This is a genomic window from Gemmatimonadota bacterium (assembly GCA_041390125.1).
Lineage (GTDB): Bacteria > Gemmatimonadota > Gemmatimonadetes > Longimicrobiales > Gaopeijiaceae > JAGQIF01.
Map to the genome: position 1 here is coordinate 228,773 of JAWKQN010000006.1, position 57,502 is coordinate 286,274.

General features: G+C 72.2%; 52 protein-coding genes (2 of these 52 cut by a window edge). 2 read left to right on the forward strand and 50 right to left on the reverse strand.

Annotated features, from left to right (window positions below):
* The 6 genes in view from rsmD to R3E98_07570 are tightly spaced (at most 52 nt apart) and all read right to left on the reverse strand, a layout consistent with a single transcriptional unit that may run on beyond the window.
* A protein-coding gene (gene rsmD, locus R3E98_07545) for a 16S rRNA (guanine(966)-N(2))-methyltransferase RsmD (protein MEZ4423243.1) crosses the window boundary here: on the reverse strand, positions 1-140 show its start. It extends 382 nt beyond the left edge of the window; 140 of the gene's 522 nt are visible here — the first part of the coding sequence; it begins with the start codon at positions 138-140; its stop codon lies beyond the left edge, outside the window.
* On the reverse strand, positions 137-1,888 hold the full coding sequence (recJ, locus tag R3E98_07550) for a single-stranded-DNA-specific exonuclease RecJ (GenBank protein ID MEZ4423244.1): 1,752 nt from the start codon (positions 1,886-1,888) through the stop codon (positions 137-139). Before recJ ends, rsmD begins: the two co-directional genes overlap by 4 nt.
* 52 nt (positions 1,889-1,940) lie before the next feature.
* Positions 1,941-2,684: a C4-type zinc ribbon domain-containing protein gene (locus tag R3E98_07555; protein MEZ4423245.1), complete on the reverse strand. Its 744-nt coding sequence runs from the start codon at positions 2,682-2,684 to the stop codon at positions 1,941-1,943.
* Positions 2,681-4,501: a DNA primase gene (gene dnaG / locus R3E98_07560; GenBank protein ID MEZ4423246.1), complete on the reverse strand. Its 1,821-nt coding sequence runs from the start codon at positions 4,499-4,501 to the stop codon at positions 2,681-2,683. The genes R3E98_07555 and dnaG overlap by 4 nt, the downstream gene beginning before the upstream one ends.
* Positions 4,498-6,918, reverse strand: coding sequence for an endonuclease MutS2 (locus R3E98_07565; protein MEZ4423247.1), 2,421 nt, complete (start codon positions 6,916-6,918; stop codon positions 4,498-4,500). Before R3E98_07565 ends, dnaG begins: the two co-directional genes overlap by 4 nt.
* Entirely contained in the window at positions 6,915-7,355 is a 441-nt protein-coding gene (locus tag R3E98_07570; GenBank protein MEZ4423248.1) for a GatB/YqeY domain-containing protein, read from the reverse strand. The genes R3E98_07565 and R3E98_07570 overlap by 4 nt, the downstream gene beginning before the upstream one ends.
* Before the next feature lie 201 nt (positions 7,356-7,556).
* On the opposite strand from R3E98_07570, the gene R3E98_07575 reads away from it, so the two are divergent.
* Entirely contained in the window at positions 7,557-7,949 is a 393-nt protein-coding gene (locus tag R3E98_07575) for a hypothetical protein (protein ID MEZ4423249.1), read from the forward strand.
* On the opposite strand, the gene R3E98_07580 is transcribed toward R3E98_07575, so the two are convergent.
* The 27 genes from R3E98_07580 to R3E98_07710 form a co-directional block, all read right to left on the reverse strand.
* On the reverse strand, positions 7,934-8,770 hold the full coding sequence (locus R3E98_07580; protein ID MEZ4423250.1) for a 50S ribosomal protein L11 methyltransferase: 837 nt from the start codon (positions 8,768-8,770) through the stop codon (positions 7,934-7,936). The two genes, R3E98_07575 and R3E98_07580, sit on opposite strands and share 16 nt — an antisense overlap.
* 31 nt (positions 8,771-8,801) lie before the next feature.
* Positions 8,802-9,944, reverse strand: a complete 1,143-nt coding sequence (gene dnaJ / locus R3E98_07585; protein MEZ4423251.1) for a molecular chaperone DnaJ — start codon at positions 9,942-9,944, stop codon at positions 8,802-8,804.
* A 34-nt stretch (positions 9,945-9,978) separates the two neighbouring features.
* The gene (hrcA, locus tag R3E98_07590) at positions 9,979-11,052 is read right to left on the reverse strand and encodes a heat-inducible transcriptional repressor HrcA (GenBank protein MEZ4423252.1); all 1,074 of its coding nucleotides are present in this window, start codon (positions 11,050-11,052) and stop codon (positions 9,979-9,981) included.
* Positions 11,042-12,223, reverse strand: a complete 1,182-nt coding sequence (gene hemW, locus R3E98_07595; GenBank protein MEZ4423253.1) for a radical SAM family heme chaperone HemW — start codon at positions 12,221-12,223, stop codon at positions 11,042-11,044. Before hemW ends, hrcA begins: the two co-directional genes overlap by 11 nt.
* Before the next feature lie 9 nt (positions 12,224-12,232).
* Positions 12,233-13,300, reverse strand: coding sequence for a DNA-processing protein DprA (gene dprA, locus R3E98_07600; protein MEZ4423254.1), 1,068 nt, complete (start codon positions 13,298-13,300; stop codon positions 12,233-12,235).
* Positions 13,288-14,307, reverse strand: coding sequence for a GTPase ObgE (gene obgE, locus R3E98_07605; protein MEZ4423255.1), 1,020 nt, complete (start codon positions 14,305-14,307; stop codon positions 13,288-13,290). Before obgE ends, dprA begins: the two co-directional genes overlap by 13 nt.
* Positions 14,298-14,954: a carboxymuconolactone decarboxylase family protein gene (locus R3E98_07610; GenBank protein MEZ4423256.1), complete on the reverse strand. Its 657-nt coding sequence runs from the start codon at positions 14,952-14,954 to the stop codon at positions 14,298-14,300. Before R3E98_07610 ends, obgE begins: the two co-directional genes overlap by 10 nt.
* Positions 14,938-15,942, reverse strand: a complete 1,005-nt coding sequence (locus tag R3E98_07615) for an asparaginase (protein ID MEZ4423257.1) — start codon at positions 15,940-15,942, stop codon at positions 14,938-14,940. Before R3E98_07615 ends, R3E98_07610 begins: the two co-directional genes overlap by 17 nt.
* Positions 15,943-16,060: 118 nt before the next feature.
* Positions 16,061-17,704 (reverse strand): S41 family peptidase, encoded by a 1,644-nt coding sequence (locus tag R3E98_07620; GenBank protein MEZ4423258.1) that lies wholly within the window; start codon positions 17,702-17,704, stop codon positions 16,061-16,063.
* Positions 17,701-18,387 carry a dTMP kinase gene (gene tmk / locus R3E98_07625; protein ID MEZ4423259.1) on the reverse strand — a complete coding sequence of 229 codons (687 nt, stop codon included), beginning with the start codon at positions 18,385-18,387 and terminating at the stop codon, positions 17,701-17,703. The genes R3E98_07620 and tmk overlap by 4 nt, the downstream gene beginning before the upstream one ends.
* A gap of 28 nt (positions 18,388-18,415) precedes the next feature.
* The gene (locus tag R3E98_07630) at positions 18,416-19,729 is read right to left on the reverse strand and encodes an inositol-3-phosphate synthase (protein MEZ4423260.1); all 1,314 of its coding nucleotides are present in this window, start codon (positions 19,727-19,729) and stop codon (positions 18,416-18,418) included.
* Between the two features lie 38 nt (positions 19,730-19,767).
* Entirely contained in the window at positions 19,768-20,463 is a 696-nt protein-coding gene (locus tag R3E98_07635) for a CDP-alcohol phosphatidyltransferase family protein (protein ID MEZ4423261.1), read from the reverse strand.
* Positions 20,460-20,819 carry a YlbF family regulator gene (locus tag R3E98_07640; protein ID MEZ4423262.1) on the reverse strand — a complete coding sequence of 120 codons (360 nt, stop codon included), beginning with the start codon at positions 20,817-20,819 and terminating at the stop codon, positions 20,460-20,462. The genes R3E98_07635 and R3E98_07640 overlap by 4 nt, the downstream gene beginning before the upstream one ends.
* Positions 20,804-21,769, reverse strand: coding sequence for a peptide chain release factor N(5)-glutamine methyltransferase (gene prmC, locus R3E98_07645; GenBank protein MEZ4423263.1), 966 nt, complete (start codon positions 21,767-21,769; stop codon positions 20,804-20,806). The genes R3E98_07640 and prmC overlap by 16 nt, the downstream gene beginning before the upstream one ends.
* Complete coding sequence (gene prfA, locus R3E98_07650) at positions 21,766-22,866, reverse strand: peptide chain release factor 1 (protein ID MEZ4423264.1); 1,101 nt, start codon at positions 22,864-22,866, stop codon at positions 21,766-21,768. Before prfA ends, prmC begins: the two co-directional genes overlap by 4 nt.
* A gap of 139 nt (positions 22,867-23,005) precedes the next feature.
* Positions 23,006-24,484: an apolipoprotein N-acyltransferase gene (gene lnt, locus R3E98_07655; protein MEZ4423265.1), complete on the reverse strand. Its 1,479-nt coding sequence runs from the start codon at positions 24,482-24,484 to the stop codon at positions 23,006-23,008.
* Positions 24,481-25,494, reverse strand: coding sequence for a Gfo/Idh/MocA family oxidoreductase (locus R3E98_07660; GenBank protein ID MEZ4423266.1), 1,014 nt, complete (start codon positions 25,492-25,494; stop codon positions 24,481-24,483). Before R3E98_07660 ends, lnt begins: the two co-directional genes overlap by 4 nt.
* The gene (locus tag R3E98_07665; GenBank protein MEZ4423267.1) at positions 25,491-26,183 is read right to left on the reverse strand and encodes a hypothetical protein; all 693 of its coding nucleotides are present in this window, start codon (positions 26,181-26,183) and stop codon (positions 25,491-25,493) included. Before R3E98_07665 ends, R3E98_07660 begins: the two co-directional genes overlap by 4 nt.
* A gap of 19 nt (positions 26,184-26,202) precedes the next feature.
* Positions 26,203-27,684: a 30S ribosomal protein S12 methylthiotransferase RimO gene (rimO, locus tag R3E98_07670; GenBank protein ID MEZ4423268.1), complete on the reverse strand. Its 1,482-nt coding sequence runs from the start codon at positions 27,682-27,684 to the stop codon at positions 26,203-26,205.
* Positions 27,681-28,352 (reverse strand): outer membrane lipoprotein carrier protein LolA, encoded by a 672-nt coding sequence (locus tag R3E98_07675; protein MEZ4423269.1) that lies wholly within the window; start codon positions 28,350-28,352, stop codon positions 27,681-27,683. Before R3E98_07675 ends, rimO begins: the two co-directional genes overlap by 4 nt.
* A gap of 153 nt (positions 28,353-28,505) precedes the next feature.
* The gene (locus tag R3E98_07680; GenBank protein MEZ4423270.1) at positions 28,506-30,965 is read right to left on the reverse strand and encodes a DNA translocase FtsK; all 2,460 of its coding nucleotides are present in this window, start codon (positions 30,963-30,965) and stop codon (positions 28,506-28,508) included.
* Positions 30,962-31,681: a 2-phosphosulfolactate phosphatase gene (locus R3E98_07685; protein ID MEZ4423271.1), complete on the reverse strand. Its 720-nt coding sequence runs from the start codon at positions 31,679-31,681 to the stop codon at positions 30,962-30,964. Before R3E98_07685 ends, R3E98_07680 begins: the two co-directional genes overlap by 4 nt.
* Entirely contained in the window at positions 31,678-33,024 is a 1,347-nt protein-coding gene (gene accC / locus R3E98_07690) for an acetyl-CoA carboxylase biotin carboxylase subunit (protein ID MEZ4423272.1), read from the reverse strand. Before accC ends, R3E98_07685 begins: the two co-directional genes overlap by 4 nt.
* Before the next feature lie 5 nt (positions 33,025-33,029).
* Positions 33,030-33,509: an acetyl-CoA carboxylase biotin carboxyl carrier protein gene (gene accB / locus R3E98_07695; protein MEZ4423273.1), complete on the reverse strand. Its 480-nt coding sequence runs from the start codon at positions 33,507-33,509 to the stop codon at positions 33,030-33,032.
* 7 nt (positions 33,510-33,516) lie between these two features.
* Complete coding sequence (gene efp / locus R3E98_07700) at positions 33,517-34,077, reverse strand: elongation factor P (protein MEZ4423274.1); 561 nt, start codon at positions 34,075-34,077, stop codon at positions 33,517-33,519.
* A 28-nt stretch (positions 34,078-34,105) separates the two neighbouring features.
* Positions 34,106-34,546 carry a type II 3-dehydroquinate dehydratase gene (gene aroQ / locus R3E98_07705; protein MEZ4423275.1) on the reverse strand — a complete coding sequence of 147 codons (441 nt, stop codon included), beginning with the start codon at positions 34,544-34,546 and terminating at the stop codon, positions 34,106-34,108.
* Positions 34,543-35,664: a hypothetical protein gene (locus R3E98_07710; GenBank protein ID MEZ4423276.1), complete on the reverse strand. Its 1,122-nt coding sequence runs from the start codon at positions 35,662-35,664 to the stop codon at positions 34,543-34,545. The genes aroQ and R3E98_07710 overlap by 4 nt, the downstream gene beginning before the upstream one ends.
* Before the next feature lie 266 nt (positions 35,665-35,930).
* On the opposite strand from R3E98_07710, the gene R3E98_07715 reads away from it, so the two are divergent.
* Positions 35,931-37,769, forward strand: a complete 1,839-nt coding sequence (locus tag R3E98_07715) for a peptidylprolyl isomerase (GenBank protein ID MEZ4423277.1) — start codon at positions 35,931-35,933, stop codon at positions 37,767-37,769.
* A 200-nt stretch (positions 37,770-37,969) separates the two neighbouring features.
* Here the strand turns inward: R3E98_07715 and R3E98_07720 are convergent, their stop codons facing one another.
* The 17 genes from R3E98_07720 to R3E98_07800 all read right to left on the reverse strand — a co-directional run.
* Positions 37,970-38,236: a twin-arginine translocase TatA/TatE family subunit gene (locus tag R3E98_07720; GenBank protein MEZ4423278.1), complete on the reverse strand. Its 267-nt coding sequence runs from the start codon at positions 38,234-38,236 to the stop codon at positions 37,970-37,972.
* 57 nt (positions 38,237-38,293) lie between these two features.
* Positions 38,294-38,578, reverse strand: a complete 285-nt coding sequence (locus R3E98_07725) for a hypothetical protein (protein ID MEZ4423279.1) — start codon at positions 38,576-38,578, stop codon at positions 38,294-38,296.
* Positions 38,575-39,516, reverse strand: coding sequence for a polyprenyl synthetase family protein (locus tag R3E98_07730; GenBank protein MEZ4423280.1), 942 nt, complete (start codon positions 39,514-39,516; stop codon positions 38,575-38,577). Before R3E98_07730 ends, R3E98_07725 begins: the two co-directional genes overlap by 4 nt.
* Before the next feature lie 100 nt (positions 39,517-39,616).
* Positions 39,617-42,271, reverse strand: a complete 2,655-nt coding sequence (locus tag R3E98_07735) for a tetratricopeptide repeat protein (GenBank protein MEZ4423281.1) — start codon at positions 42,269-42,271, stop codon at positions 39,617-39,619.
* Positions 42,272-42,708: 437 nt separating this feature from the next.
* Positions 42,709-43,833, reverse strand: a complete 1,125-nt coding sequence (locus R3E98_07740; protein MEZ4423282.1) for a hypothetical protein — start codon at positions 43,831-43,833, stop codon at positions 42,709-42,711.
* Positions 43,834-44,107: 274 nt separating this feature from the next.
* Entirely contained in the window at positions 44,108-47,032 is a 2,925-nt protein-coding gene (locus R3E98_07745) for a putative LPS assembly protein LptD (GenBank protein ID MEZ4423283.1), read from the reverse strand.
* The gene (gene tatC / locus R3E98_07750) at positions 47,029-47,832 is read right to left on the reverse strand and encodes a twin-arginine translocase subunit TatC (GenBank protein ID MEZ4423284.1); all 804 of its coding nucleotides are present in this window, start codon (positions 47,830-47,832) and stop codon (positions 47,029-47,031) included. Before tatC ends, R3E98_07745 begins: the two co-directional genes overlap by 4 nt.
* The gene (gene nrdR / locus R3E98_07755; protein MEZ4423285.1) at positions 47,801-48,346 is read right to left on the reverse strand and encodes a transcriptional regulator NrdR; all 546 of its coding nucleotides are present in this window, start codon (positions 48,344-48,346) and stop codon (positions 47,801-47,803) included. The genes tatC and nrdR overlap by 32 nt, the downstream gene beginning before the upstream one ends.
* 22 nt (positions 48,347-48,368) lie before the next feature.
* Positions 48,369-49,094 carry a tetratricopeptide repeat protein gene (locus R3E98_07760; protein ID MEZ4423286.1) on the reverse strand — a complete coding sequence of 242 codons (726 nt, stop codon included), beginning with the start codon at positions 49,092-49,094 and terminating at the stop codon, positions 48,369-48,371.
* Between the two features lie 71 nt (positions 49,095-49,165).
* Positions 49,166-49,747 (reverse strand): OmpA family protein, encoded by a 582-nt coding sequence (locus tag R3E98_07765; protein MEZ4423287.1) that lies wholly within the window; start codon positions 49,745-49,747, stop codon positions 49,166-49,168.
* A gap of 123 nt (positions 49,748-49,870) precedes the next feature.
* The gene (locus R3E98_07770) at positions 49,871-51,259 is read right to left on the reverse strand and encodes a hypothetical protein (GenBank protein MEZ4423288.1); all 1,389 of its coding nucleotides are present in this window, start codon (positions 51,257-51,259) and stop codon (positions 49,871-49,873) included.
* Between the two features lie 65 nt (positions 51,260-51,324).
* On the reverse strand, positions 51,325-52,068 hold the full coding sequence (locus tag R3E98_07775; GenBank protein MEZ4423289.1) for a TonB C-terminal domain-containing protein: 744 nt from the start codon (positions 52,066-52,068) through the stop codon (positions 51,325-51,327).
* On the reverse strand, positions 52,068-52,499 hold the full coding sequence (locus R3E98_07780) for a biopolymer transporter ExbD (GenBank protein ID MEZ4423290.1): 432 nt from the start codon (positions 52,497-52,499) through the stop codon (positions 52,068-52,070). The genes R3E98_07775 and R3E98_07780 overlap by 1 nt, the downstream gene beginning before the upstream one ends.
* On the reverse strand, positions 52,496-53,215 hold the full coding sequence (locus tag R3E98_07785) for a MotA/TolQ/ExbB proton channel family protein (GenBank protein ID MEZ4423291.1): 720 nt from the start codon (positions 53,213-53,215) through the stop codon (positions 52,496-52,498). The genes R3E98_07780 and R3E98_07785 overlap by 4 nt, the downstream gene beginning before the upstream one ends.
* Complete coding sequence (locus R3E98_07790) at positions 53,212-54,168, reverse strand: NAD-dependent epimerase/dehydratase family protein (protein ID MEZ4423292.1); 957 nt, start codon at positions 54,166-54,168, stop codon at positions 53,212-53,214. The genes R3E98_07785 and R3E98_07790 overlap by 4 nt, the downstream gene beginning before the upstream one ends.
* Positions 54,169-54,352: 184 nt before the next feature.
* Complete coding sequence (locus R3E98_07795; GenBank protein MEZ4423293.1) at positions 54,353-55,471, reverse strand: LysM domain-containing protein; 1,119 nt, start codon at positions 55,469-55,471, stop codon at positions 54,353-54,355.
* Between the two features lie 198 nt (positions 55,472-55,669).
* Positions 55,670-57,502, reverse strand: the 3' portion of a protein-coding gene (locus R3E98_07800; protein MEZ4423294.1) for a hypothetical protein. It continues 39 nt past the right edge of the window; 1,833 of the gene's 1,872 nt are visible here — the last part of the coding sequence; its start codon lies off the right edge, out of view; it ends in the stop codon at positions 55,670-55,672.

A 57,502-nucleotide genomic window follows, 5' to 3' on the forward strand; every position in this document is an offset into this window, starting at 1 on the left:
TCCAGCACCACCGCGCCCGGCAGGCGGGGCATGAGCGAGCCCATCCAGGCTTCGCGCACGCGGTCCGTGGTGGGGCGCACGCCGCGGCCGCGGGGCGCCTTGATGGCATGGCCGCGCCAGCGGCCGGCGATGATCCTCACGGCTGGGCCCGGCGGATGTCGCTCACGCGCAGGCGCAGGGAGGTACGTCCCCGCCAGGTCTCACGGCGGATCTGGAAGACGACGTCCACGGGGCCGGTGCCCAGCACATCGGGCGGGATGCGATCGGCGAGCCCGAAGCCCACCGCGCCGAAGCGGGCCCGACCCGCTCCCAGCTCCAGGGCGAGGTGGCCCTTCCCCACGGAGCGGGGCGGCGACGTCAGCGGGACGTTGCGGGCCAGGAACAGCGGCCGCGGGTTGCCCACGCCGAAGGGCCCGGCATGGCGCAGGAGGTCGTAGAAGGCGTCGTCGATGTGCGCCAGGTCGAGCTCGAGGTCGGGCGAGAGCGCCGGCTGCAGGAGCTCCTCCGTCAGGCGCTCGCGCGCGATGCGATCGAAGGCCTCCCGGAACGCCTCCAGCTGCACGCGCCCCACGTCCAGCCCCGCCGCCATGCGGTGGCCCCCGAAGCGCTCGAGCAGGTGGCCGCACCCTTCGATGGCCTCGTAGAGATGGAAGCCCGGCACGGAGCGGGCGCTGCCGCGCCCGCGGTCGCCGTCCAGGCTCACGACCACCACCGGCCGGTGCACCCGCTCGACGAGCCGGGAGGCCACGATGCCGATGACCCCGGGGTGCCAGCCCTCGCCCACGACGACCAGTCCATGCCGGCCGCCGCCTTCCCACTGCCGTCCCAGGTCGGCCAGGGCCTCGGCCAGGGTGCGCCGGTCCTCCTCCTGTCGCTGCTGGTTCAGGCGGACCAGCTCGCCGGCCCGCGTCGCGGCCCGGGCGGGGTCGGACTCCAGCAACAGGTCGAGCGCCTGGCGCGCGTCGGCGATCCGTCCGGCCGCGTTGATCGGCGGGGCCAGCACGAACCCCACCGCCCCCGCCTCCAGCGTGCCGCCCGCCAGTCCGGTGGCCTCCAGCAGCGCCCGCAGCCCGGTCCGCTCCGTGCGCTCCAGGGCGCGCAGCCCGATCCGGGTCAGGGCGCGGTTCTCGTCCGTGAGCGGCACCAGGTCGGCGATGCTGGCCAGCGCCACCAGGTCCAGGTGCGGCAGCAGGTCGTCGCGCGGCATCCCGATCTGGCGCGCGAGCAGCTCGCACAGCTTGAACGCCACCGCGGCGCCGGCCAGACCCGGGTTGGGATAGGAGGAGTCCGCCCGGTTGGGATTGACCACCGCCAGCGCGGCCGGAAGGGTGGGCGCGGGCGTGTGATGATCGGTGACGATCACGTCGATGCCGGCCGCCCGCGCCGCATCCACGGCCGCGTGGGCGCGGATGCCGCAGTCGACGGTGACGATCAGGCCACAGCCCGCCTCCTCGGCGGCAGCGACCCCGGCCGGACCGAAGTCGTAGCCATGGCGCAGGCGGTGGGGGACGAACGGTACCACATCCGCGCCCATCCCCCGGAGGAAGGTCGACAGCAGGGCCGTGCCCGAGATGCCGTCCACGTCGTAGTCGCCATGGACCAGGATGCGCTCGCCGCCGGCACAGGCGGCGCGGATGCGCGCGGTCGCCCGCTCGGCGTCGGGCAGGGCGGCGGGATCGTGCAGGTGCTCCACGAGCGGTCGCAGGTAGCGGCGCGCCCGCTCGGGCTCGCCGTGCCCCCGTGCCACCAACAGCGCGCACAGCGACGGCGGCAACCGCAGGGTGTGCTCCAGCGCCCGCACCGCCGCCGGATCCGGCGGCGGGGGAAGCACCCAACGCGGCGCGGGCCGGATCAGCCCGCGCTCGACGTCCGTGGCAGGGGGGACCATGACGCGGCCGACCCGCTACCGCACGCCCGGTCGCCGGTCTCCCACCACCCTGCTACGCCTCGGACGCGACGCTGTCCTCGGGCGCCGGCTCCGGAGCGGCCAGGATCACGCCGCAGGACTCACAGCGGATCAGCGCCCCGCCACGGCGCACCTCGTTCTGGAGCTGGAGCGGGATGACCGCGTAGCAGTTGCCGCAGGCGCCGTCCTCCGTGAGCGCGGCCACCACCACCCGGCGGCCCTTCTCCTGGATGCGCTCGTAGTACGAGCGCTGGTCGGAGGGGACCTGGGCCGCGATGCCCGCGCGCCGCTCGTTCAGCGCGTCGATCTCGACCTGGACGGCCTGCTGCGCTTCGAGCAGCTCCGTGCGCCGCGGCGCCACCTCCGCCTGGGCGCTCTCGAAGTCGCGCTCCAGCTCGCCGATCCGCTCCTCGGCCCGCTTGATGAGGTCCAGAACGCTGAGGGCTTCGTGCTCGTCCGCCTCCATGGCGCGCCGCACCAGGTCGGCCTCGGCATGCACGGCCGCCTCCTCCCGCAGGTTGCGGACGCTGTTGAGCCGCTCCTGCAGCTTGTCCAGCCGCGCCTTCTTGTCGCGGGCGGCCGACTCCAGGCGCCGCTCGTCCAGCGTCAGCTCGTTGAGGCGGTTGCGCGCCTGCTCCAGCTCGCCCTCGAGACGCGTGACCGTCTCGCCCACCTCCTCGAGCTGCGGCCCGTACTCCTGCTTGCGCCGATCGGCCTGCTGGATCTCCGCGTCGATCTTCTGGAGATCGAGCAAGGTCTTCTGACTTCCGTCCGTCATTCGCTTCGCTCTTGGTCCTGGTTCAGGTTGAGACGTTGCAGATTGCCCGCGCTGCGCCGCCAGTTCTCGCCCAGCATGCTTCGTTCCCGCATCAACGTCTGCTTCTCGGCCACCAACGCCTGCTTCTCCTCTCCGGTCGCGCGACCGATGCGTGCGTCCAGGGCGTCGATGCGCCGATCCAGCTCCGCGATCTGGATCGCCGCGAGCGCGTGCTCGAAGACCTGTCCGCCGTGCTCCAGCACCTCCGGATCCCCGAAGAGGTCCTCGAAGCGGCGCTGGAGGCCGGGGTCGAGGTCGGGCGGCACGTGCTCGAGGCCGGGCTCGTCCAGGAGGATCTCGTAGATGCGGCGGTACGCCCGATCCATGAACGACTCCGGTCCGACGATCTCGGCCGCCCGGGGGATCCAGCCCCGGTTGCGCAGGAGCACCAGCAGGAGCTGGCGCTCGGCGCCCATGCGGCGGCGGGCCACGGGAGCGGACGGGGGAGGCGGGGTCGACGGCGGCGGGACAGGACGGAACTCGGGGGGAGCGTGCGAGGGACGGGCCAGCTCCGACTCGATGGTCTCACGCCGGACGCCCGTGCGGGCGGCGACGCGGTCCACGTACAGGTCGCGGAGCGCGGCGTCCCGCGCGGCCCGTACGGTGGGCAGGAGGCGGTCGAGCGACCTCCGGGTCTTGTCGATCGAGGAGAAGTATCCACGTTCGTCCAGAATCTGGATCTTTCGATCCAGTACGTCCACCGCCTGCTCCAGATACGGCTTCAGGGCGCCCCCCCCTCCCGTGCGCACCAGGGAGTCCGGATCCTCGCCGGGCGGCAACGTCACGACCGAGGGGCGGATCCCCACCCCGAGCAGGACGTCGCCCGCCCGGAAGGTCGCCTTCAGCCCGGCGGCATCGGAGTCGAACAACAGGTACACGTGGGTCGTGTAGCGCTTGAGCAGCTCGGCCTGCTCGTGGGTGGTGGCGGTGCCGAGGCTGGCCACGACGTGGGCCACCCCCGCGGCCGCCAACGAGACCACGTCCATGTACCCCTCCACCAGGAGCGCGGCCTCCTGACGGCGGATCTCGTGCTTGGCCCAGGAGAGACCGTAGAGCTCCCGTCCCTTGTGGTACACGGGAGACTCCGGTGAGTTGAGGTACTTCGGGGTCCCCGTGGCCGGACCGAGCACGCGGCCCCCGAAGGCGACGACGCGACCGGTGGAGCTCTCGATGGGGAAGACGAGCCGGTCGCGGAAGCGATCGTACGGCGCGTCACGCTTCTCGCTGCGGGAGAGGAGCCCCGCCGTCAGGAGCAGGGTCTCGTCGATCCCGTGGCGCGCGGCCGCATCCCGCAGCTCGTGCCAGGCGTCCGGCGCGTAGCCCAGCTGGAAGCGCTCGGCCACCGCGTCGGAGATGCCGCGCTGCTCCAGGTACCGGCGCGCCCGCTCCCCGTCGGGCGCGGCCAGCCGCTCGCGGAAGAAGTCGCGCGCGAACGCATTGGCTTCGTGGAGAGGCCGGTGGGGGTCGTCCTCCGCGCGCCGGGCGCTGACCTCGCGCACCTCCACGCCGAAGCGGCCGCCCACCGCCTTGACGGCGTCGGTGAACTCCAGGCCCTGCCGCTTCATCAGGAACGTGAAGACGTCGCCGCTCACCCCGCAGCCGAAGCAGTGGAAGAGCCCCTTGGCCGGGACCACGTAGAAGCTGGGCGTGCGGTCCTCGTGGAACGGGCACTTCCCCTTGTAGTCCTTCCCCGAGCGCTTGAGGGGCACCACCTCGCCCACGACCTCGACGATGTCGGCGCGCGAGCGCACCTCCTCGACGACGTCGTCCGGGATCATCGCAGGCTCGCCACCGTGACGCCGGTGCCGCCCTCGCCGTCCGCGCCCGGCCGATAGGACTCGACGCGAGGCTCGTCGGCCAGCAGCTCCGACACGCGGCCACGCAGCGCTCCGCTGCCCTTGCCGTGGATGATGCGCAGGCTGGGCAGGTCCCCGAGCACCGCGTGGTCGAGCGCGCGCCGCAGCGCCGCGTCCACCTCGTCCACGCGCAGGCCGCGCAGGTCCACCTCGTGCGCCGCCTGGTGCTCGATGGGAGTCCAGCTGGAGCCGCGGGCGCGCCGCTTCGGCGGCGGCGCCTCCTCGAGCCGCTCGACGTCGGGCACGCGCACCCGCAGCCCGTTGTCCAGCTCGACGGTGATGCGACCGGGCTCGGATTCGACGACTGTCCCCACACCCCCGCGTTCCCCCACGCGCACGCGGTCCCCGGGCTGCACGGCGGGCTGCCCCTCCCTGGGACCCCCGCGCTTCGCCGGCGCCTGCTCCCGCTGGCGCTGCGCCGCCTGTTCCAGCGCCCGCCGCGCCTCATGGGCGGAGCGATCGAGGTCCGCCGCGGTCCGCACCTCCGCGATGGCGTCCTCCACCTCCTGCCGGGCGTCCAGAAGGATCCGGCGCGCCTCGGCGCGCGCGTCCCGCTCGGCGGTCTTCTCGCGCGCCGCGAGGGCGGCCTCCCGGGCTTCGAGGTCGCGGGCGCGCGCCTCCGCGGCATCGGCGGCCCGCTGGGCGCGGGCCGCGTCCTCGGTGGCCTGACGCTCCTGGCGCTCGATACGCGCCAGGAGCTGCTCCATCCGCAGCTCGGTGTCGTCCACGCGCGCCTCGGCGCGCGCCAGCACGTCCGCCGGGAGGCCGGCCCGGCGCGCCATCGCCAGACCGTAGCTGCGGCCCGGCCGCCCCTTGATGAACTCGAAGGTCGGCTCCATGCGCTCGGCATCGAAGCGCAGCGAGGCGTTGACCACGCGGGCCTCGCCCTCGGCCACGCGCTTGAGCGCGCCCAGGTGGGACGTGGCCAGCACCCGCGCGCCCCGCTCCACCAGCGAGCCCAGGACGGCCTCGGCCAGGGCCGCCCCTTCGGCGGGATCCGTCCCGGTTCCCATCTCGTCGATCAGCACGAGGGCGCCGTCGTCGGCCTGCTCCAGGATGTCGCGCAGGACGGCCAGATGCGCGGAGAACGTGGAGAGGTCCTCGGCGATGGACTGCCGGTCCCCGATGTCGGCGAAGACCCGGCGGAACAGCGGGAAGACGCTGCCCGGACCGACGGGGGGCAGCACGCCGGACTGGAGCAGCGTGACCAGCAGGCCCACGGCCTTGAGCAGCACGGTCTTGCCGCCCGCGTTCGGGCCGGAGATGACCAGCGCGCGCTCCTCGCCGGACAGGTCGAGATCGAAGGGCACGACCGTGCCGGCGCGGGCCAGGAGGAGCGGATGGCGTCCCCGACGGATGCGGAAGGGTCCTCCAGGCTCGCTGAACGCGGGCCGCACGGCGCCGATGCTGGCGGCGTAGCGCGCGCGCGCCTGGAGCGCGTCCAGCGCCACGCAGGCCTGGAGGCTGGCGCGCAGGACATCGGCGTGGGGACGCAGCCGCTCGGAGCGGTCGCGCAGGATGCGGTGCACCTCGCGCGCCTCGGCGAGCTCGGTCTCGCGCAGACGGTTCATGCCGTCGACGGCCTGCGGCGGTTCCACGAACAGCGTCTGCCCGGAGGCGGATTCGTCGTGCACGATCCCGCCCACGCTGCCCTTCCCTTCGCGACGCACCGGGATCACGAAGCGGCCCTGGCGGACGGTCACGGACGCGTCCGCGACGCGGAAGCGCTCGGGGAGATCGGAGACCACCGCTTCGAGCTGCTTGACCAGGCGCGCGCGCGCTCCGTGCAACTCGCGGCGCAGGCGGGCCAGCTCGGGAGAGGCCCGGTCGAGCACGGTCCCGTCGTCGTCGACCGTGTCGTCGATCAGCCGCTCGAGCGCGGGATCCCGCAGGAGCGCCGCGGCCAGCGGCTGCAGCGCCGGAGCTGCGGTCTCCAGCAGGTCGGCCAGCGCGTGACCGGCGCCGAGCAGCGCCCGCACGCCCTGCAGCTCGCGCCCGTCCAGCACCGCTCCGGACGTGGCCAGGCGATCCAGGACCCGCGCGACGTCGGGCACGACGGGCATCGCGAACCCCCCGTCGCCCTCCAGGACCACGCTCAGGGCGTCCACCCGGTCGAGCTCCGCCTGCACGGTGGGCAGGTCCCACGAGGGCGTAAGCTGCTGGACCCGCTCCCGCCCGGCCGCGCTCGCCGCGAAGCCAGCCACCACGGCCAGCACCGCATCGACCTCGAGGGATTCCCGGGTGCGGGGGCCGGCGAAGGCCGGTCCCCCACGCGCGCGCGGGCGCCGGCCGCGCCGGCCGACGCCCGCGTGGGCTTCCGTGGGAGGGCGGGACGTCACGCGCCCAGCTCCTCCCGCACGATGCGGTTCGCCTCCTTGCCGTCGAAGCGTCCGCGCAGCCGGGGCATCACCTGTCCCATGACCGCGCCCAGGTCCGCGGCGCCCCCGGCGATGGCCGCGCGCACCATCTCCCGCACCGCCGCCTCGTCGAGCGCGGCCGGCATGTAGACCTGGAGCGCCTCGGCCTCGCGCTCCTCCTTGGCCGCCAGCTCGGGCCGTGCCTCGCGCATGCTGTCGGCGGCCTCGCGCCGGCGCTTCACCGCGCGCGTGAGCACCTGCAGGAGCTCGTCCTCTCCGAGCGCGCCCCCCTTGTCGATCTCGGCGTTCTTGATCTCCGACAGGGTGGTCGACAGCAGCAGCGTGCGCGCGGAGTCGCGCGCCTTGCGCGCGGTCACGAGATCCTGCTGCAGGCGCTCCTTGAGCGTCGGGGCGTTCACGGGTCGGCGGACTCCGGGAGACGGGGACGGCGCCGGGATGGTCCCGGGCGCAGCACGGTCCGGCAATCTAGCAGGGGGCCGAAGCCGGGTGCACGTGAGGACCCACCGACGCGGGAGCGGAGGCCGGGCGTGCCATGGGCCGGCCCGCCGCGCCCTTCGATCATGGTCTCCCCACCTCATTCCCTGCTCCGGAGCGCGCCCATGTCGACCCGTCTCGTGCCCCGCACCCCTTCCTCGTCCCTGCCCGCGCGCGCGGATCGGCTCCCCGTCCGCGGAGGCTCGCCGGCGCCCACCCCCCGCGTCCTCGATCCCTGGCGGGGGCCCTGGCGCGCCGGGACGCCCGGGCGGAGCCGGCCGGCGGCACGGCCGGAGGACGCGGGGCTCTCAGGCCGGCCCCTGGTGCTGGGTGCCGCCCGGACGGTGCTTCCCGAGCGGCCGGCGCTGCGGATGTTGCAGAACGGGGTGGAGCGGTTGGGCACGGGGGTGGACGAGGGGTCGGTGCTCGCGGTGACGCGGGTGGTGCGGCTGGCGGCGGAGGCGGAGCGCTGGCTGACGGCCCGCGGGGAGGCCGCCGGAGGTCAGGTGCGGCGGTAGCGGGCGCCCCACCACCCTTCGTCCGTGGCGGTCTCCTCGAGCGTGAGGCCGGTCCCGGCCAGCAGCTCGGCCATGGCGGCCGACTCGTGTTGCTCCACGCCGGACAACACCAACCAGCCGCCGGCGCGCAGCGCGCGCAGCAACCCGGGCAGGGCCGCGCGCAGGCGGCTGCTGACCATGTTGGACACGACACCGTCGAAGGTGCCGACATCGTCGTCCGGCAGGAACGCGCGCGCCTCCATCCGCACGCGGTCCCCCACGCCGTTGACGCGCGCGTTCTCCTCGGCCTCGCTCGCGGCCCAGGGGTCCAGCTCGATGCCGAGCGCCTCGGCGGCGCCGAGGCGCACGGCCGCGATGGCCAGGATGGCCGAGCCCGCGCCCACGTCCAGGAGGCGCGCGCCGGGCGTGACGGCGGGCTCGAGCAGCGTGAGCGCCACGCGGGTGGTGGCGTGCTCCGCCGTGCCGAAGGCCATGCCGGGATCGATGCGCAGCACGACGTCGTCCGGACCGGGCTCCGGATCCGTCCAGGTGGGCGCGACGACCAGGCGGCGGCCCACGCGGCGGGGCCCGAGCCCCGTCCGCCACAGGACCTCCCAGTCCTCGTGTGCCTGCCACGACCACCGCACCGGGAGCGGCACACCGACGGTGTCCAGGAGTCGGGCCTCGAGGTCGGCGACCCAGGCCTCGGGATCGTCGGGCGGCGCGACGTAGGTGACCCAGCCGTCCGCCTCCTCGACGGCCGCGCGACCCCCGACCTCCACGAGCGCCTCGGCCACCAGGGCCGCCCGCTCCTCGTCCACGTCGCCCACGGCGACGCGCAACCAGCGCTCCGGGATCATGGACGCGGTGGGATCAGGTGGACCCGAAGGCTTCCTTGACGCGCGACCAGAAGCCCTTGCCCTCGCCCCGCGCGGGCGGCGGGGACTCGACCTCGCGCAGGCGCTTGAACAGCGTCTCCTGTTCGCCCGTCAGCCGCTCCGGCGTCCACACGACCACGCGCACGAGCTGGTCGCCCTTGCCCCGCCCCTCGACGTGCGGCAGACCCATGCCACGCAGCCGCAGCACCTGTCCGGTCTGGACGCCGGCCGGCACGGTCACGTGCACGGGCTCGTCCACGGTCGGGACCTCCACGTCCGCGCCGAGCGCCGCCTGGGCGAACGTCACGGTGAGCTCGTAGAGCAGGTCCGCGCCCTGACGCGCGAAGCGCGGATCCTCCTCCACCTCCAGCATCACGGCGATGTCCCCGCGCGGTCCGCCACGCGGGCCCGCGTTGCCCTGACCGCGCAACGTGATGAAGTGCTCCGAGCTGACGCCGGCGGGCACCTGCACCTCGATCTCGCGCTCCACCCGTTCGCGACCGTCCCCGTGGCAACGCGCGCACTGTTGCTCGATGATGCTGCCCTCGCCGCGGCAGGTCCGGCACACCGTCACGCTCACGAACTGTCCGAACACGCTGCGCTGCACCACGCGCTCCTCGCCGCTGCCGCCACACGTGGGGCAGCGCGTGGTGCCCTTCCCGTCCGCCGCGCCGGAGCCTCCGCACAAGCCGCAGGGGTCCAGCAACGCGACCCGCAGACGCTTGGTCACCCCGGTGGCGACCTCCGACAGGGTGAGCGGCAGGCGCAGTCGCACGGTCTGCCCGGCCGTGCTGCGCGGCCCGCGACGGGCGCGCCCCCCGAAGAGGTCCTCGAAGCCGCCGAAGCCCCCGAAGTCGCGCATGAAGACCTCGACGGCGTCGGCGAAGTCGAAGCCGCCCTGGGGGCCCCCGCCGCGACCCTTCACGCCTTCGACGCCGTAGCGGTCGTAACGGGCGCGCTTGTCGGGATCGCGCAGGATCTCGTAGGCCTCGGTGACCTGCTTGAAGGCTTCCTCGGACTCCTTGGAGCCCGCGTTGCGATCCGGATGGTATTCCAGCGCCTTCTTGCGATAGGCCTTCTTGATATCGTCGGCGGACGCGGTGCGCGTCACGCCCAGCAGCTCGTAGTAGTCGGTCATGGATCCTGCCGGCACCGCATGGGGTGGGGCCGGCTCAAACGGTGAGGACCCGGCTGATGAGCGAGGAGGTGTAGTCGACGATCGCGATCACCTTCTCGTAGGGCATCCGGGTCGGGCCGATCACGCCGAGCACGCCTTTCAGATTCCCGGCGCGGTATTCGGCGGTGACCAGCGTGAAGTCGTTCAGCTCCAGCGACGCATGCTCACGCCCGATGGTGACGGTCAGACCCGAGCCCACCACCCGCTCGGAGAGCACGTCGGCGAGCAGCTCCCGTTTCTCGGTGAGCTCGATCAGGTTCTTGAGGCTCTCGCCGCTGTTGAATTCGGGCTGCTCGGCCAGGACGGACGTCTGGCCCAGGTGCACCGAACCGTCGGCGGTGCCACCGAGCGAGAACAGCTCCGTGCCGGACTGCATGAAGATGTTGATGAGCTCCTCGGCGGCCGGGTCGTCCTCGACACTCCCCCGCAGCCGCTCCGCCAGCGTCTCGCGGATCTGGCGCAGCGTGAGTCCGGCGAGGCGCTCGTTGAGGATCAGGGTCAGCGTGACCAGCGTGTCGGCGGGCACCTCGATGGTGAGGTCCACGTAGACGGTGCGCACGAGCCCGCCCTTGATGCTGGCCACCAGCAGGACCTTGCGGGTCGAGACCTGCACCAGGTCGAGCTTCTCCAGCACCGCCTCCTCGATGGACGGTGCGATGGCGACGCCCAGCTCCCGCGTGATGAGGCTGAGCGCGCGGGTCGCCATCCGCACGAGGGACTCGATCCCGGTGGCGCCGCTCCCCAGCTCCGCCTGCAGACGCTCGCGCTCGGTGACCGTCAGCGTGGCCGGGCGCATGATCTGGTCGACGAAGTAGCGATAGGCGCGATCGGTCGGGACCCGCCCGGCCGACGTGTGCGGGTGGTAGAGGTACCCCTTCTCCTCGAGGTCCGACATGGTGTTGCGGATGGTCGCGGCGGAGACACCCAACTCGAACCCGCGCGCGAGCGTGCGGCTCCCCGCAGGCTCGGCCGTGCTCACGTAGGTGCGCACGACGGCCTCGAGCACGCCTCGCTCCCGCTCGGTCAGCGGGTCGGGTCCGTTCGGCGGTGTGCGTCGTTCATCCGACATCGGTCGATCCATCCCTGGGCTCGGCAGCGGGAGCCGGGTCCCGGTCCAGGGCCCGATCCAGCTCGACGGCGAGCTCGTCCAGCAGCAACCATCCGGTGGGCGTCAGGCGCACGCGGTCGCCGGCCGCTTCCGCCAGGCCCCGTCGCATCCACCCGTCCATGATATCCCGGGCCGGACCCGGTCGTACCGGCGCCGCAATGCCTTCCCGGGTCCGCAGCGTCAGCCAGATCCGTTCCAGGCGCGCCTCGGCGGGCGCCACGGTCTCGGCTTCCTCCACCGGCACGGCCCCGCTCCGGACGCGCTCCCTGTATTCCAGCCAGTCCCTGAGGTTCCAGCGCCGCAACGGGGGCTGATGGCTGTGGGCTCCGTTGCCGAGCCCGAGGTACGGGCGCCCATCCCAATACACCTGGTTGTGGCGCGAGCGCCGCCCCGGGCGGGCGAAGTTGGACACCTCGTAGTGCTCGAACCCGGCCTCCCGCAGCCGTTCGGCGGCCTCCAGGAACTCCTCCTGGTAGCGTGTCTCGTCGACCGGGTCCTCCCGCCCCTCCGCGACCGCCCGGCCGAGCGGCGTGCGGGCCTCCACGCCCAGGCCGTAGAGGCTCACGTGATCGGGCTCGAGGGCCAGGGCGCGCTCCAGGTCCGCCGACCAGTCCCGCTCGACCCGGGCGGGAAGGGCGAAGATCAGGTCCACGCTCAGGTTGTCGAAGCCCGCGTCGCGGGCGGCGTGCAGCGCGGCGGCCGGTCCCTCCGGGCCGTGCAGGCGGCCCATCCAGCGCAGCGCCGCGGGGGAGAAGGTCTGCACGCCGAAGCTCAGCCGATCCACACCCAGGCGACGCCACCCCTCCGCGACCGCGCGATCGAAGCTCTCCGGGTTGGCCTCCACCGTCCACTCCAGGTCGGGAGCGCGCTCCACGTCGGCGAACACACGCGCGACGCCCTGCATCCCCTCCACCCCCAGCAGGGAGGGCGTGCCCCCTCCGACGTAGAGGGTGTCGAGCCGGTCCACCGGGAAGAGGCCTTCGGTCCGCACGGCCTCCCACTCCCGACCGAGCGCGTCCACCCAGAACGCCGGATCGGGTCGCGCATCCACATGCACGGCGAAGTCGCAATACACGCAGCGCCGCGCGCAGAACGGTGCGTGGACGTAGAGCGAGCGGACCGGGGGCGCCACGCCGTCGCCTCAGTCCTCGACGCGCACGTAGCGGTCGCCCGCCGTGCGCGTGACGAATCCCTGCAGCTCCAGCTCGGTCAGGGCACGCGCCACCAGGCCGGCGTCGAGACGTGTGTGGGCGACGAGCGCGTTCGGATCGATGCCCCGCCCCAGCGCCTCCCATACCGCGCGCGCCGGACCTTCGCCCGGGGCGCGGGCCGGGCCCGGAGTGGACACGGCGCAGGGAATCAGCAGGCCCAGGTCCTCCAGGAAGCCCTCGCCGCCCACCACCACGTGGGCGCCTTCGCGCAGCAGCTGGTTGCACGCGGCCGACCGGGCGCTGTCGATGGGTCCGGGTACGGCGTACACCGCCCGCCCCAGGTCGAGCGCGTGGTCCACCGTGATGAGGGAGCCGCTCCCCTTCCCCGCCTCCACGACCACCACCGCGCTCGCGAGTGCGGCCACGATGCGGTTCCGTCGCGGGAAATGATGAGCCAGCGGCGGCGTGCCGGGCACGAACTCGGTGACGATCAGGCCTTCCGCGGCGATCCGTTCGCGCAGGATGCGATGCCGCCGTGGATAGTCCACGTCCAGACCGGCTCCCAACACCGCGATGGTGCTCGCCTCGGTCGCGAGGGCCCCACCGTGCGCGGCGCCGTCGATGCCGAGCGCCAGACCCGAGATGACGGTCACACCGGCGCGCGCCACGCGGGCGGCGAGGCGCTCCGCGTGGCGCAGCCCGTACTCGGACGCGTTGCGCGCCCCCACGAATGCGACGGCCGGGCGCTCCAGCAGGGCCGTCCGCCCGCGGACGAAGAGCACCGGGGGAGGATCGTGCAGGTCGGAGAGGCGAGCGGGCCATCCAGGTGCCCCGTAGGCCAGCACGCCGGTGCCCGACCCGTCCAGGCGGGTCAGCAGCGCGCGCGCCTCCCGCAGCGTCGCCGCGCCCACCGGGGCGACCCCTTCCCCTCCCCGGCGCGCCACGGCCTCCGCGCTGCCCCGCTCGCGCAGCGCCCGCCCCAGCGCGCGCCCGCCGGAGGGGTGGGCCAGCGCGAGCGCCACGCCCGCGACCGCGCCGGGGGAGATCAGGGCATCCATTCGCCGTCGTCGGGGTCGGGCTCGGGAGCCGCCGCCTCGGCGTGCTGCCACAACGCCTCCAGCAGCTCGCGCAGGCCCCGGCCCGCGACCGCCGAGATGGCGTGCCGGCCCCACGCGTCCGGCGCGTGCACGGCGGGAAGCGGGTCGTCCGGCCCGAGCACGTCCGTCTTGGTGAGCACCACACAGTGGGGCCGGTCGGCGAGCTCGGGGGCATAGGACGCCAGCTCGGCGCGCAGCCCCTCGTAGGTGGCCTGCGGATCGGGATCGTCCACCGGGACCAACAGCGCCAGCGTGCGCGTGCGCTCGATGTGGCGCAGGAACTGGTGCCCCAGGCCCCGCCCCTCGTGCGCGCCTTCGATGATCCCGGGGATGTCGGCCACCACGAACGTGCGATACCCCGGCAGCGAGACCACGCCCAGGTTCGGTTGCAGCGTGGTGAACGGGTAGTCGGCGATGCGCGGACGCGCGGCCGAGATGGCGGCCAGGAGGGTCGACTTGCCGGCATTGGGTTGGCCCACCAGCCCGACGTCGGCGATCAGCTTGAGCTCGAGCTCCAGCCGCCGCTCCTCGCCCTCGGCGCCCGGCTCCCAGCGGCGCGGTGCCTGGTTGGTGGAGGTGGCGAAGCGGGCGTTGCCCCGCCCGCCGCGCCCGCCCCTGGCCACCACGAGGCGCTGCCCGGGCTCGAGCAGCTCTCCGAGGAGCTCGCCGGTGTCGGCGTCGCGCACGAGCGTTCCGGGAGGCACCGGGATCTCCACCGAAGCCCCGGCGGCCCCGGTGCGGTTGCTGCCCTCCCCGTGCCCGCCGCGCTCCGCGCGATACTGCTGCTTGTAGCGCAGGTCGAGGAGCGTGCCGAGCTGCGGATCGGCGACCAGGGTCACGTCGCCCCCCGGACCGCCATCCCCACCGGCCGGACCGCCCCGCGGGACCCCGCTCTCGCGCCGGAAGGCGTCCGAGCCGGACCCGCCCGTCCCGGCGATGACCGTCACCACGGCCCGATCTACGAACACGACGTCCCTCCTCCCTGGTCGACTCCCACACCTGGTGGGGGGAGCGCGCTCGCGCTGCACACGCGCGCCCATATGCGGTCCGCCGCGTCCGCGTGCGCAGGCGCCTCCGCCCGTGCCGCGGCGAGCGCGGACGTCACGCGCCCGGGCGCGGCCCCCACCCGCAGCGCACCGCGGAGGTGCGAGTGCAACTGGGGCTCGGCCCCCTGCGCGGCGAGCAACGCCACGTTGGCGAGCTCGCGCTCGACCAGGGACAGCCCCGGCCGCCCCAGCACCTTTCCGTATCCGTCGGTCACCATCCAGCGATCCAGGTCGGGGTGCAGCGCACGCACGTTCTCGCGGAGCTTTGCGTAGTACGGACCGTAGACGCGCGCGCACACGTGCTCGCCGCGCGCCGGCCAGTCGGCCGCATCCGCCTCCGGACCCGCGGGCGGCTCCGGGCACAGCCGCCGCCAACGCGCGAACGCATCGAGGACGCGAGGATACCCGCAGAACAGGTGCGCCTGCAGGAGCAACTCCTCCACCGCGACGGCGGGCGCGACGTGCGCGGCGCGCTCGAGCGCGCTGTCCACGCCCGTGCCCCCGGGAGCCCCCAGCGCGGCTGCCAGGCGCAGGAGCGCCGCCTCCGCGGCGTCAGACGGCGACGCCACGGCCTCGTACGCGCAGCGCCGGCTCCACCCGGCCCACCACCTCACCGCGCGTATCGTGCACGGGCGGATGGGCCCAGCCCTCCAGCGCGCTGCGGTCGTCCTCCGACAGGAGGCCGACCGCGTCCAGCACGGCCAGCAACGCGACCCCTGCGGCCCGCCAGCCCCCGTCCTCGACCTTGAGGCCGATCCCCAGGCCCTCTGCCGGAGCGCCGGCGCCGTAGACGCCTTCGGCCCCGACCTTCGCGAACAGGCGGCCCTCCGTCTGCGCCATCAGGTCGGTGCACAACCGACCCTCGCCCGCGACCGCCCACGGGTGCGTGGTCATGGCGTCGACGATCCGGCGGGCGCTCCCGCCCTGGCGGGCCTGGGCGGCGAAGCGCGCATAGGCCGCGGCCATGTCGCGCACGGGCAGGGCAAAGCAGGATACGCCGCACCCGTCCACGGCCACCGGGATGTCGGCGGCCGGGCGGGCGCTCCACCGGGCGACCTCCGTCCGCATGCGCCGTTGCACGGGGTGCTCGGCACCCGCGTATCCGCTCGGATCCCATCCGTGGTGAAGGGCCAACGCCAGCATCCCCGTGTGCTTGCCGGAGCAGTTGTTGTGGATCCTGCCGGGCGCTCGGCCGGACCGCACCAGCGCCTCCGCGGAGGGGCCATGCATCGGCGGATGGGCGCCGCATTCCAGCGCGTCCGCCGACAGGCCCAACCGGTCCAACATGCCCTGCACCAGCGCCACGTGCCGCGGCTCCGCCCCATGGGACGCGCAGCAGATCGCCAACTCGGCCGCCGTGAACCCGAACCGGTCGGCCACGCCGTCCTCGACGAGCGGCAGCGCCTGCAGGGGCTTGGCGGACGAGCGGAAGAAGGTCACGCGGTCCGGATCCCCGACGCTCGCGACGGTGCGGCCATGGGCATCGACCACGGCAGCGTGGACCGCGTGGCTCGACTCCTCGACCGCGCCGCGCAGGACGGCGATGCGGTCCTTCACCGGTGCGGCGCCGCTTCCGTCTTTGCGGTCGGCCCCGACGAGGACCGCCGGGCCGGCAGCCTCTTCGACGCGGACGATCGCCCCGGGGCCGGGGCGCGGACAGGGCGCGGCGGGACGCTCACGAGCCGGCGCCCGCGGGAGCGGGTGCAGGAGCAGCCGCGTCGGTCACCAGGGCGCGGGCGTCGTCCCCGGCTGCCCGCAGCCGCTCGAGCGCCGCCTGGAGCGCCTGGTCGCTGCCGGCCTGCACCAGGAACTGCTGCAGCTCGCCCGAGCCCTGCAGCGCCAACTCCTGGCGCAGGCTGTTGCGCAGGTAGGGCTCGGCGGCCTCCCAGACGGCCTCGTCCGCCTCGACGCCCCGCTCCTCGAGCGCCCGTCGCAGATCCGACATGAGCGCGGGGGTGACCTCGGGAAGCGGCCGGCCACTCTCGGCGGCGCCTCCGACCCGGCGCACCACGAAGTCGAAGAGCGCCTGGTTGAGCGCCCCTCCACTCTCGTAGAGCGCGTAGACCGCCTCCTGGGCCGCGGTGTCGAGCGTGTCGGGGCGGACCGTCAGGTCGGGCGTGATGCCCCCTCCACCCATGAGCGTGCGACCGCCCCGGGACGTGAAGGTGGGCAGGTCCTCGACCTCCCCCCGCGGCACGAGCTGCCCGAACGGGGAGAGGGCGCCGGAGGCGAGCGCGGCCCGTTGCTCCTCGCGCTCCTTCTGGATGGACCGGCCCACGGGCGTATACCAGCGCGCGGTCGTGAGCTTCAGCACGTCACCGCCCGTCAGCGGGAAGAGCGTCTGCACCGACCCCTTCCCGAACGTCCGGAAGCCGACCAGCAGCGCGCGATCGTGGTCCTGCAGCGCACCGGCGACGATCTCGGAAGCGGAAGCGGAGCGCTCGTCCACGAGGATGGCCACCGGAAGCGCCGGGTAGCGGGGGCCGCTCCCCCGGGCCCGATAGGTCTCGGACTGGTGGGCGGCGCGACCGCGGGTCTCGACGATGTCCACGCTGGCGGGCAGGAAGAGCTCGGAGATGGCGATGCCCGCATCCAGCACGCCGCCCGGGTTGCCGCGCAGGTCGAGCACGATGCCGTGCGCGCCCTCCGACTGCAGCGAATCGATCGCTGCGATGACCTCGTCGGTCGAGGTCTCCGAGAACACCTGCAGCGGGACGTAGCCGACATTGCCCTCCAGCAGGACGTGGAAGGGCACCGACTTCACCTCCACACGCGCACGGCGCACGGTGAACGTGAGCCGCCCGTCGACGCCGGGCCGCTCGATGGTCAGCTCCACCTCGGTGCCGGGCTGGCCGCGCAGGCGCTCCACGGCGAGGTCGGTGCCGCCCTCCCCGATCTCCTCGCCATCCACCTCCAGGATGCGGTCCCCGGCCCGGATGCCGGCACGCGCGCCCGGCGTGCCGGGGATCGGGTTCATGACCGTCACGTACCCGTCCCGGTCCAGCACCTCCAGCCCGACGCCGCCATACTCGCCTCCGGTGCGGATGGCGAAGTTCTCGTAGTCGTCACGCTGGAGGAACGAGCTGTTGGGATCGTCCAGGGAGGAGAGGAGCCCCTCGATGGCCGCGTCGTAGAGCTGCTCCTGGTCGACCTGGTCCACGTAGTTGTCGGAGACGAGGTCGGCCACCTGGTCGAAGAGCCGGCCGCGCAGGAAGCCCGCCCGCCCCAGGTCGGCGCCCTGCTGGAAGAACCAGCCGCCGGTGACCATCGCGATGGCGAGCACCAGCATGGGCCCGCCGATCGATCCGTTCCGCTTCATGCTCCCCCCTCCGCGGCTGCTTCTCCCGTGACCGCCCCGAAGCGCTCGGGGAACCGGGTCACGAGGGCGGCCCGCAGGCGGGCCTCGACCTCCTCCACGGTTCCGGTGGCGTCGACCGGGACAATACCCGGCTCCGACCGGGCCAGTTCACGATAGCCCTGCTGGACCCGGGAAAGAAACGCCGCTCCCTGGCGCTCCATCCGGTCGGCCTCCTTCCCGGCGGCGTGCTGCCGGGCGGTCCCGGCGTGATCCGGAAGCTCCAGGAGCAGGGTCAGGTCGGGAAGGAGCCCCTGGGTGGCCAGCCGCGTGACCGACCGGATCTCGTCCAGGGGCAGCCCGCGCCCGTAGCCCTGATAAGCCAGGGTCGACAGGAAGAAGCGGTCGGCCAGCACGAGGTCGCCGCGCTCCAGCGCGGGGCGCAGCACCTCCGCCACCAGGGCCGCGCGCGCGGCCGACACCAGGAGCAGCTCGGGCACGGCGCCGATCTCGAGGTCGGTCCGCACCCAGACGTGACCGCGGATCGCCTCCCCCAGCCGCGTGCCCCCGGGCTCGCGCACGGTGCAGACCGCGTGGCCGGCGCTGCGGAGCCACCGGGCCAGGCGGCCCGTCTGCGTGGTCTTCCCCGATCCCTCGGGTCCTTCGAGGACGACGAAGAGACCGGCGTGCGGGGCGGGCACGGTCATCGCCGCGCCCGCCCCCGCCCGCCCGGGCTCACTCGTAGTACTCGATGCCGAGATGCGTGAGCTGCTCCTCGCCTCCCAGCCAGCGCAGGGTGTTCTTCAGCTTCCAGTGCTGGATGAAGAGGTCGTGCTCGGCCTCGAGCCCCGGCAGCGCCTGCGGACTCTTGAAGTAGAAGGACAGCCACTCCTGCACGCCGCGCATCCCCGCCCGACCCGCCAGGTCGAGGAAGATGGCCAGATCCAGGACGATCGGGGCCGCGAGGATCGAGTCCCGGCAGAGGAAGTCGACCTTGATCTGCATCGGATACCCCATCCATCCGAAGATGTCGAGGTTGTCCCAGCCTTCCTTGTTGTCCCCCCGGGGCGGGTAGTAGTTGATGCGGACCTTGTGGTAGATGTTCCCGTACAGCTCCGGATACATGGAGGGCTGCAGGATGTGCTCGAGCACGCCCAGCTTGGACTCCTCCTTCGTCTTGAACGAATCGGGATCGTCCAGCACCGCACCGTCCCGGTTGCCCAGGATGTTGGTGCTGAACCACCCGCTGAGGCCGAGCATGCGGGCCTTGAGTCCCGGGGCCAGGATGGTCTTCATCAGGGTCTGCCCCGTCTTGAAGTCCTTCCCCCCGATGGGCACGCTGCGCTCGATGGCCAACCGCTCCAGCGCGGGGAAATCCGCGGAGAGGTTCGGCGCCCCGTTGGCGTACGGCACGCCTTCCATGATGGCGGCATACGCATAGAGCATGCTGGGCGCGATGGCGGGGTCGTTCTCCTCCATCGCCTTCTCGAAGGCCTCGATGGACTCGTGGACCTCACTCTTCCTGAGGAAGATCTCCGTCGAGCCGCACCACACCATCACCGCGCGGTCGCACCCGTTGTCGCGCATGAACGTGCGGATGTCCTCGCGCAGCTGCTCGGCGAGCTCACGCTTGTTCTTCGCCTGCTTCACATTGGTGCCGTCGAGGCGCTTGACGTAGCTGCGGTCGAACGCCGCCGGCATGGGACGCACCTTGCGCAGCTCCGCCTCGATCGGATCCAGGTGGGAGCGCTCCAGCACGCCGGCGTTGATCGCGCTGTCGTAGGCGTCGTCGGGGATGGGATCCCACGCGCCGAAGACGAGCTGATCGAGCTCGGCCAGGCCGATGAACTCGCGGATCAACGGCGCGCGCCCTTCGGTGCGCTTCCCCAGGCGGATGGTGTTCATCTGCGAGAGGCTGCCGATGGGACGCGCCAGACCGCGCTTCGCGGCCTCCACGCCGGCGACGACGGTGGTCGCCACCGCGCCCAATCCGGGCAGCAGCACGCCGACCTTTCCCTGCGCGGGACGGATCTCCGGGCGTTCCTTCACGAAGGCTTCTCCTTGGAGCGGAATGTGGACCCCGGTGCTCAGACCGGAGGCTTGGACGACGCGGCCGGCGGGCCCTGCCCGGCCTTGGAGGATTCGAGCGGCACGCCGCCGGCGTGCCGGTACACCCAGATCATGCGCTGCACGGCCGTGATGTTGGTGGTCACGGCCATCAGCACGATGATGCCGCTGATGACGATGCCGTTCCACATCAGACCGAACAGGATGGAGCCCAGACCCAGCAGGACCACGCGCTCCGCGCGCTGCATGAAGCCCACGCTGCAATCGAGACCGAGCGCCTCGGCCCGCGAGCGGGTGTAGGACACCATCATGGAGCCCGACAGGGCCAGGACGATCATGTAGATCATCCAGACGTCGGCGAGCTCGGTCCGCACGTTGTTGTAGAGGGACAGCAACCCGATGAAGACGACCACCTCGCTGATGCGGTCCATGGTCGAGTCGTAGAACGACCCGAACTTGGAGGCCAGTCCGCCCTGGCGCGCCACCCGCCCGTCGAAGATGTCGAACAGGCCGCCGAGCAGGACGAAGAACCCCGCCGTACGCACGTGGTCGGAGTGGTACAGGAAACCCGCCACCACGGTGACGATGAATCCGAGCGTGGAGATCAGGTTGGGATGCACGCGATGCCGGACCAGCCACTGCGTGAGCGGCTCGATGATCCGATAGACCGGGAGGCGGAGCGCCTTGAGGCCCTTCTCGCGTGCGGGCGTGCTCACGAGGGCAGGATGATGCGGCTCTCGCCGCCCTCTTCGAGGCCGCGCGTGATGGTCTCGTTCACGCGCATGAGCACCTTGTCGAAGTTGCTCTGCGCGGCCACGAGACGCTGATAGCTCGCGTTGGTCTGCAGCCGACCGAAGGTGTCGTTGTACTGCTCGGCCAGGGCCTCCTCGGGCTCCTGTCCGGCGCGCAGGGCCTCCGAGACGCGGCCTTCCAGCCCGTCCATCTCCTGCCGCAGCCGGGTGAGATCCTCGTCCTCGTCCGCCGCGCGGATGGCACGACGCAACGCCTGGTACTCGTCCGTGCGCGCCAGCGCGCCGCCGAGATCCTTGGCCATGTTCAGCAGTGCGGACATGCTCGCTCCCGTCCTCCCGGTTCTTCCCGCTCCTCGCCGGACGGCCGGGACCCGCCACGCGCGGCGAGAAGATAACGATCTCGGCCGCTCAAGTCGCTGCCCACCCGCGCGGCCGTCCAGGCCCCGCTTTCCTGTGCCAGGGCCAGCAGCGCGGGCCCCTGCGCCGCGCCGATCTCGAGGGCCAGCAGCCCGCCGGGCCGCACCCGCGCGGCGCCCTCGCGGACGAGCACCCGGAGAAGGTCGAGCCCGTCCGGGCCGGAGAACAGGGCACCGGCAGGCTCATGGTCGACGACCTCGGGCTGGAGGGTCTCCCGGTCGGCCTGGGCCACGTAGGGAGGGTTGGACACCAGCACGTCGAAGCGCTCGTCCTCGCCCACGGGGGTGAAGGCGTCGCCCGGACGCCATTCGATGTCCCCCAGGCCGGTCCGCTCCGCGTTCATGCGCGCCACCTCCAGGGCCTCCGCGGAGACGTCGGTGGCCACCACCCGTCCGAACGTCCCTTCCCGCCGGAGCGAGAGCGCGATCGCTCCGCTCCCCGTCCCGATCTCGAGGACGTCGGGCGGCTGGCTCTGCGCCGCGGCCCAGCGCAGGACCTCCTCGACCAGCCCCTCGGTCTCGGGGCGCGGGATGAGGACCCGCGGGTCCACCGCCAGGTCCAGCTCGCGGAAGGCGGCCGAGCCGACGACGTACTGGAGCGGCTCGCGGCGCGCCCGGCGGCGGAGCAGCGGCCGGAAGACGTCCAGCTCCGCAGGATCGAGCGGACGATCGAAGTGGAGATACAGCTGGAGCCGCGACAGACCCAGCGCGTGCCCGAGCAGGAGCTCGGTGTCGAGTCGGGCGCGCTCGATGCCCCGCCCCTCCAGATGCGCGGTGCTCCAGCGCAGGAGGTGCAGCACGGTCCAGGGGCGGCCCGGCGGCGGGGGCTCGACCGGGGCGGCCTGCGAGGTCACCCGGCCTCGCCCTCCATGCGCTCCTGCTCCTGCGCCAGACGGAGCGCGGAGACGAGCTCGCCCAGGTCGCCGTCCAGCACGTCGGGCAGCTGATAGAGGGTCAGCCCGATGCGATGATCGGTCACCCGGTTCTGCGGATAGTTGTACGTGCGGATCTTGCCCGAGCGGTCGCCGGTGCCGACCTGCAGCTTGCGCTCGCGCGCCCGCTCGGCCTCCTGTTCCGCGATCCGCCGGTCCAACAGGCGCGAGCGCAGCACCTTGAGCGCCTTGGTCTTGTTCTTCAGCTGCGACTTCTCGTCCTGGCAGGAAACGACCAGACCGGTGGGCAGGTGCGTGATACGCACGGCCGAGTCCGTCGTGTTCACGGACTGTCCGCCCGGTCCCGAGGAGCGGAAGACGTCGATCCGCAGGTCCTGCGGGTCGATCTCGACGTCGACCTCCTGGGCCTCGGGCAGCACGGCCACCGTCGCCGCCGACGTATGGATGCGGCCCTGGCTCTCCGTCTCCGGTACGCGCTGTACCCGGTGCACCCCCGACTCGAAGCGCAGACGCCCGTAGGCGCCTCGGCCCCGCACCGTCACGATGGCCTCCTTGATGGCGCCGGGGATGCCTTCGCTCAGGGACAGCAGTTCGACGTCCCAGCCCTGACGCTCGGCCAGACGCCGGTACATGCGCAGCAGCTCGGCCGCGAAGAGGCCGGCCTCGTCCCCACCGGTCCCGGCCCGGACCTCCACCACGGCGGCGCGGTCCTCGAGCGGGTCCTTGGGGATGAGCAGCTCGCGCACGCGGTCCTGCAGGGCCGGAAGACGCTCCTCGAGATCGTCCACCTCGGCCTGCGCCAGCTCGCGCATCTCCTCGTCGCCGGTGTCGTCCGTCGAGAGCTCACGCGCGCCCTCGAGCTGACGCTCGAGCGACAGCAGCACGCGGCCCTCGCGCACGGCTTCCTCCAGATCGGCACGCTCGATCCCCAGATCGCGCAGACGCTCCGGATCGGAGAGCGTCGCCGGATCGGAGAGCGCGCCCTCGATCGCCTCGAAGCGCTCGATGGCGCGCTGGAGACGGCTACGCAGGCGCGGATCGACCGCAGGCTGACTCATCGGGGATCTGGAGGCGGTGACAGGTCGCGGGGCCGGGGCCCCGTCCGTGCCGGGCACGTCGGTCGCGACAGGACGCGTCCGGACGGCGCCGGACCCGAGGAAGGGCGGCGGCCAAGTGTAGCCGAAGGCGTGCGGGCGCTCAACCGCGCCGCCGGGCCGCCGCCCAGAGCAACAGGACCGCACCGGCCGCGAAGGGACCGACCAGGTCTCCCGTGCGCGTGAACGGCGTGGCCGGTCCTGTCACGGTGGGCACGCGCAGCGCGAGCAGCGTGTCGGTCCGCAGCGGCGTGACGGCCGCGAGACGCCCGCGCGCGTCCACAAGGAACGAGGGGCCCGTATTCGCCACGCGCACCGCGGGCCGCCCGGTCTCGATGGCCCGGAACACCAGATGGGCGGGATGCTGGAGCAGCCCGGAGGTGCCGGCGCCCCGCGCCCGGTACCACGCATCGTTGGTGGGGTTGAGGAGGAACCCCGCACCCCCGCGCGCCAGGTCGCGCGCCAGCTCCGGGAAGATCGACTCGTAGCAGACCAACACCCCCGCGCGCACGCCCGCGACCTCGAGGACCCCCGGCGACCGACCCGCGGTCAGGTCGCCGCCCGCGGGCAGGAACGGCGTGCGCTCGAGGATGGGCACGAGCCGGCGCTTGTCGTACTCGACCGGGTCCAGGCCGTCGGCCCGGACGAGGTGCACACGGTTGGTGCGGGCGCCCGGCATCCCGGGGACGCCCTGCCCCAGCGCCCCCACCACCACCGCGCCCCCCGACTGCTCCGCCAGCCCTGCCAGCGCGGCCACCACGGTCGGGCTCCGGGGGACGTCCACCGGGAGCGCGCCCTCGGGCAGCACCACCAGGTCGGCGCGGCGCCCCTCCACGGCCCGCCCGGCGCGGGCCAGCGCCCGCTCGGCGGTGGCCCGCGGGTCGCCCCGCACCGGCAGGTCCGGCTGGACGATCAGCACGTCGAGGGTGGGCCCCGCCGGAGCGGGCGCCGGCCAGGCCAGGACGCCCGACGCCAGCCAGGCGGCCGTCCCGACGGCGCGCCCGGCCAGGGCGGACCTGGACGCGCCCGGCGCGGACAGCCAGCCCGCCCAGGCCCCCTGCGGCAGGGCCAGCCAGAGCCCGACACCGGACGCGCCCACCCAGGGTGCCAGCCCGAGCAGCGCGGGCAGGCCCGTCAGCCCGTTGGCGAGCGGAAGCCAGGGGAACGCGAAGGGACCCAGATGCCCGCGCAGCCACTCGCCGGCCACCCAGGCCAACGGAAGGGCCAGGGCGGCCGGGACGCGCGCGGAGCGCAGCGCGTGGGCCGCCACGAGGACGCCGGCGGTGAGCGCCGCGAAGGCCCCCACCAGCGCCGCGAACGCGAGGGTGCCCCACACGGGCGTGGCCGCCAGCGCAGCCCACGTCCAGGGCAGCAGGAGGGCCCACCCCACCGTTCCCGCGACCGCTCCCAGGCGGGCGGCGGGGCCGCGCCCCGCAGCGCCGGCGGGCAGGCGCTCGAGCCCGAGCGCCAGGGGCACCAGGACCAGGAAGGGCGCCGGAGAGGGAGGAGCCGGGGGAAACGACGCGGCCAGCAGCAGCCCGCTGGCCAGCCCGGGCGCGAGCGCGCGGAGCGTCGCGCTCAGTCGCCGTCGAGCGGGCGGACCTCGCGCTGCTCGCGAGCCGACCGGTACGCCGCCTCGATCACGCGCATCAGCCGGACCTGCTCCTCCGACTGCTCCACGGCGCGCTCGCCGATCACCATGCCGACGAAGCGATCCAGGAGTCGGCGGTAGCCTGCGACGTACAGGTTCTCGCGCGTGGATTGCCGCGGGGTGACGTCGAGCGGACGCCCACCGAGCTGACGGTGCATGGTCAGCGGCGGCAGCCAGCCCGAGCCTTCACGCCCCAACACGCGGGTGTGGTACTGGTCGGAGTCGGCGAACAGGCTCCAACTGGCCTCGAGCGAGATGGCGATGCCGCTGTCCGTCTCGGCCAGGACGACCGCGGCGTCCTCCACCTCGTAGTCGCCGGTCAAGGTCACGGCCGTGACCCGCGCCACGTCCGGGTAGCCCACGAGCCACAGACAGAGGTCGAGGAGCTGCACGCCCAGGTCCATGAGCGCGCCTCCGCCCGCCTCCTCGCGCCGCTGCCGCCACGGCGTGCGCGTCAGCGCCACCTTGCGGTTCAGCACGCTGCCCGAGACCGAGTAGACGTGACCCAGCTCGCCACCGGCCACGAAGGAGCGCAGCGCCGTGACGTCGGGCCGGTGGCGGTGGGAGAGCCCCACCACGAGAGCACGGTCCCGCTCCTGCGCCGCGGCCACCAGGCGGGCCGCACCGTCACTCGTGAGGGCGACGGGACGCTCGACCAGCACGTGCTTCCCGGCTTCGATGGCCGCGAGCGCCTGTTCCTCGTGCCGCACGTTGGGGGTGGCGATCACGATGGCGTCGAGCCCCGGATCCTCGATCAGCGCCCGGTCGTCCAGGATGCGCTCGATCCCGAAGCGGGACGCGACCTCGCGGGCCTTCAGGCCGTCCAGATCCGAGACGGCGGCGATCTCCACGTCGTCCCGTCCGGCCAGCAGCGGCAGGTGGGCCACCTGGCTGACCGCTCCCGTCCCGAGGATTCCAAGGCGAATCCTCGCTGTGCTCATCGTATGCGCTCTCCGGGGATGGACTCTCCGAACATGACCTGCCCGCCGGCCCGGAACTCGAAGGCCCGCAGGTCCTCCAGCACATTGTAGCGCACGAGGCCGTAGACCCGCATCCGGTCCGAGAGGGGCACCTCGAGCCCGGTGTGGGCGTTGAGGCCCACCCGCCAGGAGTCGAGGAGGTCCTCGACGAAGGTATCCTCGATGGCCGCGCCCGAGCCGTTGAGGAAGTGCGCGGAGGCGCCCACGCCGGCGAGGGTCAGGATCCCGGCGGAGGGGACGGCCCACACGAAATGGCCGTCCACGCCGAGCGCCAGGTCCGACCACTGCAGCGTGCCCAGGTTGACGTCGGGCGCCGGCGTGCTGTCGGGCAGCTCCTGCGCGATCAGCGCTTCGACCTGCGTCTCCAGCTCACGGACCTCGGACGCCTTGAAGTCGGAGGACCACCAGCTGATGTGCGGCACGATGCGGAAGCTGGGCCCGAGATACCCCAGGTCCACGCGCGCGCCCAGGCTGGCCGTCGCGTCCACGCGGTTGGGTGCGACCCAGCCGACGTCGAGGCCGATGCCCCGGAACGACAGGTTCTCGTAGTCGAACTCCGTCAGGTCCGGCCGCTGGGCCGCCGCGGGCACCGCGCCGGCGATCCCCGCCATCACCCCCATCCCCACCACCACCAAGCCACGCATCCTCACGTGCCGCCTCCTCGCTGGGTCATTCGCCCGGGCCCGGGAGCCGGGCCACCAGGTCGTGCTCTTCGGCATCCTCGATGGCGACCCGCACGAAGTCGCCGGGTCGGGGCTCCGGCGCGGAGGCGGACCCGTCCCGCAGGATGCGGGTCACGCCGTCCACGTCGAGCGCCTGTCCCGCCGTGCGCGCCACCCACGCGAAGTCCGGGTCGTCCGGCGTGGCGTGGTCGATCAGCGCGGTGCGGGTGGTCCCCACCTGTTCCAGGTTGGCCTCGAGGGAGATGCGGGCCTGCCGCTCCATCAGCTCCTCCAGGCGCTCGCGCGCGAGGGACTCGGAGACCTGTCCGGGATAGTCGGCCGCGGGCGTGCCCTCCTCCACGGAATAGGTGAAGGCCCCTACGCGCTCGATGCGCAACTCCTCCAGCAGATCGAGCAGGCGCTGGAAGTCGTCGTCGGTCTCGCCGGGGAAGCCCACGATGACCGTGGTGCGCAGCGTGAGGTCCGGGACACTGTCCCGCAGCCAGCCCACCCGCTCGCGGATCGTGGCCTGTCGCTCCGGACGGCGCATGGCCGCCAGCACGGCGTCGCTGCCGTGTTGCAGCGGCATGTCCAGGTAGGGGAGGATCCTGGGCTGCGACGCCATCAGGTCCACCAGGTCCCGCGTCAGACCGGACGGATACATGTAGAACAGGCGGTACCAGGGGACGTCGGTCCCCTCCAGCAGCGCCCGCAACAGATCCGGCAGGAGAGGAGCCTCTTGTCCGATCCGGCGTCGGAGGTCACGCCCGTACCAGGTCGTGTCCTGCGAGATGACGTTCAGCTCCTTGACGCCGCGCCGCCCGAGGAGCGCGGCCTCCTCCACGAGCGCGTCCAACGGAGCGGAGCGGTGCAGGCCCCGCATGGACGGGATCGCACAGAACGCGCAGGTGTGATCGCAGCCTTCGCTGATCTTCAGGTAGGTCGTGTGCGGCGTGGCGCTGGTCAGGACCCGCAGCGGCCGCTCCATCAGCGGGATGGTCTCCTGCTCCAGCAGCCCGCGGTCGGTCAACTCCGGCAACAGACGATCGAGCTCGCTCAGCCCGAGGAACAGGTCCACCTCCGGGAGCTCGCGCTCCAGATCCGCCTTGTAGCGCTGCACCAGGCACCCGACCGCCACGACCGCCCGCACCCCGCGGGTCTCCTTGAGCTGGCAGGCCTCGAGGAGGGTCTCGATGGACTCCTCCTTGGCGGCTTCGATGAAGCCGCAGGTGTTGATCAACACCACGTCCGCGTCGGCGGGGTCGGGCGAGACCCGCGCGCCGCCCGCGAGCAGCGCGGCCAGGATGCGCTCCGAATCGACGGTGTTCTTGTCGCAGCCGAGCGTGACCAGGCTGACCCGGGTCCCGTGGTCCGATCCGATCGCATCCACGGCCCGCGGCGCCGTGAGCGTGCCGGGGCCCGCGGGGGCCAGCGGGAAGACGGGAAGGTCCCGGGAACGGGCCCGGGCGCTGCGCCGGTCGTCGCTCAACCGGTGACCACCGTGGCGCCCGGGGGCGGCGTGAACGCGAAGTCGCCTGGGCGCAGGGGCGGATCGACGCGGATGTCGGCGAGGTCGAGCGTGCGCACCGAGCCGTTCTCCTGCTCGATGCGGATGCGGCGGATCCAGTGCTGCCGGGTGTCCAGCCACACCTCCACGTTCGCATAGCCCGAGGGTTGGAGCGGGCGCAGACGCAGATGGTGGGTGGAAGCACCGCCCACCGTCTCCGGTCCCAGCAGCGTCGGCGCGTACTTCACGCCGGGGTCCTGAAGGAATTCGCGGTGGAAGTCGATGGACTCGTTCTGGGCGGCCATGCGCGACCGGATGACCTGGTCGGGCTGCGCGCTGGGGAAGTAGAGCCACAGCCAGGTGCCGTCCGCGACGATGCGGTCCCCGGCCGGGTCCTGGAAGTCCATCTTGAACAGGTTGGGGTCGAGCTGGCACAGCTCCCCGCGGCTGCGCGTGGTCTGGCCCACCAGCGGGACCTCCAACGTCTGCTCGAACCCGGCGCACAGGGAGGTCAGCGCGGCGTAGCGCGCCGACGCGGCTTCCAGGATGGCGAGCGCGTCTCCCGGGGCCTGACCGGCGACGGCGACGGGCACGACCGCCAGCAAGGCGGGCGCGAGCAGTCGGCGCAGGCGTCGGACTCGATCGGTCATGGGATCCGGCGGTGTGGGATGGGCGGGAGCGGCTGGAACCCGCTCCGGGCGGGGCGCGGGGGCCGACGGGGATCCGAAGCCTCCCGTCGGGCAGCGCCCGGCCGAACGGCGGCTACTACACGTCCCCGCGCGGCGCCGTTCCTGGCCCCTTTCCTAGCGGCCCCGCTCGTCCAGGCCGCTCATCAGCAGGTCGAGACCGTCGTGCCCGATGAGCACCTCCCGCGGCTTGGAGCCGTCGGGCGGACCGAGCACACCGGCCTCGTGCAGCTGGTCCACGATGCGGGCCGCCCGACCGTACCCGATGCGCAGCTTGCGCTGCAGCAGCGAGGTCGAGCCCTGCTTGTGCTGGATGCACACCTCGGCGGCCGACCGGAACAGCTCGTCGTAGGCCAGGGCACCGTCCGGATCCAGGTCGAACTGGTCGCCGTCCTCCGCCTCGCGGGCGCGCACCAGTTCCAGGATGTCCTCCTCGGCGTCGTCGGACTCCGGCTCCTCGACGTCCGGATCCCCGGCGAGCCGCGCGCGCTTGGCATCGCGCTCCGAGCGATACCAGGCCATGAGCGCGTCCGTCTCCTCGGTGGAGATGAACGCGCCTTGCATGCGCACCGGCTCGCTCTGGCCCGGCGGGAGGAACAGCATGTCCCCGTTGCCGAGCAGCGCGTCCGCGCCGTTCTGGTCCAGGATCGTGCGCGAGTCCGTCTTGGACGCCACGCGGAAGGCGATCCGCGTCGGGAAGTTGGCCTTGATGAGGCCCGTGATGACGTTCACGCTCGGACGCTGCGTGGCCACGATGAGATGGATCCCGATGGCGCGCGCCTTCTGGGCCAGCTGGGTGAGCGGCTTCTCCACCTCGCTCTGCACGCTCATCATCAGGTCGGCGAGCTCGTCGACCACCACGACGATGAACGGCAACAGACCATCCGTGTACAGCCAGCGATCCGGATCTCCGTCCGGGCCGTCGGGTTCCGAGCGGCGTACCACGCCGCCCGAGCGCAGACGCTTGTTGAACTCGGCGAGCGAGCGCACCCCGTTGACGGACAGCAGCGCATAGCGCCGCTCCATCTCCAGCACGGCCCACTTGAGGACGGCCGCCGCGTCCTTGGGGTCGGTCACCACCGAATGCCGCAGGTGGGGCAGGTCCCCGTAGGTGGACAGCTCCACCATCTTGGGATCGATCATCAACAGCCGCAGCGTCTCGGGCGTGTGCCGGTAGACCAGGCTCGTGATGATGGTGTTCAGGCAGACGGACTTCCCGGACCCGGTGGCGCCCGCGATCAGCACGTGCGGCATCTTGGCCAGGTCGGCCACATAGGGCTGGCCGTTCAGGTCGCGGCCCAGCGCGAGCGGGAGGCTGCCCCGACCGGCCTGGAAGGCGCGCGCCTCGAGCACCTCGCGCAGCGGCACGGACAGCGGCTCGGGATTGGGGATCTCCACGCCGACGGCGCCCTTGCCGGGGATCGGGGCGACGATGCGGATGCTCTTGGCCTTCATGGCCAGGGCCAGGTCGGCATCGAGGTTCGCGATGCGATTCACCTTCACGCCGGGCGCGGGCACGACCTCGAACTGGGTGACCACCGGGCCCGTCGTGCGCCCGCCCAGGGTGCACTCCACGTTGAACGTGCGGAGCTTCTCCACCAGGACCTCACCCAGCCGGTCGAGCTCCTCCTGCATGCCCTGCCGCTCCTCCTCGGGAGGCGCGTAGAGGAGATCGAGCGGCGGCAGCGTGCGCGGTCCGGGCGCCTCCTCCTCCGTCTCGGGCGCGACGGCCGCGACCGTCTCGCGCGGCTTGCGCTTCGCCCGCTCGGGGCGGGCGCGGGTCGGAGCCGCGACCACGGGCTCCTCCTCTTCGAGGTCGTCCTCGTCGACCTCCTCGTCGTCGGCGACGTCCTCGCCGGCTTCGACGTCCTCCTCGTCGTCCGGGGCCGCCACGACCACGTCGTCGGGGTCGCCGCGGGTGGCCTCGTCCCAGTCCACCTCCCGGGCCTCGTCGGCCGAGGGAGCGACCCGGAAGGATTCCCGGGCCCGCACGGCGGTGCGACCCAGCACCTCCCCACCCTGCACCAGGGCCCGCCCCAACGGACGGACCGGGCTTACGCGCAGGGTGGCCACGATCAGCACCAGGAGCGCGACCCCGCAGAGGATCAAGGCGCCGACCCACCCGAAGGCCGTCGAGAGCGGTTCGGCCGCCCACCCCCCCCACCGGCCCCCGGCCGTGCCCAGGGGCGCGACGACCTGCCAGCCGATGGGCAGCAGGACGAGCAGGCCGGCGGCGAGCGCGACGGTCCGGAAGGCCCGCCGCGGGGACAGCCACTCCCCGCGCTCCAGGCCCGCGGCCAACAGGATCACGGGCACGAAGGCGGCGGCGAAGCCGAAGGCGCCGGCCAGGACCCGCGCGGTGCCCCGCCCCACCGCGCCGATGACGTTGCCGGACGGGAACCACTCCGTGCCGCGCTCGCCCAGCCAGGACACCGGCACCAGGGCCAGGCCCACCAGGACGGCGAGCGCGATCAGCCCGTAGGCGAGGATCTCACGCTGCTGCTCGGGATCGAGCCAGCGCTCCTGCGTCGAGCCGCGGCTCTTCCGGGTCTGCTTCTTGGTACGCTTCCGGCTCACGTGGGCAGTCGGATGACGCGATCCTGCATCTCGGGCGCGAGATCATGGCGATCGCGCTGGGCCAGGAAGGGAAGATCGTCGCCGAGACCGATGTCGACCACCGCCCGGCCCGCGGCGGTGCCGGCCAGCGTGTCCACGGTGCAGTCCAGCCCCCGGGCCAGCTCGGCGGCCGCGCGCGCACCGTCGTTCAGGCGCACGTCGCCGCCCCACGCGTCCAGGAGCGCCCGGACCAGCAACCCGCCGCAGAGGGCGTCGTCCAGGGAGAAGCGGTCGCTGCGTCCGGCGCACAGGATGCTGACCCGCTGCGCCTCGGCTGCGCGCCGCGCGGCCGCACCCAGGTTGAGCAACGACGCCGCCACCACGCGGTCCGCCTCCGCGGCCGCGAGGAAGGCGCGCGTGCCGTTGGTGGTGGTCATCACCAGCGAGCGACCGGCCACCCGTTCCCGCGTGAACTCCCGGGGCGAGTTACCCAGGTCGAAGCCGTCGATCTTGAGGCCGCGACGCTCGCCGCAGAGCAGCGTGGTCTCGCGTCCGAGCTGGTTCGCGAGCCGCAGCGCCTCTTCGGTGTCCGACACGGGATAGACCGCGCGCGCACCGTTGGCCAACGCCTCGGCGATCACACTGGTGGCGCGGATGATGTCGATGACCAGCGCCGTGCTTCCCTGCACCGCCTGGGGGTCGACCTCGGGGATGGTGAAGAACAGGTCGATCCTCATGCCTTGTTCCTCATCCGGTCGATGTATCCCGTGTCGACGTCTCCGGCGATGAACGTCTCCTCCCGCGTGACGCGCGCCAGGAACTCCAGCGTGGTGGAGACCCCCTCGATCACGAAGGTGTCGAGCGCGTTGCGCGCGCGCGCCAGGGCCTCGTCACGCGTGTTCCCGTACACGATCAGCTTGGCGAGCAACGAGTCGTAGAACGGCGGCACCCGGTAGCCGCTGTAGGCGTGCGTGTCGAGCCGCACGCCGGGACCGCCGGGTGGATGGAACGTGGTGATCGTGCCCGGCGAGGGGGCGAAGTTGCGGTCGGGATCCTCGGCATTGATGCGGAACTCGATCGCATGGCCGCGCAGCTCGATGGGGCCTTCCGGGATCGACAGCGGCTCACCGGCCGCGACCCGGATCTGTTCCTTGACCAGATCCACGCCCGTGATCACCTCGGTCACCGGATGCTCGACCTGGATGCGCGTGTTCATCTCGATGAAGTAGAACTCGCCGCTGGCGTCGAGCAGGAACTCGACCGTGCCGGCCCCCACGTAGCCGATGCTGCGCGCGGCGCGCACGGCCGCGTCGCCCATGCGGGCGCGCAGCTCCGGGGTGAGCGCGGGGGACGGCGCCTCCTCGATCAGCTTCTGGTGGCGCCGCTGGATGGAGCAGTCGCGCTCGCCCAGGTGCACGATGCGACCGAAACGGTCGCCGAAGACCTGGATCTCCACGTGGCGCGGCCGCACGACCAGCTTCTCGAGGTACACACCGGGATCGCCGAACGCGGCCTGCGCCTCCGCCTGCGCGGCGGCGACCAGTCCCGGGAAGGTCTGGGCGTCGTGCGCGATGCGCATGCCCTTCCCTCCCCCGCCGGCCGATGCCTTGATCATGATGGGGAAGCCGATCTCGGCCGCGAGGCCCACGGCCTCGTCGGGAGAGGAGATCACGTCCTCCGTGCCCGGCACGGTCGGCACACCTTCGGCGATCACGGTGCGGCGCGCGGTGGCCTTGTCCCCCATGGCCCGGATCTGGTCCGGGTTGGGACCGATGAACACCAGGTGGGAGCGCTCGCAGATCTCCGAGAACTCGGCGTTCTCGGCGAGGAAACCGTAGCCCGGGTGGATGGCATCGGCGCCGGTGACCTCGGCGGCGGCGATGATCCGCGGGATGTTGAGGTAGCTCTCGCGGGCGGCCGGCGGACCGATGCAGACGGCCTCGTCGGCGAAGCGGACGTGGAGCGACTCGCGATCGGCTTCGGAATAGACCGCGACCGTCTCGACCCCGAGCTCGCGGCAGGCGCGGATCACCCGGAGCGCGATCTCACCCCGGTTGGCGATGAGAACCCGTCGGAACACGGGGCTCAGGCGGGCCGGACGCGGAACAGGAGCTGACCGTACTCGACCGGCTGCGCGTTCTCGACGCACACCTCCACGATGGTGCCGGCCACCTCGCATTCGAGCTCGTTCATGAGCTTCATCGCCTCGATGATGCAGAGGGTGTCGCCCTTCCCCACGGTGCGGCCCGGCTCCACGTAGGGTGGAGCGTCGGGCGCCGGTGCGCGATAGAAGGTGCCCACCATGGGGGACGTCACGTCCACGAGGCCGCTGTCGGCGGGCGGTGTGGCCGCCCCGCCGTCGGCGGGCTGGCCGGGTGCGGGCGCCGACGCGGGTGCGGGAGCCGCGGGTGCGGACAGCAGCATCGGCGCGGGCGCGGCGCCGCCCACGTATTCGGGGGACTTGGCCAGCCGGATACGGGTGCCCGACCGCTCGATCTCGAGCGAGTCGAGCGTGCTCTCCTCGATCAGGCGGACCAGGCGTTCCAGGAAATCCAGATCGATCATGGGTGGCTCACACGCGGGTGAGGTATTTGTCCTCGCGGCGATCCACGCGGACCCTGTCTCCGATCTCGATGAAGAGCGGCACCTGGACGACGGCGCCGGTCTCGAGCGTGGCGGGCTTGGTCCCGCCCTGGGCCGTGTCGCCGCGCACGCCGGGGTCGGTCTCGCTCACCGACAGCTCGACGAAGGCGGGCAGCTCCACGCTCAACACCTTGCTGTCGTGGACCAGGCCCTCGCACTCCATGTTCTCCTTCAGGTACTTCAGCTGGTCGTCGCCGATCACGTCGGCCGCGAGGGGGATCAGCTCGAAGGTGTTCTGATCCATGAAGTAGTAGAGATCGCCGTCGGAATACGAATAGCTGACGGGCCGGCGCTCCAGCCGCACGTCCACGACCTTCTCGCCCGCGCGGTAGGTGCGGTCCACGACCTGCCCGGTGAGGACGTTCTTGAGCTTGGTGCGCACGAACGCACCGCCCTTGCCCGGCTTCACGTGCTGGAAGTACACGATGGTCCACAACGTCCCATCGATATCCAGCACCATTCCGTTCCTGAAATCCGCAGTCGAGGCCATCGTGTCGAGGAAGAGGGAGGAGCGGGCCTCAGCGTGAGGCCGACAGGTGGCCGACGAGGCCCCTGAGCCCGAGAAGGTAGCTGTTTGCCCCGAATCCGGCGACGGTCCCGACCGCGATCGGAGCGAGGTGCGAGTGGCGGCGGAATTCCTCGCGCGCGTGCACGTTCGAGAGGTGCACCTCCACGAACGGACGACCCACGCCGGCCAACGCATCCCGGAGCACCACGCTGGTGTGCGTGAGCCCACCCGGGTTGATCAGGTAGCCGTCGGTGATGGGCGCCGTGGCCTCCAGATGGTCGAGGATCTCCCCCTCGTGATTGCTCTGGAAGCTGGCCACCTCGACCCCGAGGCTCTGCGCCACCGCGGCGAGCCGCTCGTCGATCTCGGCCAGCGTGACGGTCCCGTAGACCTCGGGCTCGCGCACACCGAGGAGGCGCAGGTTGGGCCCGTGTACGACCTCGATCCTCATGCCTGGAGCCCCTCCAGCCAGCGCCGGAACTCCTCGTCCTCCTCCTCGGCGTTGCGGTCCGGCGCCAGCTCGCGGATGGGCTGCGTGGGGGGCGCCAGGTCCCCGACGGGCACGGCGTCGGGGGACAACGCGTCGATGGTCACGGTCTCGGGCGCGAGGGACGCGAGCGGCACCGTGTCCGGCGCCAGGTCGGCCATCGGAACCGCGGCGGGGGCCAGCGCGCCCACCGGCAGGCCGGCCTCCGGGGTCGGTGGCTCGGCCTCGAGCGGCCCCTCCGGCGCCGGTGCGGACGCCTCGTGCGCGGCCGGCTCGGGGGGAGCCTCCGGGGTGGACGGCAGGGCCGCGGGCGCGGCGTCCGCGGGCGCAGCGTCCGGGACGGGCTCCCGCGTCCGCCCCTCCAGCTCCGCCAGGCGCGCCGCCAGGGCCGGGCTGTCGGGTGCCCGCTCCAGCAGCTTGCGGAACAGGGCGATGGCCTCGAGGCGCAGCCCCTGGGCGACCAGCAACTCCGCCATCGTGCGCGTGATCAGCTCTTCACCGCCGCTGGCGCCGGGAAGGTGCTCGTCCTCGTCCACCGGCTCCGCATCGGCCTCGGGCGCCAGGAGGACGCCGAAGGCGGGCGCCGCGTCGGCGCCGTCCGGCGGGACCGCGTCGGGCGGGGTCGGCTCGTCGGCCTCCGGGGCGTCGGACGCCTCCGGGATGTCCGTCGGGAGGGCCTCCACCGCCCCGGCCAGCACGGCGTCCACGTCGGCGGCACGCCACGGCTCGACCGCCCGCCACCGCAGCGCCAGCGCCTCCGCGGCGTCCCGATCCTCCCGCGCTGCGACGCGCGTCGCCCCTTCGAGCGCCCGGGCGTTCTCGGGGTCGAGCGCGAGCACCTGGTCGAAGCCCGCGCTCGCCTCTCCCCAGCGCTCGAGGTCGTGGAGGATCCGTGCACGCACCAGGTGCCCGCTCGCGAAGTCGGGTAGGGCGCGGGTCCCGGCCTCCGCCACGTCGACCGCCTCGTCGAGCCGGCCCGCCCGCCGGAGCGCCTCCGCCAGCGGCGCGAAGGCGCGCCCCTCGGGGTCGCGCACGCCGCCCTGCAGGGCGCGCAGGGCCTCGATGTCGGGAGCGACGGGCATGGGTACGGGAGCGACCGTGTCGGGCGGGGTGGACGGGGCGCCCGGGGCGGGCCCCGGGCGCGCGAAGATAGGTCCCGCTCCGGTGGAGGGTCAACGCAGGCGGGCCCCGGGGCGACCCCCGGGAGCGGGCGCGGGTATCACCCTGCCCGGGCGGCGCCTCCGTTGAGAGGACCTGCGCGGGGGATTAGGTTGGTCCACCCCGAAATCGGGGAGTCTCCGTACGTTCGGTCGCGGTCCGCGGGGCCGCCGGGAGGGTTCGTCGCGCCATGATGCGTCAGCTGCGTCAGAGCACCAAGTGGATCATGCTGGCCACCGCGCTGGCCTTCGGTGCGCTGATGGTCTTCGAGTGGGGGATGGATGCCACGGGCCGGGGCGGCGGCGGGGTGGGCTCCATCGGTCGCGTGAACGGCGTGTCCGTCTCCTTCGAGATGTACGAGAACACGCGCCGCAACCTCTACGACCAGGTCTCCGCCTCCCAGGAGGAGCCGATCACGAGCCAGCAGAGCCGCGAGATCGAGGACCAGGCCTGGGACGAGGTGGTCAACCAGATCCTGATCAACCAGGAGCTGGAGCGCCGCGGCATCACGGTCACGGACGACGAGATCCGGCAGGCCGCCCAGTTCTCGCCCCCTCCGGCCCTGCAGAACGACCCCGCCTTCCAGACCGACGGCGCGTTCGACCTGCAGAAGTACCAGACGTGGATGGCGGGACTCCCCCCGGAGATCCTGCTGGAGCTGGAGGCCTACTACCGGTCGGTCATCCCGCGCGGAAAGCTCCTGCGTCAGGTGAGCGCGGGCGTCTATCCCAGCGACGGTGAGCTGTGGCAGGCGTACCAGGACCGCAACGCCACCGCCACCATCCGCTTCGTGGCCCTCGACGCCGTCAATGCGGTCGCCGACGCCGAGGCTCCGGTCAGTGACGCCGAGATCCGGCGGTACTACGACGAGAACGAGGAGGAGTTCGAGGTGCCGGCCCGGGCGAGGCTCGCGGTCGTGGTGTTGCCCAAGACGCCCAGCGCCTCCGACTCGGCTGCGGCCCGCGCGCGTGCGGATTCGCTGCGCACGGCCATCCTGGAGGGCGCGGACTTCGCCGAGCTGGCGAGCACCGAGTCCACGGACGAGTCGACGGCCCCGCTCGGCGGCAGCCTGGGCACGTTCCCCCGGGGTCGGATGGTCGCCACCTTCGACTCGGCCGTGTGGGCCGCGCGGGTGGGGACGGTCACCGAACCCGTGCAGACCCAGTTCGGCTGGCACCTGATCGAGGTCGAGGAACGCTGGGCCGACTCGGCCCGCGCCCGCCACATCCTGCTGCCGGTCGGTCGCACCGACGCCTCTGAGATCCGGCTCCTGACGGAGGCGGATTCGCTCGAGGCCCTGGCGGAGGACCGGGATCTGGCCGAGGCGGCCCGGATGCTGGGGCTCGCCACCGATACCGTGGACCTGAGCGCGGACTTCCCGTTCGCCAGCGGCGCCGGGCGCATCGGGGAGGGCATGGACTGGGCGCAGGAGGAGGCCGAGCTCGGCGACGCCAGCCCGGTCTTCGAGACCAGCCAGGCGTTCTATGCCCTGCAGCTCATCGACCGCACCCCGGCCGGCGTGCTGCCGCTCGACCAGGCGCGCAGCGTGATCGAGCAGCGGCTGCGGATGGAGAAGAAGCTGGACCTGGCGGAGTCGCGGGCGCAGGAGGCCATGAGCGGCGCCAACGGGTCCCTGGATCAGGTGGCCCAGCGGCTCGGAACGGAGGTGCGGGCCCCGGCGCCGTTCACCCGCACGGATTTCGTCGCCGGACTCGGTCGGCAGAACCCCGCGATCGGCGTGGCCTTCGGACTGCAGCCCGGCACATTGTCGGGCGCGGTGCGGACGGACACGGACGTGGTCGTGCTGGAGGTGCTCGAGCAGAGCCCGGCGGACAGCGCCGCATTCGTGGAGCAGAAGGAGGGTCAGCGCCTGACGCTGCAGCAGATCGAGGCCAACACCCGCCTGCAGGACTGGCTGGAGGGCCTGCGGGCCCAGGCGCGCATCGTGGACCGTCGGGACGAGGTCCTGCGGCCCGCGGACGAGCAACCGCTCCCCATGGCCACGGGACCGTTCGGCGGGATGCGCTGACCGGCGGACGGCCGGCGCGGACGCTCGGTCGGGACGCCGCCGAACCGGGCCGGAGCCGGAGGACGGGAGACGGACATGACGAAGGGGGCGGTCGCCGCTGGCGACCGCCCCCTTCCTGCCTCATGTCGATCCGGTGCCGACGGGACGCGGCGGAGATGCGCCGCCGGTCCGGATCCGCGTGTCCCGCCCGCTCGACGGGGTCAGCCGGACGTGGTCAGCTTGCGGGGCTCCCCGCCCGTGGTGGCGTCGGTGGCTGGGGGCTTGGCCTCGGGCGCACGGGCCTGGGGCGGAAGCTGACGGTCCTCGTACTTGAGCTCGCGCTCGATCTCCCGGACCGAGCTCTTGAACTCACGGATTCCCTTGCCGAGCGACGAGCCGATCTCCGGCAGGCGCTTGGCGCCGAACACCAGCAGCGCGACCAGTAGGATGAGGAGAACCTCCCACATCCCGAGTCCACCGAACCCCATGGTACCCTCCCGGGCCGCCGAACCGGTCGGCGCCCTCTCGGAAAACGAAGCTCTGTGCTAGATCAGCGACCGGGCGATCAACCAGACGGTGCCGATCCCGACCAGAGTCAGGACATTCAAGCTCAGTTGCAAGGGGCCGATCGTAAAGGCCACGGCGACGAGGTCGACCGCGAACGGCCCCAGGGATGCTACCGCGGAAACGGTGAGGAAGGTCCGGGCCGCGCTCTCGGGCAGGAACAGCTCGCAGAGCTGGGTGAGCAGGCCCCCGAGGAACAGGCCGAGGATGAGGGTCCAGACCAGCCTGGAGCCGGTGCGTCGCGTCTCTCCGAGGCGGGGCTTCACAGGCTGCGGTCCACCGCGTACCCCACCGCGTCGCGCAGCGCGTCCAGGGCGGGTCCCGGTGCCAGCCCTTCGAGCGCGCCCAGGGCGTCGGCGGCGAACGCCTGCGCCTTCTCCCGCGCGTACTTCAGTCCGCCCCTCCGCTCCACGATCTCCACCACCCTCTCGATATGGTCGTCCGCCGGATCGACCTGGTCGAACAGATCCCGGATCTCCCGGGTCTCCGCCTCGTTCGTATGCCGCATCGCCTCGACGAGCGGCAGCGTCACCTTGTGCTCCCGCAGGTCGTGTCCCGTGGGCTTGCCCGTCACGCGCTCCGAGCCGGTGTAGTCGAGCAGGTCGTCGGCGATCTGGAACGCCATGCCCAGGCTCTGTCCGTAGCGCGCGAGAGGCTCACGGTAGCGCTCCACGCCCGCCAGCGCACCCATCTCGCACGCGGCCCGCATCAGAGAGGCGGTCTTGGCGGCGATCAGGGCGTAGTAGTCGCCCTCGCTGAAGTCGAGCGCATCGTACGAGGTGAGCTGGCGCATCTCGCCCACGCTCATCTCGTTCGCGGCAACGGCCAGCACCCGCAGCGCCTCGAGGCGTCCCAGCGCGGCGAGCTCGGTGATGGCCCGGCTGTAGAGGAAGTCGCCCATGATGATGGCGACCTGGTGGGTCCACAGCGCATTGACGGTGGGCAGTCCGCGCCGGAGCACCGAGTGGTCGACCGCGTCGTCGTGGACCAGGGTGGCGAGGTGCACGAGCTCGACCACCGACGCCAGGGTGACGGTGTCGTCCGCCGGCTGATCCCCCACCTGGCTGCTGAGCAGCAGCAGCGTGGGTCGTAGCAACTTCCCCCGCATCAGCAGCAGGTGGTCGTTGACCCCTTGGATGTCGCCGAAATCGGAGCGCACGACGCGGCGCAGCTCGGTCAGGACCTGACCGAGCCGGTCATGCACAGGGGCCTGGATGGCCGCTAGCTGGGCGGCGGCCTCCCGCAGGAGAGGCCCCGGCCACGCACTGGACTGCATTCGCCTCGAGCGTCTAAACGGTGTCCGTTCAGCGAAGCGAGCGAAGCCGTTCCGTCACATCCTGGAAGTTGATGTCGAGTGCGAAGACCTTCTCGTAGAACTCGACCGCCTCGTCTCGCTGGCCGAGCTCTTCGTGGGCGCGGCCGAGGTAATAATAGATCCCCAGAAGCTCATCCTCCACATCATGGGGCAATTGGGCCGCGCGGCCCAGCGAGCGGACGGCGAATTCGGGCTGTCCCTTCTCCATGAAGCACTGACCCAGCATCTCGTACGTGGCCAGGTTCTTCCCGTCGGCCCGGAGCGCGAGCTGGAACTCCGAGATGGCCTCGTCGACGAGCCCCATCTCCCGGTAGGCGGTCCCCAGGTCGTAGTGGGCCCGGACGTCGCCCACGTCCACGTGCTCGGCCACCTTGGCCTTGAACTGGTTGAGCATCTCGCGGAAGTCGAAGTCCTCCTCCCGCTCCGGCTCCTCGGCCTCGACGGTCCACCGGGTGGTCTTCTCCACCCGATCGATCACCATCGCGCCCAGGTCCACGTACTCCGGCGCGGCGGCTTGCGCCACCGGCTGGGCCGCTGCCGCCAACTGTATGGCAGCGAACTCATTGGCCGGATCGAGCTCCAGCACTTTCTCATAGGAGGCCGCGGCTTCGACCGGGTCGCCCGAGCGCTCCAGGGCCGCGGCCAGATCCAACCACGCGGCCAGTTGCCGGGACCGGTCCCCGGCGCGCATCGCGTAGTCGGCACGGTGGCGGTGATGGGAGACGGTATCCGGGTCGCGCTCCACCAGCCGGTTCACGGTGTCGAGGGCGCGATCGAACTGGAGGGCGCCGGCGAAGGCCAGGTGGGCCTCCTCGAGGGCCGTGCAGGCCTCCTCCGCCTCCCCTTCCTCGTCCAGCCGGGCCGCGAGCTCCAGCCAGGCCGCCCCATCATCGAGGCCCTCACCGGGGTCGTCGCTCCGCGCCTCCCACACGGGGGCTGCCGGTTCGGCGGCCGCCTCCGGCTCCTCGACGTCGTCGATGGCGATCCAGGCCTCGTCGAGGCCCGCCACCGACACCTCCTCGTCCGCCTCGGCGGCGAGGGGGGTCCCCTCGTCCAGGGACGACGCGTCCAGCCCGTCCTCCACCGCTGCATCGAGGCTTTCGGGCTCCTCCCAGGCGTCGGAGAGCCCGCCGACCTCCACGTCCTCGTCCTCGTCGGCGCCCCAGGCCGGGAGCACCTCCAGGCCGCTCAGCCCCGCTTCGGAGCTCCACGGGTCCGCGGCGTCTTCGGTCTCGTCCGTCCCGGCCGCGTCCCACTGCAGCTCGGTGGGCTCGATCGCTTCACCGGGACCGGCGTCCTCGGCAGAAGCGTCCGGGCCGATCGCTGCCGACGGCACCTCGGGCTCGTCCGCCCAGGCGGCGGAGAGGGGCGCATCGTCCTCGTCGGGCGCGCGCTCGTCGGCCACCGGGGCCGCGAGATCCTCCTCGGGCTCGTCGCCCCAGGCCGCGGAGAGGAGCACCTCGTCCTCCTCCGGCGCGCTCTCGTCGGCCCACCCGTGGGTGGGAAGATCGAGGTCGTCGTGGGTGGCGAAGTCCGACAGATCCTCCCCGTCGGCGTCCGTCAGCCCATCGTTCGCTACGTCCGCCAGCGCGTCGTCCGCTCCATCCGCGAGCGCATCGTCCGCTCCATCCGCGACGATCGCGAGGCCGTCCTCCGGCTCGGGGGCCGCCGCGGGCCCACCGGCCCGCTCGTCTTCGGTCACGGCCTCGGCCGGCGCTCCGGATCCCATCCCCACGTCCAGATCCGCCGCTGCCGCGCCCCAGGGATCGTCGTCGGGCACGTCCGCCGCGCGGAAACCGGAGGACGTCTCCAGGTCCAGCGGGGTGACCTCGACCTCCATCGCCGACAGCTCGTCGTGGCCGTAGTGCGTGGGCTCGATCTCGAGGATCGCGCCCCCATCGACGTCCGCGTGGCCGGCCACGTCGACGTGGGCCGTGGTCTCCATCTCCATGTCGGCCGGCGCGGCCCCCGCGAGCTCGTCGCCCGCCAGGGAGGTCGTCTCGAAGCCCTCGTAGTCGCCGTCGTCGGTCGGGAGTCCGGAGTCGGGCGCGATCTCGCGCAGGCGGTCGGCGACGGCCATGGCCGCCTCGTCCTCCCCGCGGCGGAGCAGCGTGCGATACGTGCGGCCGAGATGGTCGACCGCCGCCTCCGTCTGCTCGGCGGCCAGCAGCTGGGCCACCACCATGTTCTGGACGTCGAGGTCGGTGGGCGCCAGCTCGGCGAACTCCACGAGCGCGGTCCGCGCGTCGTCGAGCTTGTCCTCCTGCTGCATGATCTCGGCGTAGCGCAGGAAGTTCTCGCGCGCGTCCACCAGGAACCCCTGCTGCGCGCGGATCTTGCCCATCTGGAGGAACACGTCCGTCCGGTAGGGCATGTTCCGGAGGATCTTCTTGAGGATGGCGATCGCGTTGTTCGGCAGCTCGCTGTCCAGGTACAGCTTGACGGCCTGGTCGTAGTACTCGAGCGCACCCTCGAGATTGCCGAGCCGCGTGCTCAGGTCGCCGGCGCGATTGTAGAGGCCCAGGTCGGGCTGGTCCTCACTCCCCTGTCGCTGGATGGCCTGGACGTAGAGTTGGAGTGCCTTCTCCCACTCCTCGTTCTGCTCGTGCGCCCGAGCCTGCTCCTTCAGCGCTTCGATGCTCATGCTCTCTCGCGTCCGCTCCTTGACCCTCGGTCCCCCGGCGGGGGAGCTCGTGCCGGAGCCGGTCGTGCGACCGACATCCCGGCCGGACTGGGACAGCGGAAGCGGACCCACCGATGGGTCCCTCGTCCCGTCCCGCCTCTCGTTGCTTTCGTTCTGAGGCCCCGTTCCCCGGAAACACCCTGGGCCGAGCCTTCCCGTATACACGTTCCAGGCCACGGCCGCGGCGGAGCGGATGGCGAGCGGCGGGTCCCCGGCCGCCGAGCGCAGAAGCGGCGCAACGGTGCGAAGATCCGTCGCCCGCCCCCCCGCCGCCCGGCCGGACCGACCCCCGGAAACGGCCCACCCGGCCTCCCGTGGGGGCAGGCCGGGTGGGAACCGGGCGCAGGGGCGTCCGGCACGGCGTTCCGGGCCGGGCGAGCCGGCCCGGAGGGGGACCGTCAGCGGCGGGGCGTCAGCGCCGGGTTGCCGGGCTGGAGCTGGTAGGCCCAATCGAGCACCACCAGGCCGTCGCCCGCCTGATCGAATCCGGTGCCCTGGATCCGGATCACGCCGTAGTGGACCTGGCCGTCGTCCCCCACCACCCGCATCGGGTAGGAGGTCTGGTCCACCAGCGCCACGTCCTGGGCCGTGTAGCCCGACGTGGGGGCGGTCTCCAGCGCCACGCAGTCCGGATCCGCGCCCACGCCACACACCAGGGCGGACGTCGCGAAGCCCGACGCATGGATCTGTGTGCCCGGCCCGGGCACCAGCCAGAAGCCGCTCGCATCCACCTCCACGCGGAAGTGACGCTCCGCGGCGCTCCCGCTCACGACCGGGCTCACCTGGTCGTCCTCCCGGAAGCGGAAGCCCGCGTCCTGGGGCCGGTCCTCGAAGGCGTACAGCAGCTCGCCCGTGTAGTCCGGACGGGGCGTCCCCGACGCCGAGCCCGACACGGCGCTCTCGTGCCCCCAGGTATCGACGGCGGCGACCCGATAGGTGGACGTCACCCCGTTGCTGGCGAGCAGGTCGACGAAGCCTTCGGAGTCGGTCTCTCCCAGCAGGAAGGCGCCGCCCTGCCCGTCCTGCAGGTAGAGGCGGTAGAAGGAGAAGTCGGACGCCTGACGGGCGTTGTCGCCCCAGGTCACGAAGGTGGCACCGTCCAGGCCCAGCACGTGGAGCCCGCCCGGGACCGGAGGTGGCGTGAAGTCCGGCACGTCCACGCCCACCACGTTCGAGTCGGCTTCGCCGCCCGTGTCGGGATCGACGGCCGAGACGAAGTACTCGTAGCGAACGCCCTCCGCGATGTTCACGTCCGTGTACTCACACAGCCCGTCGGCGCAGCTGGTGACGTCGGCCAGCAGGAACCAGTCGGAGTCGCTGACCCGCTTGCCGTAGACGCGGAAGCTCTCTCCGTTCCAGCCGTTGGACAGCTCCCACGTGAGCGTGACCGCCCGGTTGTAGTAGCTGGCCTGCAGGTCCACGGGGGCGGCGGGCGCCCCTCCCGGCCCGAACACGTCGTCGTCGCAGGCCGCCATCCCGCTCGCGAGCATCACGGCCATCCCATACGCCGCCCACCGCTTCATCGGCACCTCCCTTCGGGTTCGTTGGCGGCCTCTCCGAGCAACGGCCGTACCGTTTGGGGGAATCGCGTGGTTGCGCGAAATCCTGCGGGCGCGGGCCGCAGGAGTGTCCCCCTGCGGGGACACCGGTTCTGTCCAGCAGGGGGTCGGATCGACACGACCGGGCGCGACGGACCGCGATTCCCGCCATCCCGGTTCCGGCCGGATCTCGCGGCGGGCAGGTGCGGCCGCCGCCTGGGAGCCGCCCTGATCGGTCGCGGCCGCCGTCCGGCGGTGCCTAACGCGCGTTGTCGAGGCTGCGCTGGCGGTAGTCGAACTTGAGGTCGCTGTTGTCCTTCAGCTGGACCTCGAAGCGGAACGTCCAGTTGCCGTTGACCGTCTGGACGAAGTCGAAGTGGGCGTCCCAGCGGTGCAGATCGCGTGTCAGGCGCACGATGTGATCCAGGAACTGCCCCTGGATCCGGTCGTAGGAGGTCCGCCACGTGACGTCCCAGCTCCGGGTGGGGCTGAAGCTGACGTTGGCCGTGATCAGCTCGTCCGTCTCGGTCGCGTAGCGCGGGCGGCGCAGGGAGTAGTTGAAGCTCGCATTGAAGCCGCGGCCGCCGGAGCGCTGCTCTCCCCCGCCCCGGAACGGATCCTCGGTGCGCGGCACGATCGTGGTCTCCTGCGAGCCCGTGTCATCCACCAGGGGGTTGTCCGGTGGGAGCGCCGCCGTGCGGTCCGGAACCGGGGAGCCACGGCGCCCGCCGAGGCCCAGCCAACGCAGGATGGCCGAGTTGCTGCTCAGGGCGAATCCGAAGTTGACGGACGACAGGTGCATGCTGAACTGCTTCTCGCCCGATCGGTCCGCGCCGCGATCGAACAGGTCGAAGCTGAGGGACGGCGAGATCCCGCGCAGGTAGTCCGACGTCAGGCGCACCTGCAGCTCCTGGTTCTGCAGGCCCTCCTCCCACCGCCCCGTGGAGTCGGCGAGCACGAAGTCGTACTGGACCGCGCTCAGACCGATGCCCAGGAGCTGGATGGGTTGGGTTCCCGCCGGCGGCCGCGTCGGCTCCGGCCGGTCGCCGCGGGCGGCGGCGCGGGGTCGACGCGCTCCCTGCGCCGCCAGCGCCTGCCCCTGGGCCGTGGTGTCGGCCAGGGCGGCCAGGGAGTCGGCGACGGCCAAGGAGTCCTGCACCATCTGGGCGCTGTCGGCCTGGGCCTGCGCCTCGGGGTTCAGCTTGGCCTCGAAGGTCTGGTTGAAGGACAACGAGATCTGGTTCCGGCGGCGGATCTCGCGCGCGCCGGTGAAGACCTCGCGCTGCAGGTCGGTGGGCGTGACCGCCGGCGCGTAATCGTAGTCCAGCTGCGGGGTGATCTTGTGTCGGATCGCCTCGAATGGCCCGAATCCGCCCCAGAACCCGTACACGTCCGCCTTCACGCCGACGCCGAAGGAGGACCGGCGCGGGGCCGACACGAACTCCTGGGCCGCCTCGATCTGGTCCGAGCGCAGCAGCTGGCCGGAGACGCGGTACCGGGGGGTGACCACCAGCGACCCGAACGTGCGCAGCTGGTAGTCCAGGGTGGCGGACCAGTCGATGGTGGACTCGGCGACGTCGGACACGCCCAGGTTGACCGTGGTGTCGCCCGGCTCGAACAACGCCGCGCCCGGGATGTCCCGATTGAGGCGTTCGTTGAAGCTGGCCTGCTGCGAGAAGCCGAAGTTCCCCAGCGTGAAGCTGGACGTCAGGTTGCCCCGCGTGGTGATGAGGTCCGCCCGCGACAGCACGAACGCGCTGTCGGGGGACTGCGCCGGATTGTCGGTGATGTCACGGTTGAAGCCCATCCCGCCCGACCAGGACAGGTTGTTGTACCAGCGCTCGCGGTTGGCGGGCGCCTGGAAGAAGGTCAGCGGAGACAGGGACAGCGACGCGTTGGGAAGCGTCATGGTGACCCGGTCGTCCGTGAGGAACTGCTTGCGGTTGGCGCCCACGTTGAGCGAGCCCCAGTCGAAGCGGCGGGTGAAGCGGCCCTCCGAGTCGATGGACTGCGTGAGCTCCAGCGGATTGAACGTGTTCTGGCGGACGAACGAGCCGGCCGACGCGTAGCTGGCGTTGACCGCGACGGAAGTGCGCTCGCTGATCTCCCAGTTGTTCTGCGTGTTCAGCGTGCGCTGACGTCCACCACCCGTCTCCCAGTACTCGCGGTAGTTGATGCCACCACGCAGGAACTGCCGCGCCCAGAAGTAGTTGAAACCCCCTTGCAACGCGAAGAACCGGTCGCTGAACCAGTCCATGGCGATCTTGGCGTCCGTGTAGTCGGACATCGCCCAGTAGAAGCCGAGGTTCGAGATCCGGCGCCGATAGCTGCCCGACGTGCGCACGATGTCGTTGATGGAGAACGTGGGCGCCAGGATGCCGCTCGAACGCCCCGTCCCCAGCCCCTGGGCGATGAAGGGCAGCCACATGACGGGGACATCCGCGAAGCGCAGGGTGACGTTGCGCGCCACGAACCAGTTGTCGGACACCCACTTGATCTCGCCGGTCGCGAAGTGGTAGTGGGGCTCGTCCAGCTCGCACGACGTGAACGAGATGTGCCGCCCCCAGAAGAGGCCGGGCTGGACGGACGTGAGATCGCCCGCCACCTGCCAGTTGGCACCTTCGTTGTAGACCGTGCGCGCGCCCAGCGCGGTGCCGCGGTCGGCGTTCAGATCATAGATGAGCTGTCGGCTGGTCAGCGGCTCCCCGTCGGGTCGGCGGAACTCGGCGGCACCGCGCGCGGTGACCAGCCCGCGCTCCTCGTCGAAGTCGATGGCCGTGTCCGCCGTCAGCTCGAAGTCCGCACGCGCGACGAGCGGCTTGCGCTCCTCCGTGCCGATCAGCGAGAGCCGGCGCTCGGCGGCGCCGAACTCCGCCCCTGCCCCCTGGTAGCGCGTGACCTCGAAGCCGGGCAGCTCGAGGAGGCGACCGGCGATGGAGTCGAACCCCGCCAGCCCCTGCCCCGCCCCGGGCCCCTGCCCGCGCCGGGCGGCGGCGGTGGAGTCGTCCACGAGCAGGGTGGAGTCCAGACCGGGCGGCCGCGCGAGCTGGCGCAGACGCTCGAAGATCTGGAGCCGGGTGGAATCGGGCTGCTGGGCCGAAAGCGCACCCGGGGGGAAGGCCGCCGTTCCCAGCGCCACCCACAGACCGTAGCGCAGGACCGCACCCGTCACCCCTCGCCTCATCCGCCGACTCCCACCGCTCCTTCAGGAGGCTCGTCGGAAGACGACAGGATGTGCCGCTCGCGTCGCCGGTAGATGACGCTGGAGAGCGTGATGCTGACCTCGTAGAGCAGGATCAGCGGAACCATCATGAGGATGGTGACGGTGATGACGTCGCCCGGGGACAGGAAGCTCGCCACGACCGTGTTGATCACCAGCGCGTGCCGGCGCTTGCTGCGCAGGAACTGGGGCGTGACCAGCCCCAGCGCCGAGAGGATCATCACCACCACCGGGAGCTCGAAGACCGCGCCGAAGCCGATGAGCAGCTTGGTGACGAACCCGAAGTAGCGGTTCACCTCGAGCGTGGTGTCGAGGAACTGGGTCTGGAATCCCAGGAGGAACGGGATGGTCACGGGGAGCGCGATGTAGTACGCGAGCCCCGCCCCGGCCAGGAAGAGCAGGAGCCCGAAGTAGAGGGCGGGCACGATCACCCGTTTCTCCTGCTTCTCCAGCGCCGGAGACAGGAAGCTCCAGAGGTGGTACAGGAGGATGGGGAACGCCAGGATCGACCCCACCACCAGGGCCAGCTTCAGGGTCACGAAGAACGGGTCCGTGATCCCGAGCGCCACCAGCTTGGTGTTGGGCCGGTACTCCTGCAGGGGGGCCAGCAGGAACTGCAGCACGCCGAAGCGCTGCACGATCCAGAAGCCCAGCAGGGTGGCCAGCACCAGGGCGAAGAGCGACCACAGGATGCGCCAGCGGAGCTCCTCGAGGTGCTCGAGGAAGGGCATCTCACCCTTCGGGTTGATTCTCCGCTCCGTCATCACCATCCGTGGGGAGCTCCAGGGGGAGCTCGACCTGATCCAGAGTCGCCAGCTCGCGCCGCTGCCGGGCCCGAACCTCGCTCACGAAATCTTCAAACTCGTCCAGATCCCGGAAGTTCCGGTAGACGGACGCATACCGGACATAGGCCACCCGGTCCAGCTGGCGGAGCTGGTGCATCACCATCTCGCTGATCCGGGTGCTGGAGACCTCCACCCCGGCGGAGCGGCCCAGGGCGTCCTCGACGTCCTCCACGATCTGGTCGATGGCGTCGGAGGAGACGGGCCGCTTGGCACAGGCGGCCGTCAGGCTACGCAGCAGCTTCCGCCGATCGTACTCCTCGGATTCGCCGCTCCGCTTGAGGACCCGGATGGGCCGCTGCTCCACCTCCTCGTAGGTGGTGAAGCGGGCCCCGCAGCTCTCGCATTCCCGGCGCCGCCGGACCGCTCGACCCCCGCGGCTGAGGCGCGTGTCCACCACCCGCGTATCGGTCGCGTCGCAGGCGGCGCAGCGCATCGGCCGGGGGACGAGGCCGGGTTCAGCCGATCTCGGAGAGCCGCTCGCGCGCGACCCGCGCGGCGTCGGAGTCCGGATAGCCGGTGACCACCCGCTGGAAGTACCGGCGCGCCGCGTCGGGATCGCCCCGGTCCAGCTCCAGGACCCCGATCCGGTAGAGCGCGTCGGCGGCCAGGGGATCGGCGGGATAGAGCTCGGGGATGCGCAGGAAGCCGGCGATGGCCTCGTCCACGTTCCCGTCCTGTGCGAGCTGGTCCGCCAGGTAGTAGCGCGCCTCGGGCACCCGCTCGTGGGTCGGGAACTGCTGCAGGAACTGCTCGAAGCCGAGCCGGGCCGCGGTCGACGACCGGCGCTGGTACGCCGCGTACGCCGCATCGAAGGCCGCGTCCGCCTCGTCGTCCCCCGTGCCCGGCGCAGGCCGGGTCTCCGTCTGGTCCAGCCGGGCCCGTCCGGCTTCCACCTGGTCGCGCAGCTGCGTCAGCGTGCGCTGGTTCTGTCCGGAGAGCTCCTGCAGCTGGATCAGCTGGTCCTTGAGGTCCAGGACCTCGCGGGCCATCTGGCCGCGGAACTCGAAGTTGGCATAGGCCTCGTTCTCCAACGTGTCGCCGATCGCGTCGACCGATTCGAACAGCCGCTGGAAGATGGAGTCCTGCCGGGCCGAATGCGCGCGGATCTCCGCGCGCAGGTCACGGATGTCGCGCTTGGTGGCGCAGCCGGAGAACCCGACCACGCACAGCACGAGCGCCACGCGGACGGCGCTCCTCCGGACGCACGAGGCGCCGGGTCGATCCGACTCGGAGGAGCGCCGATCCATCGCGACTACCGCGCCACCGGCTGGATGTCGTTCTCGCCGGCCGTGATGATGAACGCGGCGCGACGGTTGCGCGACCACGACGACTCGTTGCTGCCCGAGTCGAGCGGACGCTCCTCACCGTAGGAGATCAGCGAGAACCGGTTGGCGGTCAGACCGAAGCTCTCGAAGAAGCTGCGCACGCTCTCGGCGCGTCGCTGTCCGAGCGCGATGTTGTACTCGGTCGAGCCGCGCTCGTCCGCGTGACCTTCGATGCGGAGCTGCACGGTCGGATTGGCGCGCAGGATGTCCACCTTGTCACGCAGGATGCGCTGCGCCTCCGGCGTGAGGTTGGCCATGTTGTACTCGAAGAACACCATGGCGGTGAGCGCCGAGCGCGCCATCTCGATCTGGCGCTGCCGCTCGGCCTCGGCGCGGGCAGCGGCCTCCCGTTCCGCACGTGCGCGCGCCTCTTCCTCGGCGCGGCGCCGGGCCTCGTCGTCGTCGGTGGCGGCCGGTTGCGGCGCGGGTGCCGGGGGTGGGTCCTTCTTGCAGCCACCGATCGGCAGGGCGATGGCGAATGCCAGGACCAGCAGGGTACGAGGCTTCATCCTTTCTCCATCCACTCGAGGGGACATGTCCTGGGGTCGTGGCCAGCACCTCGAAGCCACCCACGACCGGTAGTGTACTTCCTGACGCGAACCGGGCCCGCGCCAGCATATAAGGTAGGCGCCCTAGTTCCGCAATATGTTTCCGCGGGCCTCCGCCAGCGTCGGCGACCATTCCGGGGCCCGGGCGCGGATGTTCGGGACCAGCAGACGGGTCCGACCCGTCACCGCGTCCACCACCCACAGCCCCACCCCGTTCGAGCGCTCGCCCACGAAGACGATGTGCCGGCCGTCGGGGGCCCAGCTCGGGTCCTCGTTCTGGCCCTCGCGGGTGAGCTGGATCAAGGACCGCGCCCGCCCACGGCCGACCTCGGCCACCAGGATCTGGTAGCGTCCCCGCTCGATGCGGCCGTGGAAGACCACCCGATCCCCGATGGGGGACCAGTCCGGGCTGGTGTAGTAGCCGCGCTCGCGGACGTCGAAGGGCGACAGGAGATCGCCGTCCCCGCCCCCGGAGGGCATGATGTAGATCTGCGGCGCCGACTCCCCCGCCAGGCGGGACGTCATGAAGGCCAGCCGCCCCCCGTCCGGCGAGTAGCTGGGCGAGATGTCGTCGTAGCGGCGGGCGTCGGTCAGGCGCTGCAGGCAGCAGCCCCGCCCGATGTCGTAGCTGTAGATCCCGCCCCCGTCGCCGGCCACACCGAACGTGATCTGCTGCCCGTTGGGGTGGTAGGTGGGCGTCAGGTACATGGCGTCCCCGGTGCCGGGCACCGCCTTCTCGGCGCGCGTCACCAGGTCCAGCTCGTAGATGCGGGCCGGTCCGTCCTTGTAGGACGTGAAGGCCAGCCGCCGGCCGTCGGGCGCCCAGGTCGGGGAGAGGGTGATGGTCCCGTAGCGGGTCACCCGCTCCATGTTCTCGCCGTCGGAGTCCACCAGCCACAGGTCCTGGTTGCCGTCCCCGTCGCGTCGCGAGAACGCGATCCGGCTGGCGGCCATCCCGGGCTCCCCGGTGATCCACTCCACGATGGCGTCGGAGACCGCGTGCACCGCCATGCGGAAGTCGTCGCTGTCCTGGGGGGGCAACGGGAAGCGCGCGCGCTGCTTGGACTCGCGGTAGACGACGTCGTGCAGCTCGAGCGCGAGGGTGAAGCCGTCCCCCACCCCCTCCACCTGCCCGTCCAGCAACCACGTGGCGCCGAAGCGGTCCCACAGGCCGTAGTTCACCGTGCCGTCCTCCATCATGTCGGGCGGCAGCGAGTCGATGATCTCGAAGCGGTCCGAGTAGCGGAGGTCGCGCGCCAGGATGGCGCCCACGCCGGCGGCCACGGCCTCGCCCCCGAAGCGGGCGGACAGCGGCGGCAGCGCGAGTCCCGGCCGTTCGGCGTTGGGGTCGTAGACGAGGCCCAGGCGGACGTTGGGGAACTCCTCCTGGGCGAGCGCGCGGTCGGTGAGCGGTCCGGCAGCCAGCGTGAGCAGCACCGCGATCGGGAGGGCGGGCAGCAGGCGGAGGCGCATCGGGATCGGTCTCGTGGGTTCGGCGCGAGAAGGGGGCCGGTCGGCGGAGCCGACGCGGGCGACGCTCATCCGCCCCGCGGGGCGAAGAAGAACTCGATCGGCAACGCGTCCCAGGCGAAGTCGTCGGGCAGGACTCCGAAGCGGCCGTTGCCCGCGCACTCGACGGCCTCGATGGCCAGCACGTCGAAGGCCAGGCTGCCGGTCGATTCTACCTTCTCGATCCCGGAAACGGTCCCGTCGCGGTGGATCACGAAGCGCACGGTCGCGCTGTGCCGCCCGGTGGGCGCGCGGAAACACCGACGGAGCTGGCTCACGATGTTCGCGTAGTACTGCGGGTAGTCCCGCCGCAGCCCCTCCATGCGCACGTTGATGTCCTCTCCACCCCGTTCGGCATCGGGGGCTTCCGGCTCGGGCGCCGTGGCCTGCCGCGGCTCCTCCTTGGGCGGATCGGGCGTGGGGGGCTCGGGGCGCGGGGGCTCCGGCCGGGTCTCCGGCGGCGGGGTCACCTCCTCGCGCTGCTCCGGGGGCGGCGGGGCCTCGGGCTGGGGATCGGGCTCCTCGACCACCAGCTCCTCCTCGGGCGGGCTGGCCTCCTGCACCTCCTCGGCCTGGGCAGGGGGCGGGGAGAAGAGCTGGATCCGCACCGTCTCGTACTGGATGGGCTGGGGCCGGAGCGCGGTCGAGCCCCACGCCACCGCGATCACCAGCGCGTGCAGGACGCCGCTGGCCACGACGGCGCGGCGATCGGGACCCCGCCCGCGGCGCGCGGGCGCGTCCGCCGGGTCCGGCGGGCCCACGACGGGACGCATCAGCGCCGTCGGGTGTCGGATTCGACGACCACGCTCAACTGGGCACCCTCCACCTGGTTCACCGCATCGAAGGCCTCGATGACCCGTCCGTACGGGACCTGCCGGTCCCCACGGAGATAGACCGTCCCTCCGCCCGAACGTTCCACCAGGCGCTGCACCAGCTGACGCAGCGACTCCGCGGTCTCGACCCGCTGGTCCTCCACGAAGAAGGTCCCGTCCCGGTCGATGGAGACGATGATGGGGGTGCGATCCGCGTCGAGCGGAGCGACGTTGCCTTCCGGCAGATCCACCTCGATCCCGCCCTGCAGGATCGGTGCGGTGATGATGAAGATGACGAGGAGGGTGAACGCGACGTCGACCAGGCTGGTGACGTTGATCTGGGCCTCGGTCGGCAGCCCGCGTCGCGAGGAAGCGCGCCGGCCCGACCTCACACGCGGCCCTCGCGGGCGAGCGCGCCGATGAACTCGCTGGAGAAGCCCTCGAGCTCCCCGGCGAAGAGGTCCAGCTTGGTGGCGAAGTGGCCGTAGGCGATCACCGCCGGGATGGCCACGGCGAGCCCCGCCACGGTGGTGATCAGCGCTTCGGCCACTCCGGGCGCGACGGCCGCGATGTTGGCCGAGCCCGCCGACGTGATGCCCAGGAAGGCGTTCATCACCCCGATGACGGTGCCCATCAGCCCCAGCAGGGGCGAGATGGAGCCGATGATGGCCAGCCAGGGCAGTCCGTGCGACAGCTCGTCGCGCTCCTCGGCCTCCTCCTTCTCCATCACCAGACGCAGGGCCTCGAGCTGCGTCAGCGACAGGCCCTCGGTGCTCCCCTGGCCGTGCAGCGAGCCCGGTCGGAGCTCCGAGAAGAAGTTGATGCCGCGGCGGAACACGCGCCCGTACGGCGAGTCCGGCAGGGCCACCAGCGCGCGCACGGCCTCCTCCAGCCGCTTGGCGCGCTCCATCTCGTCGATGAAGCGGCTGCCCTGGCGCCGGACGGAGCCGAACTGGCGCCACTTCCAGACGATGATGATCCAGGACAGGAAGGAGAAGACGGCCAGCACCGTCAGGATGATGCGGGTCGAGAGGCCCCCGCCGACGATCATGTCCCAGGCCGTCGCCGGAGGCGGTGCCTGGAAGAGGAAGGCGGAGGCGAGGGTCACCCGGCCACCCTCGCCGCCGCGATGTGCTCGTAGGTCTCCCGCAGCCCGTCACGGATCGCGAAGCGCGGCGCCCAGCCGGTCTCGCGAAGCTGGGAGGAGTCGAGCGTCGAGTGCCGGAGCTCGCCCACGCGGGCGCCGCGGTACTCGCGACCGGGGTGCACCTCGGCCACCTCCTCCAGCAGGTCGGCCAGCCGGTTCACGCTGGTGCCGACGCCCGTCCCGACATTGAAGGCGACGTCGTCCATCTCGTTCCCTTCCAGGGCGAGATCCGACACCCGCAGGTTCGCGCTCACCACGTCTTTCACGTACACGTAGTCCCGGGTCTGCTCGCCGTCGCCGAAGATGGTCAGCGGCACCTTGTCCTGCAGCCGCTGCGAGAAGATCGCCACTACCCCTGCCTCGCCGTGCGGATCCTGCCGCGGCCCGTACACGTTCGAGTAGCGGAGCGCCACGTACTCCAGGCCCCGCTCCTTCCGATAGTAGTTCAGGTAGTACTCCCCGGTCAGCTTGGTGACGCCGTAGGGGGAACGCGGGTCCTTGGGGGCCCGCTCCGGCGTGGGGATCAGCTCCGGCTCGCCGTAGACCACCCCACCGCTCGAGACGAAGATGAAGCGGCGCGTGCCCGTCCGGATGGCCGCCTCCGTCAGGTTGAGCAGGCCCAGCAGGTTGGTGGTCGCGTCCCGGGCCGGATCGGCCACCGAGATGCGCACGTCGATCTGCGCCGCGTGGTGGTTGACCAGGTCGAAGCCCACCTCGTCGAACAGGGCCCCCACGGACGGGTCGCCGATGTCCATGTGGATCAGCTCCGCTCCGGCCGGGACGTTCGTCCGCTTCCCGCTGGAGAGGTTGTCGAGCACCCACACCCGGTCCCCGCGGGCCACATAGGCCTCCGCCACGTGGCTGCCGATGAATCCCGCGCCGCCGGTCACCAGAACCTTCCTCTGCGTCGTCATGCCACTCTCGGTATCGTGTCGCGAATCGTGATCGTTGTCGTCTGTTCCAGGTCCTGCAAACGGAACCGCGTCGGTTCCACCGGCCTTTCCTCGGCCAGGGGCCCCGACGCGGGTCCGGTGCGTTCCACCGGTCGTGGGCTAACCGGGTGCGCCCGGCCGCGCAAGGACCGGAGCGCGCCCCCGCCTACGGCATCTTGCGGCTGAGCCGCAGCGTCAGCCCTTCCTCGAAGGCGGGCGCGTCGATCGACAGGATTCGCGCCGAAGCGCGCCCGTCGCGGACACCCACCACCTGCACGCGTCCGATCGGCTCGGGCGCCCAGCCGTCCGACGGCGCCGCGTAGCCGATGAACTCGTCGCCCACCGTGATCCCGTCGCGTGCGCCCACGTCCAGGAACATCACGTCCCCGAGCAGGTGCAGCTCGTGGGGGCGCTGGAAGGCCACGATGGTCGCTTCGACCTGTGGACCGCCGGCCTCGGGGAAGACACCGGCGCGCACTCCGAACTGCGCGGGCGTCATCACCTCGTCGCCGATCTGGAGCGCTTCGTACACCTCGGCGACCTCGACCACGGCCCCGAGGGGCTCGATCCGCACGACGGTGAGCATGCCGGTCGGAATGACCACCCGGCCGACGTCCTTGATCTCGCGCGCCACGCGGAACGCCACCAGGGCATCGCCCGGCCGTAGCCCGCCCGTCTCCGCCAGCGTCACGTGCAGCCGGTCGAAGAGCTGGGCCGTGATGCGGGTGGACCGGACACCCGAGGCCACGCTGAAGGCGTCCAGGCGACCGATGCCGCTCGTCGCCTCGTCGGGCTCGAGCAGCCAACCTGCCGAGTAGAACGCGTCCACGGGGACGGTGGGCCGGAGCAGCGCCACCTCGGTGGCCTGCGCCAGCAGCGGCGTATCCATCCGCGACTGCTGGGTGGTGGTGCCGGTCCAGAAGACGGTCCGCGGCGTACGCGGCGCCTCCTGCACGGAGGCCCGCGGCGTGGCCTGCGCCGGGGTGCGCCCGGCGGGCCGGGTAGCCACTTCCATCGTGCGCACCTCGCCCGCGGCACCCGCCGCCCCGGCCGCGGGGATCCGCAGCTCCAGCCCGGCCTCGATGCGGTCGGGGTCGGGGATGCGGTCGCGGTTGGCCTCGTAGATCTGACGCCACGACCCGACGCTGCCGAGGTAGCTGAGGGCGATGGAGGACAGCGTCTCCCCGGCCTGGACGGTATGGACGCGCTCGGCCGCCTGTTGGGCGGCCGCCGCTCCCCCGCCCAGGGCGGTGAGGGTGATCAAAAGATGCAGGACCCGGCGCATGGAGCTCTCCTTGGGATGCCGGGTGGCGGGGTGGGACAGCAGGGTCCCATCCGCGGATCGGGCCCGCAACGCCGCGGCCGGCCGGTCCGATCCGGCCTCGCCACCCGCTGCGGCCCTCCACCCGAGATGCCGTCGGAAGGGCTCCGGCCGCACGGTCCATGCCAGCCCCCCCGCCCCGCGGGTCCCGCCGGGGCGGCGTCAGCCCGCGGCGGCCGGTGGGGCCGTGGCGGAGGGGCTCCGGGGCAGCGCCCAGCCCCCGGCCAGCCACTCGTCGGCGGAGCGGAACTCGAGGCTGGCCACCTCGACCGTCAACCCGGCCTGCAGGGCGGCCCGCACCAGGATGCGGACCTGGTCCTCGGCCGTGTTGGGAAGGGAGAAGATCACGTGCTGGGCGCCGTAGAGGCGGGCGATGGCCGGCAGCCGCGACAGGGGCCCGAGCACCCGCACGCCCCCGATCAACGAGCGATGGGCCTTCGGATCGTCGTCCGCGAAGCCGATGACGTTGTAGCTGCGGTCGGTGCGGCGCTGCAGCGAGCGGTACACGGGCAGCACCGCGTCGGCCGTCCCCGCGATGAGGGTGCGCCGACCTTCGCGGGCCCAGCGGTCCAGGACGGTCACCTCGCCCAGGGCCCGCACCCCGAGGCGCGTGAAGCCGAAGAAGAGCACGGAGAGCACCCCCTCCAGCACGATGACGCTGCGCGGGAAGGAGGGGGCCTTGAGGAGGAACAGCACGGCCGTGAACAGGAGCGAGCCGATGAGCACCGCCGCGACCAGACGGAGCGCGTCGCGCGCCAACCCGTAGTGCCACTGCGTCTCGTAGATGCCCATCAGCAGGGCCAGCCCCACCCGGAACGCGATGAGGTACGGCAGGGCCAGGGCCAGGTTGCGCAGCTGGTCACCCGGGATCTGACCGTCGAAGCGGAGCAGGAAGGCGAGGTAGAGGGCCGCGAAGACGAGCACCACGTCGCCGGCGAGCGCCACGATCCGGATCACCCAACGATGCCACGGCGAGCCCTCCCAGCCGGCGCCCACGCGCTCGACCTGGAACTCCTCGTAGTTCTCGTGGACCCGCGCCTGGTAGAGGAAGGCGCCCAGGTACATGAGCACGATGAGGAAGAGCGACGCGCCGGCCGCGTATTCCAGCGGGGAGAGCGCCAGGACCAGCAGACCCAACGAGCCGCCCGCCGCCGAGAGCGCGTAGACCGCGAGCAGCGCGCGCCCGCGCGAGAGCCCGTGGGCGATCAGCCGGTAGTTGATGTGGTCGGCCTTGCCGCGGCTCACGGGGATGCCGGACAGCTTGCGCGTGACCGTCACGAACGTGGTGTTGAAGATCGGCACCGCGAGCAGCAGCGTGGGCGCCAGCACCGTGAAGGCCAGGTTGGTCAGACCGCGCCAGCTTCCCCCGATGGCGAGGCCCGCCAGCAGGAAGCCCAGGAACATGGAGCCCGAATCGCCGAGGAAGATGCGGGCCGGGGGCAGGTTGTAGCGCAGGAAGCCCAGGCAGGCCCCGGCCACGATCCAGGAGAACAGGGCCGCCTCGGGGCGATCGGTCATCCCCGCGAACAACCCCACGAACACCGAGGCCACCGCGGCCACACCCGGCAGCATGCCGTCCATGTTGTCGACGAGGTTGAAGGCGTTCGTCACGCCCACGAACCACAACAAGGTCAGCGGGACCGCCAGCCACTCCAGCTCGGGGCCGAGCGGGAACGTGACCCCCAGGACCACCATGGCGGTCGCGGCGCCGAGCTGGATGAGCAGCTTCATCCGGGGCAGCAGGAGTCGCACGTCGTCCCAGACGCCCGCGATGAACAGCACGGAGGCCCCGAGGAAGACCCGCGCGACCTGACCCACGTCGTGACCGGTGCCGCCGAGCGCGGTGAGCAGGATGCCCACCACGAGCCAGATGGCGATGCCACCGCCGACCGGGACCGGCGCCGGATGGTTGGGGTCGGGCGCCGAGACCAGCCCGACCCGCGGGAGGAGGCGCACCGCCACCCCGGTCAGGAAGAAGGTGGCCACCGCCGATAC

What these genes read in the sequence shown, in the direction of transcription:
- R3E98_07765 (MEZ4423287.1), bottom strand. Translation starts at nt 49,747, where the DNA reads ATGAAGCCTCGTACCCTGCTGGTCCTGGCATTCGCCATCGCCCTGCCG.
- R3E98_07660 (MEZ4423266.1), bottom strand. Translation starts at nt 25,494, where the DNA reads ATGAGCACAGCGAGGATTCGCCTTGGAATCCTCGGGACGGGAGCGGTC.
- R3E98_07735 (MEZ4423281.1), bottom strand. Translation starts at nt 42,271, where the DNA reads ATGAGCATCGAAGCGCTGAAGGAGCAGGCTCGGGCGCACGAGCAGAAC.
- R3E98_07620 (MEZ4423258.1), bottom strand. Translation starts at nt 17,704, where the DNA reads ATGAAGCGGAACGGATCGATCGGCGGGCCCATGCTGGTGCTCGCCATC.
- R3E98_07710 (MEZ4423276.1), bottom strand. Translation starts at nt 35,664, where the DNA reads ATGCCCGTCGCTCCCGACATCGAGGCCCTGCGCGCCCTGCAGGGCGGC.
- R3E98_07720 (MEZ4423278.1), bottom strand. Translation starts at nt 38,236, where the DNA reads ATGGGGTTCGGTGGACTCGGGATGTGGGAGGTTCTCCTCATCCTACTG.
- R3E98_07640 (MEZ4423262.1), bottom strand. Translation starts at nt 20,819, where the DNA reads ATGTCCGCACTGCTGAACATGGCCAAGGATCTCGGCGGCGCGCTGGCG.
- dnaJ (MEZ4423251.1), bottom strand. Translation starts at nt 9,944, where the DNA reads ATGACCGACTACTACGAGCTGCTGGGCGTGACGCGCACCGCGTCCGCC.
- R3E98_07795 (MEZ4423293.1), bottom strand. Translation starts at nt 55,471, where the DNA reads ATGCGCCGGGTCCTGCATCTTTTGATCACCCTCACCGCCCTGGGCGGG.
- R3E98_07770 (MEZ4423288.1), bottom strand. Translation starts at nt 51,259, where the DNA reads ATGCGCCTCCGCCTGCTGCCCGCCCTCCCGATCGCGGTGCTGCTCACG.
- tmk (MEZ4423259.1), bottom strand. Translation starts at nt 18,387, where the DNA reads ATGACCGTGCCCGCCCCGCACGCCGGTCTCTTCGTCGTCCTCGAAGGA.
- aroQ (MEZ4423275.1), bottom strand. Translation starts at nt 34,546, where the DNA reads ATGAGGATCGAGGTCGTACACGGGCCCAACCTGCGCCTCCTCGGTGTG.
- recJ (MEZ4423244.1), bottom strand. Translation starts at nt 1,888, where the DNA reads ATGGTCCCCCCTGCCACGGACGTCGAGCGCGGGCTGATCCGGCCCGCG.
- prfA (MEZ4423264.1), bottom strand. Translation starts at nt 22,866, where the DNA reads ATGAGTCAGCCTGCGGTCGATCCGCGCCTGCGTAGCCGTCTCCAGCGC.
- R3E98_07715 (MEZ4423277.1), top strand. Translation starts at nt 35,931, where the DNA reads ATGATGCGTCAGCTGCGTCAGAGCACCAAGTGGATCATGCTGGCCACC.
- R3E98_07790 (MEZ4423292.1), bottom strand. Translation starts at nt 54,168, where the DNA reads ATGACGACGCAGAGGAAGGTTCTGGTGACCGGCGGCGCGGGATTCATC.
- dprA (MEZ4423254.1), bottom strand. Translation starts at nt 13,300, where the DNA reads ATGGATGCCCTGATCTCCCCCGGCGCGGTCGCGGGCGTGGCGCTCGCG.
- accB (MEZ4423273.1), bottom strand. Translation starts at nt 33,509, where the DNA reads ATGATCGATCTGGATTTCCTGGAACGCCTGGTCCGCCTGATCGAGGAG.
- R3E98_07685 (MEZ4423271.1), bottom strand. Translation starts at nt 31,681, where the DNA reads ATGAGGATCGACCTGTTCTTCACCATCCCCGAGGTCGACCCCCAGGCG.
- dnaG (MEZ4423246.1), bottom strand. Translation starts at nt 4,501, where the DNA reads ATGATCCCGGACGACGTCGTCGAGGAGGTGCGCTCGCGCGCCGACATC.
- R3E98_07675 (MEZ4423269.1), bottom strand. Translation starts at nt 28,352, where the DNA reads ATGACCGATCGAGTCCGACGCCTGCGCCGACTGCTCGCGCCCGCCTTG.
- R3E98_07575 (MEZ4423249.1), top strand. Translation starts at nt 7,557, where the DNA reads ATGTCGACCCGTCTCGTGCCCCGCACCCCTTCCTCGTCCCTGCCCGCG.
- nrdR (MEZ4423285.1), bottom strand. Translation starts at nt 48,346, where the DNA reads ATGCGCTGCGCCGCCTGCGACGCGACCGATACGCGGGTGGTGGACACG.
- hrcA (MEZ4423252.1), bottom strand. Translation starts at nt 11,052, where the DNA reads ATGTCGGATGAACGACGCACACCGCCGAACGGACCCGACCCGCTGACC.
- R3E98_07740 (MEZ4423282.1), bottom strand. Translation starts at nt 43,833, where the DNA reads ATGAAGCGGTGGGCGGCGTATGGGATGGCCGTGATGCTCGCGAGCGGG.
- R3E98_07555 (MEZ4423245.1), bottom strand. Translation starts at nt 2,684, where the DNA reads ATGACGGACGGAAGTCAGAAGACCTTGCTCGATCTCCAGAAGATCGAC.
- R3E98_07745 (MEZ4423283.1), bottom strand. Translation starts at nt 47,032, where the DNA reads ATGAGGCGAGGGGTGACGGGTGCGGTCCTGCGCTACGGTCTGTGGGTG.
- tatC (MEZ4423284.1), bottom strand. Translation starts at nt 47,832, where the DNA reads ATGACGGAGCGGAGAATCAACCCGAAGGGTGAGATGCCCTTCCTCGAG.
- efp (MEZ4423274.1), bottom strand. Translation starts at nt 34,077, where the DNA reads ATGGCCTCGACTGCGGATTTCAGGAACGGAATGGTGCTGGATATCGAT.
- R3E98_07775 (MEZ4423289.1), bottom strand. Translation starts at nt 52,068, where the DNA reads ATGCGTCCCGTCGTGGGCCCGCCGGACCCGGCGGACGCGCCCGCGCGC.